The organism is Bradyrhizobium tropiciagri (genome assembly GCF_001189845.1).
GTDB lineage: Bacteria > Pseudomonadota > Alphaproteobacteria > Rhizobiales > Xanthobacteraceae > Bradyrhizobium > Bradyrhizobium tropiciagri.
In genome coordinates, this window is sequence record NZ_LFLZ01000066.1 from 1 (window position 1) to 50,114 (window position 50,114).

At 65.0% G+C, this 50,114-nt stretch carries 41 protein-coding genes and 4 pseudogenes; 21 read left to right on the top strand and 24 right to left on the bottom strand.

Going from position 1 to position 50,114, the window contains the following annotated elements:
• The 12 genes from AKN84_RS34865 to AKN84_RS34920 all read right to left on the bottom strand — a co-directional run.
• On the bottom strand, positions 1–1,237 hold a 1,237-nt coding region (locus AKN84_RS34865; protein WP_050424988.1), incomplete at its 3' end, for a threonine ammonia-lyase.
• 403 nt (positions 1,238–1,640) lie between these two features.
• Positions 1,641–1,796, bottom strand: coding sequence for a response regulator (locus tag AKN84_RS34870; protein WP_167350155.1), 156 nt, complete (start codon positions 1,794–1,796; stop codon positions 1,641–1,643).
• A gap of 581 nt (positions 1,797–2,377) precedes the next feature.
• Positions 2,378–3,904, bottom strand: a complete 1,527-nt coding sequence (gene bchE / locus AKN84_RS34875; RefSeq protein WP_050424989.1) for a magnesium-protoporphyrin IX monomethyl ester anaerobic oxidative cyclase — start codon at positions 3,902–3,904, stop codon at positions 2,378–2,380.
• Positions 3,905–4,062: 158 nt separating this feature from the next.
• Entirely contained in the window at positions 4,063–4,803 is a 741-nt protein-coding gene (locus AKN84_RS34880) for a di-trans,poly-cis-decaprenylcistransferase (RefSeq protein ID WP_050424990.1), read from the bottom strand.
• A 31-nt stretch (positions 4,804–4,834) separates the two neighbouring features.
• Positions 4,835–5,245 carry a transcriptional regulator gene (locus AKN84_RS34885; protein ID WP_050425025.1) on the bottom strand — a complete coding sequence of 137 codons (411 nt, stop codon included), beginning with the start codon at positions 5,243–5,245 and terminating at the stop codon, positions 4,835–4,837.
• Positions 5,232–5,849 carry a hypothetical protein gene (locus tag AKN84_RS34890; protein ID WP_050424991.1) on the bottom strand — a complete coding sequence of 206 codons (618 nt, stop codon included), beginning with the start codon at positions 5,847–5,849 and terminating at the stop codon, positions 5,232–5,234. Before AKN84_RS34890 ends, AKN84_RS34885 begins: the two co-directional genes overlap by 14 nt.
• A 129-nt stretch (positions 5,850–5,978) precedes the next feature.
• Positions 5,979–6,335: a DUF1428 domain-containing protein gene (locus AKN84_RS34895; RefSeq protein WP_050424992.1), complete on the bottom strand. Its 357-nt coding sequence runs from the start codon at positions 6,333–6,335 to the stop codon at positions 5,979–5,981.
• Between the two features lie 131 nt (positions 6,336–6,466).
• Positions 6,467–7,204 carry a DUF899 domain-containing protein gene (locus tag AKN84_RS34900; protein ID WP_050424993.1) on the bottom strand — a complete coding sequence of 246 codons (738 nt, stop codon included), beginning with the start codon at positions 7,202–7,204 and terminating at the stop codon, positions 6,467–6,469.
• Between the two features lie 18 nt (positions 7,205–7,222).
• Positions 7,223–7,570, bottom strand: a complete 348-nt coding sequence (locus AKN84_RS34905; protein WP_202814718.1) for an SRPBCC family protein — start codon at positions 7,568–7,570, stop codon at positions 7,223–7,225.
• On the bottom strand, positions 7,570–8,028 hold the full coding sequence (locus AKN84_RS34910; protein WP_128971435.1) for an ArsR/SmtB family transcription factor: 459 nt from the start codon (positions 8,026–8,028) through the stop codon (positions 7,570–7,572). The genes AKN84_RS34905 and AKN84_RS34910 overlap by 1 nt, the downstream gene beginning before the upstream one ends.
• Positions 8,029–8,161: 133 nt before the next feature.
• Positions 8,162–8,443: a DUF3551 domain-containing protein gene (locus tag AKN84_RS34915; RefSeq protein WP_050424995.1), complete on the bottom strand. Its 282-nt coding sequence runs from the start codon at positions 8,441–8,443 to the stop codon at positions 8,162–8,164.
• Between the two features lie 163 nt (positions 8,444–8,606).
• Positions 8,607–9,578: a Bug family tripartite tricarboxylate transporter substrate binding protein gene (locus tag AKN84_RS34920; RefSeq protein WP_050424996.1), complete on the bottom strand. Its 972-nt coding sequence runs from the start codon at positions 9,576–9,578 to the stop codon at positions 8,607–8,609.
• A gap of 217 nt (positions 9,579–9,795) precedes the next feature.
• Here AKN84_RS34920 and AKN84_RS34925 point away from each other — a divergent pair, with 217 nt between their 5' ends.
• On the top strand, positions 9,796–10,215 hold the full coding sequence (locus AKN84_RS34925; protein ID WP_050424997.1) for a VOC family protein: 420 nt from the start codon (positions 9,796–9,798) through the stop codon (positions 10,213–10,215).
• 191 nt (positions 10,216–10,406) lie between these two features.
• Positions 10,407–11,987, top strand: coding sequence for an AMP-binding protein (locus AKN84_RS34930; RefSeq protein ID WP_050425026.1), 1,581 nt, complete (start codon positions 10,407–10,409; stop codon positions 11,985–11,987).
• Between the two features lie 100 nt (positions 11,988–12,087).
• Here AKN84_RS34930 and AKN84_RS34935 read toward each other — a convergent pair whose 3' ends face one another.
• The 4 genes from AKN84_RS34935 to AKN84_RS34950 form a co-directional block, all read right to left on the bottom strand.
• Positions 12,088–13,377, bottom strand: a complete 1,290-nt coding sequence (locus AKN84_RS34935) for a cytochrome P450 (protein ID WP_128971436.1) — start codon at positions 13,375–13,377, stop codon at positions 12,088–12,090.
• A gap of 159 nt (positions 13,378–13,536) precedes the next feature.
• Positions 13,537–14,634 (bottom strand): HD domain-containing protein, encoded by a 1,098-nt coding sequence (locus AKN84_RS34940; RefSeq protein WP_050424999.1) that lies wholly within the window; start codon positions 14,632–14,634, stop codon positions 13,537–13,539.
• Positions 14,635–14,940: 306 nt separating this feature from the next.
• Positions 14,941–17,226, bottom strand: a complete 2,286-nt coding sequence (locus AKN84_RS34945; RefSeq protein WP_050425000.1) for a xanthine dehydrogenase family protein molybdopterin-binding subunit — start codon at positions 17,224–17,226, stop codon at positions 14,941–14,943.
• On the bottom strand, positions 17,223–17,714 hold the full coding sequence (locus tag AKN84_RS34950) for a (2Fe-2S)-binding protein (protein ID WP_050425001.1): 492 nt from the start codon (positions 17,712–17,714) through the stop codon (positions 17,223–17,225). The genes AKN84_RS34945 and AKN84_RS34950 overlap by 4 nt, the downstream gene beginning before the upstream one ends.
• 288 nt (positions 17,715–18,002) lie before the next feature.
• Here AKN84_RS34950 and AKN84_RS34955 point away from each other — a divergent pair, with 288 nt between their 5' ends.
• The 3 genes from AKN84_RS34955 to AKN84_RS34965 all read left to right on the top strand — a co-directional run bounded on the left by AKN84_RS34955 (position 18,003) and on the right by AKN84_RS34965 (position 19,949).
• A complete protein-coding gene (locus AKN84_RS34955; RefSeq protein ID WP_050425002.1) occupies positions 18,003–18,791 on the top strand; it encodes an alpha/beta fold hydrolase in 789 nt (262 codons plus the stop codon).
• Complete coding sequence (locus tag AKN84_RS34960) at positions 18,788–19,129, top strand: hypothetical protein (RefSeq protein ID WP_050425003.1); 342 nt, start codon at positions 18,788–18,790, stop codon at positions 19,127–19,129. Before AKN84_RS34955 ends, AKN84_RS34960 begins: the two co-directional genes overlap by 4 nt.
• Positions 19,130–19,274: 145 nt before the next feature.
• A complete protein-coding gene (locus tag AKN84_RS34965; RefSeq protein ID WP_050425004.1) occupies positions 19,275–19,949 on the top strand; it encodes a dienelactone hydrolase family protein in 675 nt (224 codons plus the stop codon).
• Positions 19,950–20,120: 171 nt separating this feature from the next.
• Here the strand turns inward: AKN84_RS34965 and AKN84_RS34970 are convergent.
• The 3 genes and pseudogenes from AKN84_RS34970 to AKN84_RS34980 all read right to left on the bottom strand — a co-directional run bounded on the left by AKN84_RS34970 (position 20,121) and on the right by AKN84_RS34980 (position 22,116).
• Positions 20,121–20,866 (bottom strand): annotated as a pseudogene (locus AKN84_RS34970) (polysaccharide biosynthesis/export family protein).
• A gap of 128 nt (positions 20,867–20,994) precedes the next feature.
• Positions 20,995–21,654: a peptide-methionine (S)-S-oxide reductase MsrA gene (gene msrA / locus AKN84_RS34975; protein WP_050425005.1), complete on the bottom strand. Its 660-nt coding sequence runs from the start codon at positions 21,652–21,654 to the stop codon at positions 20,995–20,997.
• A 144-nt stretch (positions 21,655–21,798) separates the two neighbouring features.
• Positions 21,799–22,116 carry a hypothetical protein gene (locus AKN84_RS34980; protein ID WP_016842666.1) on the bottom strand — a complete coding sequence of 106 codons (318 nt, stop codon included), beginning with the start codon at positions 22,114–22,116 and terminating at the stop codon, positions 21,799–21,801.
• Positions 22,117–22,488: 372 nt separating this feature from the next.
• Between AKN84_RS34980 and rpsT the strand changes: the two genes are divergently transcribed.
• The 9 genes and pseudogenes from rpsT (at position 22,489) to AKN84_RS35025 (ending at position 35,008) form a co-directional block, all read left to right on the top strand.
• A complete protein-coding gene (rpsT, locus tag AKN84_RS34985) occupies positions 22,489–22,755 on the top strand; it encodes a 30S ribosomal protein S20 (protein ID WP_021077661.1) in 267 nt (88 codons plus the stop codon).
• Positions 22,756–23,995: 1,240 nt separating this feature from the next.
• Positions 23,996–25,426, top strand: a complete 1,431-nt coding sequence (gene dnaA / locus AKN84_RS34990) for a chromosomal replication initiator protein DnaA (RefSeq protein ID WP_050425006.1) — start codon at positions 23,996–23,998, stop codon at positions 25,424–25,426.
• Between the two features lie 251 nt (positions 25,427–25,677).
• Positions 25,678–26,796, top strand: coding sequence for a DNA polymerase III subunit beta (dnaN, locus tag AKN84_RS34995; protein WP_050425007.1), 1,119 nt, complete (start codon positions 25,678–25,680; stop codon positions 26,794–26,796).
• Positions 26,797–26,870: 74 nt separating this feature from the next.
• Positions 26,871–28,007, top strand: coding sequence for a DNA replication/repair protein RecF (recF, locus tag AKN84_RS35000; RefSeq protein WP_050425008.1), 1,137 nt, complete (start codon positions 26,871–26,873; stop codon positions 28,005–28,007).
• Positions 28,008–28,236: 229 nt separating this feature from the next.
• Positions 28,237–30,672: a DNA topoisomerase (ATP-hydrolyzing) subunit B gene (gene gyrB / locus AKN84_RS35005; protein ID WP_050425009.1), complete on the top strand. Its 2,436-nt coding sequence runs from the start codon at positions 28,237–28,239 to the stop codon at positions 30,670–30,672.
• Positions 30,673–31,039: 367 nt separating this feature from the next.
• A pseudogene (gene murA / locus AKN84_RS35010) lies at positions 31,040–32,331 on the top strand (UDP-N-acetylglucosamine 1-carboxyvinyltransferase).
• A 149-nt stretch (positions 32,332–32,480) separates the two neighbouring features.
• Complete coding sequence (locus AKN84_RS35015; protein WP_050425010.1) at positions 32,481–33,878, top strand: MATE family efflux transporter; 1,398 nt, start codon at positions 32,481–32,483, stop codon at positions 33,876–33,878.
• Positions 33,875–34,348, top strand: a complete 474-nt coding sequence (locus AKN84_RS35020; protein WP_050425011.1) for a DUF2867 domain-containing protein — start codon at positions 33,875–33,877, stop codon at positions 34,346–34,348. Before AKN84_RS35015 ends, AKN84_RS35020 begins: the two co-directional genes overlap by 4 nt.
• Before the next feature lie 3 nt (positions 34,349–34,351).
• Positions 34,352–35,008, top strand: coding sequence for a 2-hydroxychromene-2-carboxylate isomerase (locus tag AKN84_RS35025; protein ID WP_050425012.1), 657 nt, complete (start codon positions 34,352–34,354; stop codon positions 35,006–35,008).
• Positions 35,009–35,077: 69 nt separating this feature from the next.
• Here the strand turns inward: AKN84_RS35025 and AKN84_RS46420 are convergent.
• Positions 35,078–36,154 (bottom strand): annotated as a pseudogene (locus tag AKN84_RS46420) (FUSC family protein); the annotation flags it as partial.
• Positions 36,155–36,286: 132 nt separating this feature from the next.
• Between AKN84_RS46420 and AKN84_RS35035 the strand changes: the two are divergent.
• Positions 36,287–37,657 carry an MmgE/PrpD family protein gene (locus tag AKN84_RS35035; RefSeq protein ID WP_050425014.1) on the top strand — a complete coding sequence of 457 codons (1,371 nt, stop codon included), beginning with the start codon at positions 36,287–36,289 and terminating at the stop codon, positions 37,655–37,657.
• Positions 37,658–38,044: 387 nt separating this feature from the next.
• On the opposite strand, the gene AKN84_RS35040 is transcribed toward AKN84_RS35035, so the two are convergent.
• The 4 genes from AKN84_RS35040 to AKN84_RS35055 all read right to left on the bottom strand — a co-directional run bounded on the left by AKN84_RS35040 (position 38,045) and on the right by AKN84_RS35055 (position 41,966).
• Positions 38,045–38,335, bottom strand: coding sequence for a DUF1330 domain-containing protein (locus tag AKN84_RS35040; RefSeq protein WP_050425015.1), 291 nt, complete (start codon positions 38,333–38,335; stop codon positions 38,045–38,047).
• Between the two features lie 128 nt (positions 38,336–38,463).
• Positions 38,464–39,891, bottom strand: a complete 1,428-nt coding sequence (locus AKN84_RS35045) for a serine hydrolase domain-containing protein (RefSeq protein ID WP_050425016.1) — start codon at positions 39,889–39,891, stop codon at positions 38,464–38,466.
• Between the two features lie 384 nt (positions 39,892–40,275).
• Positions 40,276–41,337 carry a helix-turn-helix domain-containing protein gene (locus AKN84_RS35050; protein ID WP_050425017.1) on the bottom strand — a complete coding sequence of 354 codons (1,062 nt, stop codon included), beginning with the start codon at positions 41,335–41,337 and terminating at the stop codon, positions 40,276–40,278.
• 53 nt (positions 41,338–41,390) lie between these two features.
• Positions 41,391–41,966, bottom strand: coding sequence for a GNAT family N-acetyltransferase (locus AKN84_RS35055; RefSeq protein ID WP_050425018.1), 576 nt, complete (start codon positions 41,964–41,966; stop codon positions 41,391–41,393).
• Positions 41,967–42,240: 274 nt separating this feature from the next.
• On the opposite strand from AKN84_RS35055, the gene AKN84_RS35060 reads away from it, so the two are divergent.
• The 6 genes and pseudogenes from AKN84_RS35060 (at position 42,241) to AKN84_RS35085 (ending at position 49,998) form a co-directional block, all read left to right on the top strand.
• Complete coding sequence (locus AKN84_RS35060; RefSeq protein WP_050425019.1) at positions 42,241–43,158, top strand: pirin family protein; 918 nt, start codon at positions 42,241–42,243, stop codon at positions 43,156–43,158.
• Between the two features lie 87 nt (positions 43,159–43,245).
• Positions 43,246–44,160 (top strand): phosphoribosylaminoimidazolesuccinocarboxamide synthase, encoded by a 915-nt coding sequence (locus AKN84_RS35065; RefSeq protein ID WP_050425020.1) that lies wholly within the window; start codon positions 43,246–43,248, stop codon positions 44,158–44,160.
• 377 nt (positions 44,161–44,537) lie between these two features.
• Positions 44,538–45,578 (top strand): zinc-dependent alcohol dehydrogenase, encoded by a 1,041-nt coding sequence (locus AKN84_RS35070; protein ID WP_050425021.1) that lies wholly within the window; start codon positions 44,538–44,540, stop codon positions 45,576–45,578.
• A 137-nt stretch (positions 45,579–45,715) separates the two neighbouring features.
• Positions 45,716–46,522 carry a crotonase/enoyl-CoA hydratase family protein gene (locus tag AKN84_RS35075; RefSeq protein ID WP_050425022.1) on the top strand — a complete coding sequence of 269 codons (807 nt, stop codon included), beginning with the start codon at positions 45,716–45,718 and terminating at the stop codon, positions 46,520–46,522.
• Positions 46,523–46,593: 71 nt separating this feature from the next.
• On the top strand, positions 46,594–47,799 hold the full coding sequence (locus AKN84_RS35080) for an alpha/beta fold hydrolase (protein WP_050425023.1): 1,206 nt from the start codon (positions 46,594–46,596) through the stop codon (positions 47,797–47,799).
• 46 nt (positions 47,800–47,845) lie between these two features.
• Positions 47,846–49,998 (top strand): annotated as a pseudogene (locus AKN84_RS35085) (SLC26A/SulP transporter family protein).
• The last annotated feature ends 116 nt before the right edge of the window (positions 49,999–50,114 follow it).

Consider the following 50,114-nt stretch of genomic DNA (forward strand, 5'->3'; position numbering starts at 1 on the left):
AACTCTCCCGCACCGCAAATCCCGCTGCGTTGAGCGCGGCCAGCACGTCTTCCAGATGGGCGCGGTCGCGGGTTTCGATCACGAGTTCGAGCAGCGTCGCCTTCGCCGGCAGGTCGGAGAAGGTGCGCTGGTGCGAGACCTCGATGATGTTGGCGCCGGCATCGGCCAGCAGGATCGACACCGCCGCGAGCTGTCCGGGCCGATCGACGATGTCGAGCGCCAGCTGCGTCAGCCGCCCTTCGCGCGCGAGCTCACGGGTCAGGACCGAGGCGATCAGCCTGGTGTCGATGTTACCGCCGGTCAGCACCAGGCCGACGTTGCGGCCGGCAAAGCGCTCCGGTGCCGCGAGCACCGCCGCGAGGCCGGCGGCGCCGGCGCCCTCGACCACCGTCTTCTCGATCGAGATCAGCGTCGCCACCGCGCGCTCGATCTGGTCCTCGCTGACCAGCACGATGTCGTCGACGAGGTCGCGGACGATCCTGGTGGTGATCTGCCCGGGCGCCTTGACCGCGATGCCCTCGGCGAGCGTGTCGCCGCGCATCGGCAGCTGCTCGCCTTTGACGGCATTGTACATCGATGGATAGAGCTGGGCCTGCACCCCAATGATCTGCACCGACGGCTTGATCGCCTTGGCGGCCGTTGCGATGCCCGAGATCAGCCCGCCGCCGCCGATCGACACCACCAGGATATCGAGTTCCGGCACCGCCTCGAGCATTTCGAGTCCGATCGTGCCCTGCCCGGCGATGATCAGCGGATCGTCATAGGGGTGGATCAGGATCAGGCCGCGCTCTGCGGCATGCGTGCCGACGAAGGCGAAGCATTCTTCCAGCGTCTGCCCGGTGATGATGACCTCGGCGCCATGCCGCCTGGTGTTCTCGATCTTCACCATCGGGGTGCCGATTGGCATCACGATAGTGGCGGGGATGCCGAGCCGTTTCGCGTGATAGGCCACGCCCTGGGCATGATTGCCGGCCGACATCGCGATCACCCCGCGCTTGCGCTCTTCGGCCGACAGCGCCCGCAGCCTGTTCAGCGCGCCGCGCTCCTTGAAGGTCGAGGTGAATTGCAGGTTCTCGAATTTGAGGAACAGGCGGCAGCCGCAGATCTCGCCGAGCGTACGGCTCTCGTTGCACGCCGTGACCATGACCGAGTCCCTGATGGTTTCGGCGGCACGGCGCACGTCGGCAAGCGTCACGTCAGCGGGCGTTGCGGCGGTGGTATCGGAAGGATGCGGCATCGGGTTTCGCGTTGGACCGTTTCATCAGACGGAACCTAAAGCATGATCCGGAAAAGTGCGAAGCGGTTTTCCGAAAAGATCATGCTCAAACACGACCCAAAGCGCCATCACGGTTCAAGTCAATCCCATCGCGCTGGCCAGTTTCGGCGCCGAAGACGACCGCGCTATCGCGCGGTCAGCACCCGTTGCTCCGGCCTGGCCGGCGCGGCCAGCTGGGCCTCATCGCATTTGGGGCATAGCAGCGCGGTCCGGAAGTGCTTGTCGAGCACAATGGTTCGCGTCCTGCCGCACTGGCAGCGCATCGGCTTATCCATGGAAGATCGGCCCGGGTTCAAGGTGCAAGGATAGCGTGCGCTTAGCTATCCCGGTCCGGTTAACCCCGTATGACTTGCAGCCGGAAAAATCAGAAGAAGCCCGCACTCAGATCGAGGCCATAGCTTGCCCTGAGCACTGCGACGAACAAGACGGCAAAGCCGAACAGCAGGACATGCCGGGCGATGCTGCTCCGAATCGAATTGGCCGGAAATACCCGAGCGATCGATTGAGCCAATGCAGTCATTTGCGACCTCCAGAACCACGTCCCGAAGGTAGGTCGCCGACGGCGCTGCGAGGTTCAACGCGGCTCGCGGGACGGCCGGCGGCGCACTGACGCGCTCGGCCGCGCTGCGGCCGCGCCCTGTTCCTGAAGCGGTGACCGACCACGATCAACCTGCCCTCGGCGCGGACCACGGCCTCGGCCACTGGCGCAGCCCGCAGATTATCTTGCGTGACCGCCTCCAGCGCGCGCAGGAACTCACGTCCGGCGGGTTGATCTCCCAGCCTTCGACGTCACGCAGCACATAGCCATTGCTAAAGATGTCCAGTTCGGGAACCCGCGACGCCAGGCGTTTGATCCGCGCATGCCAATCGTCGCCGCTCGACGAGAGAATAGCGAGATCGTGCTTGAGTGAATCGAGTGTGGCTCTGCCGCTGACGTGACTGGCCAATATTTTTAGAATCGCAACCTGTATGCTCTACTCGCCGCCTCGACCGCCACGGTTCTTTTTGTTCTGCGCGGTCGATCTGGAAATTATCGCGCTGATGACTCAGACGTCCAGTCATCAGCGCCAGTTATCCAGAACCCGGCATGACGGTATCGAATTACGCTGCGCGCGATGTGCCGACGCTGCGCTCGGGCCGCTGCGATGACATTGCTTCTTCCTCACTATCCTGCGGCTCGCCCCAAAATTCCCGCACCGTCGGCCCGTTTGTCAGCCTGGTGTCGCGCAGGAAGCCGAGAATTTCGTGCGGCCAGACCCGGCGTCCCATCTGCGTGTACCAGCGCATCGCATGACGAAGTCCGGCGTCGCGATGAAACAGCACGCGCAGCAAGGCCTTCGGGCGGCATTGCAGCACCATCTCGGTGAACTTGAACCAGAGCAGCACCCGCCATGGCGGCATGTGCCGCGTCGCGAGCACCTGATGCTTGTAATCCCAGAGCCGGCGATCGGCCTGGATGACGCGCCGCTCTGCCGCGAGACGGAAATACGGCGTCCAGCGATGCGGCGTGACGTAGAGCATCTGGATCTGATCCGGATCGTAGGACAACAACTGCCGCAGGCCGCGCCAATGATCGCGATCGGTCTCCTCCTCGAAGCCGACCACCCAGGTCGCCATCGACAGGATGCCGTGCCGGCGCATCAAACGGATGGCCTCGCGATCGATCGTGGTGGTCGCGCCCTTGCGGATCAGCTCCAGCGTCTTCTCGTCGGTGTTCTCCATGCCGAGCAGGAAGCGCTGCCAGCCCGCCTTCTTGTAGAGATGCAGGATGTCGGCATCGCGGACGATATCGTCGGCGCGGGTCGAGCCGACCAGGATCAGATCGACATCCTCCGCGATCAGGGCCTCGAGGAAAGTGCGCCAGGCCTTCTTCGAGACGGTCGGATTCTCGTCGGCGAAATTGATCACCTTGACGCCGTGCTCGCGATGCAGCCGCGCCAATTCCCTGGCGAAGCGCACGGGATCGCGGTGCCGCCATCGCGTCCAGAAGCCGCGCTGACCGCAATAATTGCACAGATGCGGGCAGCCGCGCGAGAACTGCACGACGACGGCGCGCAGCCCTCCCCAATAGCTGTAGCGTGTGTGATCGATCAGCTCCCAGCCGACGCGATAGGCATCGAGGTCACGGATAACAGGCGCGGGCGGCGTGACGCGCGGCCCGTAATCATCGCGGAAGGCGATGCCGTTGATGATGCGAAGATCGTCGCCGGTCTCCAGCGCCCGCATCAGGCGCCGCGCCGTCTCTTCGCCCTCACCGCGCACGATCGCGGTGACGTAGCGTTCCTCGCGCAGGATCTCGCGCCAATGATAGGTCGGAAACACCCCGCCATAGACGATCCGCACCTTGGGCACGGCGTTGACAATGGCTTGCGCCACCTCCGCGATCACCGGATGGCCCGAGGTCGAGCCGGAATGGCCGAACAAGACGGCATCCGGCGAAAACCGCGATGCCTCCGCCACGATAGCTTCGAGCGGCATCGGCCCGAACTCGGCATCGAGCAGCCGAACGTGGTGTCCGTCGTCGATCAGCGGACCGCCGATCGACAGCAGGCCGAGCGGCGGCAGATGGTCGTCGGGGATCCGGCTGCCGATCGCCGGGTGCGGCACGTTGATGAGAAGAATGCGCATGGATGATCGCTCCCGCTTTGGTTGGCGTGATCGTGCGTCCCCGCATTTTGTGAGAGAGAGCCCAACCCCCCGGCCGGGCTTTTGGCGCAATTCGCGCGAGCTCTTTATTTGAGCATGATCCTTTCGGAAAACCGCTTCACACTTTTCCGGATCATGCTCTAGAGGTTCGCGACCTCCGCCGGCGCGATCGCGGTCAGCCCGCCGAAGCGGCGCTCGCGGCGATGGAACGAGGCGAGCGCGTCGGCGAGATCGTCGGCATCGAATTCGGGCCACATCCGCTCGGTGAAGTGCAACTCGGCATAGGCGCCCTCCCAGAGCAGGAAATCCGACAGCCGCTTCTCGCCCGAGGTGCGGATGATCAGATCGACGTCACGCAAGCCGGTTTCGCCGGTGATGAGATCGGCGAAGCTCTCGCGGCTCAGCTGGCCTGTACCGGCGGCGCGCGCCGCGGCGTTCAGGATCGCGTCGCGTGCCGAATAGTCGATCGCGATGCGCAGATGCAGCGTGGTGCCGTCGCAGGTCTCGGCCTCGGCGCGGGTGATCGCGGCTGCGATACCGTCGGGCAACCGGTCGCGGCGGCCGATCACGGTGAGGCGGACGCCATTGCGCATCAGGGCTGCGATCTCGTTGGCGAGATAGAACCGGAGTAGCGCCATCAGCGCCGTGACTTCGGCTTTCGGCCGGCGCCAATTGTCGCTCGAGAATGCGTAGAGCGTCAGCGTACCGACGCCCTGGTCCGGCGCGGCCTCGACGATGCGGCGGATCGCCTCGACGCCTGCCTCATGTCCGCGCAGCCGCGACAGACCGCGCCGCGTCGCCCAGCGGCCGTTGCCGTCCATGATGATGCCGACATGCAGCCGGGCGACGGCTTCCGGCTTGAGCGCAACGTTGCTTTGCATCACAAAGTCTCCGGGCAAAAAAAGGGGATGATCAAACCGGCTGGATACCAAGGCGGCCAGATGCGCCTTCGTCCTTGCCGGCGGTCTTTTCAGTCTTGTCGGACGTGCCGGCAGCCTTGGCCGCGTCGCGCACCAGCTGCTCGAGCACGGCGAGATAGTCGAGGAAACGGCGGCGGCCGCTCTTGGTCAGGCGGCACGTGGTGTGCGGACGATTGCCTTCATAACCCTTGATGACATCGACGAGGCCGGCCTCCTGCAACACCTGCAGATGCCGGCTGAGATTGCCGTCGGTCAGGCCGCAGAGCTGCTTGAGATCGGCGAAGGCGAGCCCCTTCGGATGCGCCATCAGCGAGGTGAGCAGACCGAGCCGCGCCTTCTCGTGGATGACGCGGTCGAGGCCATCATAGGCGAATGGCGCGGTGGTCAAGTCAGTCTTCGGCATCATGGCCTCCGGAAGCGAAATACAACAGCGCTGCGAGCAGCAACTGGCCGATCGCGAATGGCAGTCCCATGGTCCAGGGCGACAGCGCGTGGCTTTGGCTTGCGATCAAGAGCACCGTGAAGCCCGACAGGAAGTACCAGGCGCCGCCGAGCGCGATCGTGCGCGGCAGCAGGCGGACCGAGGCGAACACGGCGAGGCTCACCAGCACCTGCCACAGGCCGGGCAGCATCCACAGTGTCTCGGGCGCGAATTTCCATTGCAGGACCGCGAGCAACACGCCGGCGATAACAGCGGGAACGAACTGCTCGATCGCCTGCTGGACCATCGCGTCGGCAAGGCCCGAATGATGCCGCCGCGAGCGCGCCTGCATCTCGATCCAGATCAGCACCGCGGACAGCAATGCGGCGGCGGCCCAGCCCGCGAGGAAGGCGATCGGATGACCGGTGGGATCGTCGAGCCAGAAATATTGGGCAAGCGCGGTGACGAGCGCGATGCCGCTGGTGGCGGCGACGGTCGCCGGGCCGTAGCCGCGGAATGCGGTCCCCGCCGCAATCTGGCTGCGGATCGCGAGAATATCGGCCAAGGCCTTGTCGAGGTCGCGCATGATTTGCCCGCACTTTGTATTGCAAAGTATACGGGATCACCAAGTAAACGCAAGCGGCATCGCTCAGCCCGCCGAGCGTGATGTTTACCGGCCGGTTACGGCTGTGGATTGCGGCGAAACCGTGCCGCCTCAGACCTTCACCAGGCTTGTGAAGCCGCCATAGTTCATGCGCTTGAGATCAAACGGCGCGGTCTTCGGATCCATCGACGCGAAGCGCGGATCCGCCATCACCTTGGCGTTGATCCTGTCGCGCTGGGCGCGCGACTTGTAGGTGATCCAGGCGAACACGACGGTTTCGCCGGCCTTCAGCTTCACGCTCTGCGGAAACGACGTCAGCTTGCCCGGCTTGACGTCGTCGGCAACCCACTCGCGATAATCCAGCGCGCCATGTTTGCGCCAGACCTTGCCGGCCATCTTCGAGAGCTTCGCATAGGCTTTGAGTTTCTTCTTCGGCACGGCGACGACGAAACCATCGACGTAAGGCATTGGAGGATTCCTGCTGTTTGGTTTCCTGTCATTGCGAGCGTCAGCGAAGCAATCCATCTTTCCAGACGTTGAGAAGTGGATTGCTTCGTCGCTAACGCTGCTCGCAATGGCGACATGCGACGCGCTACGCGTCAGCTGTGGCAGCAGGATGCCTGAACCGGTGCCGGTTGGTATTGGTCACGTAGCCGCACCCAATCCATCGGATAGGGCAAGCCCTCCTCGTGGCGGCCGAGCGGCGTCAGGTCGAGGTAGTGATAGGCGGCATTCATCATGTCGAGGCCGCGGGCGAATGTGGAATAGGTGTGGAACACGGCGCCGGCGTCATCGCGATAAAACACGCTGATCCCGGGCAGTTCGGGCCCGTAAAGCGGGGTCGTTCCATAATTGTATTGCGCGTTCCCGGCGTCGATCTGCTCGGGGGTGAACGAGACCGCATAGTCGTAGTTGAAGTCATTCTCTCCCGACGAGACCCAATCGAAGCTCCAGCCCATTCGCTGCTTGAAGGCCTCGAGCTTGGCCAGCGGTGCGCGCGAGATCGCGGCCATCGTGGTGTCGCGCGCGGCCAGATGCGGAACCATGCGCTCGAAGCCATCGACCCAGAACGAGCAGCTCTTGCAGGCCGCGTCCCATTCCGGCGCGAACATCACGTGCTGCACCACGAGCTGCGGCCTGCCCTTGAAGAGATCGCCGAGCGTCACCTTGCCGCCGGGCCCGTCGAACACATAGTCCTTGTCGACCTTCACCCACGGCAATTCGCGGCGCTGCCGGCTCAGCGCTTCGCGGGCCTGGGTGAGCTGCTTCTCGCCGACCATCAACGCCTTGCGGGCCGCGGTCCATTCTTCGCGCGAAACGATCTTGTGCTGAGACATGCGATGCTCCTTTGCGGTTCAGGCGTCGACATATTGTTGGAGATTGCCGAGGAATTCGGTCCAGCCGCGCTGGTGATTGTCGCGCGCGGTCTCATCGACGAACTGCGCGTGATAGAAGGTGAGCAACGTGCCGCCGCCGTCGGGCCTGATCGACACCGTCACCTCGGAGACGCGCTCCGGCGTCGAATGCCAGGCCCAGCTGAACACCAGCCTCTCGTTCGGCACCACCTCGCGATAGATGCCGCCGACCTCGTGATGCTCACCGTTGCTGCCGGTGAACTTGATCCGGTAGCGGCCGCCGACGCGAACATCGAGGTCGGCTTGCGTCGTGCCGGGCGTGACCTGCCCCGGACCGAACCACTGCACTAGGTTTTCCGGCTCGGTCCACGCGGCGTAGACTTTTTCCGGCCGGGCGCGGAGGCGCCGCGTGAGGGTGAGGCTTGGACGCGCGGCAAGGCCGGCGTCGGCTGCGACTGCGGATTTGTTGGCTGCCATGGGTGTTCCTCCACAAAAGCGGCAAGGCGGTCGAGATTGTCGGACCAGAATTGCGCATAGCGATTGAGCCAGTTCATCGCTTGCTCCATCGGCCTCGCGGTGAGTCGGCACGCCACCGTGCGGCCGGTTTTCTCGCGCGCGACCAAACCGGCGTCCGTGAGCACGTCGAGATGCTTCATGATCGCCGGCAACGACATAGCGAATGGTTGCGCCAGTTCGCTCACCGACAGGCTTTCCTGCTCACCGAGCCGCGCCAGCAGTGCGCGGCGGGTGGGATCGGAAAGCGCCGCGAAGGTGCGGTCCAGCGTTTCGTCCTGATACTTAACCATGTGGTTTAGTATAAACGCAAACGGTGCGGCGTCAAGCGCGCGTCTTCACGATCGCGCGACGACGGGCGCACCGTCACGACGAACGTCGGGAACGTCGCAAAGCCGTCTTGCGCGGCGCCGGTCCGGAAGTTTGCTAGTCGGGGTAGACCGTCCGGTGCCGACGCTGATGGCGGCGCGGCGGCGGCGGCTCGCTGAACAGGAAGCGCGGATTCTCACCGCAAGCCAGAAAGCGCCCGGACACGCTCGCGAGGCACTGCTCGTAGGTTCGGTAGGCGCATTCGCCGGGATAACCCAGGCTCGGCCCCTGCGCACACCACGGATAGTCATAAGGATCGGCGGAAGCCGGCGTGATGCTCGCCGCTCCGGCAAACGTCATCGCTCCCAAGACAAGCATTGTCATTTGCGACGTGCGCATGATCCGCCTCCTCAGATGCCGCAGTTAAAGCGCGGCATCTCGGGTAAGGTTCCTGAAGGTCATTTTATTCCGCGTCAAGGCCCCGCGATGTGCCTCACAGGACGGGCATCACCGCGCAGATCAGAGCTGCCCGCGCGGTTCAGCAACGCTGAACGTCCGGGGCCTACTCGACCTTGAGGCCGGCGAACTCGACCACCTTCTTCCACTTGTCGGTCTCGGCCTTGATGTCGTTGCCGAAGGCTTCCGGGGTCTGGATCAGCGAGTCGCCGCCGAGCTCGACCAAGCGCTTGCGCATGTCGGGCTCAGCGAGAACGGCATTGATCTCGGTGTTGAGCTTGGCGATCAGCTCCTTCGGCGTGTTCTTCGGCGCGCCCATGCCGAACAGCGCGCTCGCCTCATAGCCCTTCACGGTCTCGGCGATCGCCGGCACGTCGGGCAATTGTGAGGAGCGATCCGTCGTCGTCACGCCGAGCGCGCGCAGCGAACCGGAGCGGATATGCTGGATGATCGAGGGCATGTTGTCGAAGATCACCTGCACCTGGCCGCCGAGCATGTCGGTGATCGCGGGCGCAGCGCCGCGATACGGCACGTGCTGCATCTTGCAGCCGGTCATCGACATGAACATCTCGCCGGAGAGATGCACCGAGGTGCCGTTGCCGGACGAGGCCATGTTCACCTTGCCGGGATTGGCCTTCACATATTCGATGAACTCGGCGACGTTCTTCGCCGGCACGTCCTTGTTGACGGTCATCACGTTCGGGACGCGATTGAAGGAAGCGACCGGCGACACGTCGCGCACGAAGTTGAACTTCAAATTGGCGTAGAGCGAGGCGTTGATGTAGTTCGCCGGATTGACCAGCAACACGGTGTAGCCGTCCGGCTCGGCGTTGATCGCAGCCTCGGTGCCGATATTGTTGCCGGCGCCCGGCTTGTTCTCGATCACGAATTGCTGCCCGAGCTTCTCTGACAACCGCTGCCCGATCAGGCGCGCGATGATGTCGGTGGCGCCGCCCGGCGGATAGCCCACGATCCAGCGCACCGGCCGCGCCGGATAGTCGGCTGCGGACGCCCGACCGATCGCGAATGTCGAAATTCCCGACCCGATCAGGCCCAGCGCGGTGCGGCGTGAAATCATGAAGTCTCTCCCAATCCAGCAGGGTTTGGCCCCCTGCCCGTTTCTGTTGCGTTGCATGCGGCGCGGTTTTAACAAACAATGTCTGAGGCGGCCAGTGCGACACGTGCGCCACCGGCCGCGACGAAAGACTAAGCCGCAATCTTGTCATGACGCGTTTTCTTCACGCGAACCGCTGTCCACGTCGCTTGAAAACGCTCTGGACCGAAGAGGATCGATCATGTCCGTCAAGGTGAATGGGCTCGACCATCTCGTGATCAATGTCACCGATGTCGTGCGCTCGGTTGCCTGGTACAGCAGGATCCTCGGCATGGAGGTGAAGGTGTTCGACCCCGGCAAGGGCAAGACACCGCGCACCTCGCTGGTGTTCGGCAACCAGAAGATCAACGTGCGGCCGCGCGACGCCGACAAGGTGGACTGGTTTACCGCCGATCATGAAACGGCTGGCAGCGACGATCTCTGCTTCCTCACCGCGAGCACGCCCGAGCAGGTGGTCGCGCATCTGAAGGCCAATGGCGTCAGGATCGAGGAAGGCCCGGTGGCCAAGCAGGGCGCGCGCGGCACGCTGCGCTCGGTGTATTGCCGCGATCCCGACGGCAGCCTGATCGAGATCTCGTCGTATGAACGCGACGTAAACTAGCGTCGTTGCGAGGCGGCGAAGCGTGCCCGACCGTAGGTGCTGAGAATAGATCCACCCTTTCCGCGCGGCGGAACGGATCGCTTCAGCGCAACATTGCTCTGCAAATCCCGATTTGCGCTCGACGCATACCGATGGCAGAACTGCTCCCAACCAAGACCAAGGGCGGCCGCCAAGGCTGCGCGGGAGGACATATGACCAATTCAAAAGCAGTGCCGGGAATCGTGGGGCCGTTTGCCGGGCTCGACGTGCCATGGCTGCTGAGGATGCGCGCCGAGGTGCGCCGCGATCATCCATTCCTGATCTGGGCGCCGTTCGATGCGCCGGCACGGCGCTGGAGCTATGGCGAATTCCATGAGCGCGTCGGCGCGCTCGCGGCGGGCCTCGCCAAACGCGGCATCAAGCAAGGCGACTATGTCCTGATCCATCTCGACAACTGCATCGAGGCGATCATGTCGTGGTTCGCCTGTGTCGAGCTCGGCGCGATTGCCGTCACCACCAACACCCGCTCGGCTGCAGCCGAGATCGAATATTTCGCCGGCCATTGCGGCGCGGTCGCCGCGATCACCCAGCCGGCTTATGCCGAACTGATATCAGCCAGCTGCAAGGCGCTGCGCTGGATCGCGGTCACCTCGCACGACGCCGGGCAGGCGCCGGCACAGCCACCCGCGCACGGCGACAGTTTTGACGCGCTGTTCGCCGACAGCGCCGACCGGCCGAAGCGCCCGATCGATCCGCTTGCACCGTGCAGCGTGCAATACACCTCCGGCACCACGTCGCGGCCGAAGGCGGTGCTGTGGACGCATGCCAGCGCGCTGTGGGGCGCCAAGATCAACGCCGCGCATCAGGACCTGCACGCGAGCGACGTGCACCAGACCTATCTGCCGCTCTTCCACACCAACGCGCTGGCCTATTCGATGCTGGCGAGCCTGTGGGTCGGCGGCACCTGCGTAGTCCAGCCGCGCTTCTCGGCAAGCCGGTTCTGGCCGGTCGCGCTCGAGCACGGCTCGACCTGGACCTCGACGATCCCGTTCTGCATGAAGGCGCTGCTGGAGCACGAAGTGCCGAAGCATCACAAATTCCGACTCTGGGGCACTGCCGTGAACGAGCCGCCACCGTTCGCCGTGTTCGGCATCAAGATCATCGGCTGGTGGGGCATGACCGAGACCATCACCCACGGCATCATCGGCGAGGTCGACCAGCCCAACCCGCCGATGTCGATCGGCCGCGCGGCGCCGGAGTACGAAATCCGCATTACCAACGATGACGGCACCGCGACCGGCGTTGGCGAGACCGGCAATCTCCTGATCAAGGGTATTCCCGGCCTGTCGCTGTTCGCCGAATATCTGCACAACGAGAAGGCCACGCGCGAGAGCTTCGACGAGCACGGCTATTTCATCACCGGCGACCGCGTCACGATGCTGGAGCGCGGCTACATCAAGTTCGGCGACCGCTCCAAGGACATGCTGAAGGTCGGCGGCGAGAATGTCGCCGCCTCCGAGATCGAGCAGGTGATCGCGGTGGTGCCGGGCGTGCGCGAAGCCGCCGTGGTGGCGAAGAAGCATCCGATGCTGGACGAGGTGCCGGTGGTCTTCATCATCCCGCAAGCCGGCGTCGCCGCCTTGCCTGCCGATCTGCACGACAAGGTCATGACCGCCTGCCGTTCGGCGCTCGCCGACTTCAAGGTGCCGCGCGAGATCCGCTTCGTCGACGAGATGCCGCGCTCGACGCTGGAGAAGGTCGCGAAGGCGGAGCTAAGGAAGATGTTGGAGTAGGATCTCCTCGTCATTGCGAGCGAAGCGAAGCAATCCATTTCACCACTTGTTGAGACATGGATTGCTTCGTCGCTGCGCTCCTCGCAATGACGGATAGGCCCTAGTTTACCTCGAAGCGGATCGGCAGCTTCTTCGGGCCGTTGACAAAATAGGCCTGCGTCATCTTCACCTCGCCGTCGAGCGACAGCGATTTCAGGTGCGGCAGCAGCTCTTCGAACAGGATGCGCATCTCGAGCTTGGCGAGATACTGGCCGAGGCACAGATGCGCGCCATAGCCGAACGCGACATGGCGGTTGGGCTTGCGGTCGCTGCGGAAGCGATCGGGGTCCTCGAACACCTCCTCGTCGCGATTGCCTGAGGCATAGCACAGCATCAGCCAGTCGCCCTTGGCGATCTTGCGGCCGCCGAGCTCGGTATCGGCGGTGGCCGAGCGCATGAAATGCTTGACCGGCGTCATCCAGCGGATCGACTCGTCAACCAGGCCCGGGATCAGTTCCGGGTTGGCCTTCACCTTGGCGAATTCCGCGGGATCCCTGGCCAGCGCCCAGATCGCGCCCGCGGTCGAGGATGAGGTGGTGTCGTGGCCGGCGGTGGCGACGATCATGTAATAGCTGGTCTGATCGTGCTCCGGCATGTAATCACCGCCGATCTTCGCATTCGCAATGACGGTGGCGAGATCGTCGCGCGGGTTCTGCCGGCGATCCTCGGTGATCTTGCGGAAGTAGGCGGAGAAGTCGGCGATGATCGCCTGCAGCATCACCGAGACCTGCTCCGCGCTGAGCGCGTCGCGGACGCGCGCCGTGTCGGGATCCTGCGGGCCGAACAGCTCCTGCGTCAGCTTGAGCATGCGCGGCTCGTCCGCCTCGGGCACACCGAGGATCTCCATGATGACGTGCAGGGGATAGCCGAGCGCGACGTCCTCGACGAAATCGCAGGCGCCGCCGCGGTCGAGCATGCGCCGCACGGTCGAGCGCGCAATCTCGCGGACGCGGCCCTCGAACTTGCCGAGGTTATTCGGCATGAACCAGCCCTGCGTCAGCGCGCGGTATTTCGGGTGATCGGGCGCATCCATCTGCACCAACGAGCGCACCAGATTGGGTCCGCCGGTGATCTTGCGAACGCGCTGCTCGAGCGCCTGGTTCGTCAGTGTGGTCGGCCGGTCGGCGTTGTGGAACAGGTCGTTCTGCCGGCTGATCGCCTGGATATGCGCGTGCTTGGTGACCACCCAGAACGGATCGAACTTCTCGGGCCGCGCGATGCCGAGCGGGTTGTTGGCGCGCAGCCAGCGATAGCTGTCGTGGATGCGATCGTCGGCATAGGCGACAGGATCGACGAGGGTTGCCGCGATGTCGGCGGGGATGTCCATATCCCCGGTCGTTGCCGTATCCATGATGTTCCTCACCCGCCCAAAGCATCGGTCACACCGATGATCGCCGAAATCTAGGCGGGGTTAAGGACGCGGACTTGCGTTGATTGGCTAAAAGCCTTGCCTCAGACGTCGTTGCGAGGAACGACGCGACGAAGCAATGACGGCAGAAGCCGCGAGGGCTCAATAATGCCCGAACGCCACCGGGCGGAACGCCTGCAGCAATTGCTGGTCGAGCTTGCCACCCATCTCCTCCATCATGGAGAATGCCTTGGCGTGGGTGAACTGCAGCCGGTAGGCGCGCTTCTCGACCAGGGCGGCGTAGACGTCGACGATGGTGGTGACGCGAACGATGTCGCTGATCTGGTTGCCGCTGAGGCCGTTCGGATAGCCGGTACCGTCGAGGAATTCGTGATGATGCAGGATCACGTCGAGCATTTCCGGCGGGAAGCCGCCCTGCGCCGACAGCGCCTCGTAGCCGCGGCGGGGATGCTCGCGCATCTCGGCCATCTCCTCGACCGTCAATGCGCCGGGCTTGTCGAGCAGCGCGACCGGAATGAAGGCCTTGCCGACGTCGTGCAGCAGCGCGGCGCGCGCGAGCCGGCGCTGGTCGTCCTCGCGCATGCCGAGATGCTGCGCGAACGCAACCGCAAAGCCGGTCACGAACAGGCAATGGCGATAGGTCTCCTGGTGATGGCAGCCGACCGTGGTCAGCCATTCGCGCAGCGAGTTGTGCTTGATCGCCTTGAGGATCTTGTTTTCGGCGGCAACGATGTCTTCGAACTTGAGCGGCTCGCCGGCGCGCATCCGCTCGAACATCTTGACCATCACGGCATGCGCGGCCTCGACGCCACGGTTGAGCGCCTTGCCGCGATCGGTCTCGTCATAGCCGCTGTTGTCGGGAAATGCGGCGCGGATGCGCTGCAGCAGGCCGCGCGCATCGAACGGCCGCGAGATCGTGTCGGTGGCGCCGAGCGCCCAGGCCTGCATCGAGGCGTGGTGCAGCGCATCCGCCAGCACGAACAGCCGCGGCATCTCGCGATAGGCATCGCTCTGCAGCTTGGCGCGGACCAGTTGCACGGCTTCGGGCGAGCGCAGGTTGATGTCGACGACGATACCGGAGAGATCGTGGGCCGGCTGCTCGGGAATATCCGATGTGAGAACGGTATCGACCTCGCCCACCGAGCGCAGGATGCTGGCGAGTTCGTTGCTTTGATCGCTTCGATCTGACGCCAGAAGGAGACGGCGCTTCGAAGTCTGGTTATTGGCCAAGGCAGTCATGGAATCCCCGTCGCGGTAACGACCGGTGCCGACGCTACCTGACGATGCGTTCCCTCCGACTTAATGGGGATGCTGAACGGCGGTTAAGCGCAATGGATACAATTTGATGGATCGCGGATTCCGCCAGCAAGATCAGCCCGCGCGGAAATCAATCCGGCCGCGGGCATCGCGGGCGGATGATGAATTTTTGCAAGGTCAAAGTTGCTGAAACTGCCATGACCTGCTCAGCCCAGGACCTGCCGAGCCCGGGCGCAAAAAAAACGCCGGAGAGCGATCCGCTCCCCGGCGTTTCATTGGTTCAAGCGGTTACGCCTTCATCGCAGCCTTGACGGCCTCCGCGGTGATCGGCAGGCCGCGGACACGGGCGCCGACCGCGTTGAAGACGGCGTTGCCGATTGCCGGCGCCACCACCGTCACCGCGGGCTCGCCGACGCCGGTCGCCTTCTCGCCATTGGCGATGACGTTGACCGCGACTTCCGGCAGCTGGCTCATCCGAAGCGGCGTGTAGCTGTCGAAGTTGGTCTGCTCGATGCCGCCGTCCTTCAACGTCGCCTTCTCGAACAGCGCCAGTGACATGCCCCACAGCGCCGCGCCCTCGACCTGGGCCCGGATGCCGTCGGGATTCACTTGCGTACCCACGTCGGTCGCAACCGTCAGCTTCTTCACCGTCACCTCGCCCGAGGGGGCGACTGCGACGTGGGCGACGCAGGCGGTCCAGCTCGCCGTGGCGCGCTCCTGCGACGACACGCAGGCAACGCCCATGCCTTCGCCCTTGGGCAGCTTCTTGGTGCCGTAGCCGGCCAGCCCCATCGCCGCGAGCAAGGTATTGCGGAGACGCTGCGCGCCGCCGTCGTTCTTGCCCTTGCCGTCGAGCAGCTCGACGCGAAGCAGAGCCGGGTCCTTGCCGGTCGCATGGGCGATCTCGTCGACCATGCTTTCGACCGCCCAGAACGTCCAGCCCGGCGCCACCGAGCGGAGCTGACCGGACGGGGTGGCGTTGTGCGCCATCTCGTTCTTGATCGCCCGCACATAGTGGTTGGGTACGGTGTAGAAGAAGTCCGAGCCGTTGACGGTGAACGCGTCGAGCGGTCCCTTCTTGTCGACCGAAGGCGACAGGAAGTCGGGGATGCCCCAACGCTGGGTCGGCCAGGCAGAGACGACATCGTGGCTCAATGCGACGAGCTTACCGTCGCCGTCCACGCCAGCCTTCACCTTCTGGTAGGTCAGCGGACGCGAGAAATCCATCGTCATGTCGTTCTCGCGCGTGTAGATGACCTTGACCGGCTTGCCGACAGCCTTGGCCGCCTGCACCGCCGGCACCATCATGTCGGCGTCGAGACGCCGGCCGAAGCCGCCGCCCAGCCACATCTGGTGCATCACCACGAACTTCGGATCGATCCCGGCGGCACCGGCCGCGATCGCACCGGAGCGCGTCGCGAACTGGTTGCCGGAATAGATGTGCAGGATGTCGCCCTTGAACTCCGCGGTGGCGTTCATCGGCTCCATCGGCGCGTGGATGTTGATGTTGGTGGTGTATTCCGCCTCCAGCACCTTGGCCGCCGTGCCGAAGGCCGCATTCGGATCGCCGTCCTTGACGAAGAACTGGCCGGAATCGCTGAGTCCTTGCAGCCGCTTGGCTTCGGTGAGCAGCGATTCGCTGGACAGCTTCGCGTTCGGACCGCCATCGTAATCGATCTTCAGCGCCGCCGCCGCCTTCTTGGCGTTGGCATAGGTGTTGGCGACCGCGACGACCCAGCCGGTGGTCGTCGTGGTCTTGTCGTCCAGCGTGACGGCCTTGATGAAGCCCGGCACCTTCTTGGCAGCGCTATCGTCCACCGACTTCACGGTGGCGCCGTAGCGGACCGGCGGGGTGACCAGCGCGCCATAGACCATGCCCGGCAGCATCACGTCGATGCCGTATTTGGCCGTGCCGTTGACCTTCAACGGGATGTCGAGCTGCGGCACCGAGACGCCGATCATGGTGTACTGATCCGGCGACTTCAGCTTGATCGCCTTCAGATCGTCCGCCGTGAAGGTCTTGGTCGCCTTGCCGCTCTTCACCACCTCGGCGAACGACATCGACTTCTTCGACTTCGGATGGCTGATCTTGGAATCGCGCACCACCAGTTCGCCGGCCGGCACGCCCATGGAGGCCGCCGCCGCCTCGGTCAGTGCGATGCGGCCGGCAGCGCCGGCGCGGCTCATGGCGTCGAAGTTCATCATGGTCGACCAGCTGCCGCCGGTGATCTGCGCGCCCAGCACGGGATCGTTGAACTTCGGATCGTTGGATGCGAGCTGGACCCGCATGTCCTTCCAGTTCGCGCCGAGCTCTTCGGCGACGATCTGCGCCATCGTCGAGGCGACGTGCTGGCCCATATCGGCCTTGCCGCAGGTCACGGTGACGAGACCATCGGGCGCGATCGCGTACCAGACGCTCGGTTCGAAGTTGGCGGGTGCGGGCGCCGCGAGCGCCTGGTCGATGCCGGACCCGGCATAGCCGAGCACGAGACCGGTTGCAGCGGTGCCGACCAGGAAGGAACGGCGGCTGAGGTCGGTCGTCTCGGGCGCGAGATTCTTCACGTGCTTGTTCATGTGGCCCTCCGCTCGGATCCGGTGGCCGATGCGGTGCGCATGTCGGACGCAGCGCGCATGATCGCCTTCTGGATACGTGAATAGGTCATGCAACGGCAGAGATTGCCGTCCATATGCGCGACCACTTCTTCCTTGGTCGGGTTGGTGTTTTTCGACAGCAGCGCCGCCGCCTGCATGATCTGGCCGGACTGGCAGTAGCCGCATTGCGGCACCTGCTCGGCGACCCAAGCCTTCTGCAAGGGATGTTCGCCCTTGGCGGAGAGGCCTTCGATGGTGGTGATCTTCTTGCCGACGGCGTCGGCGAGCGAGGTCTGGCAGGACCGCACCGCTTCGCCGTTGAGGTGAACCGTGCAGGCGCCACAGAGACCGGCGCCGCACCCGAATTTGGTGCCCGTCATCTGCAATTGCTCGCGGATGACCCAAAGCAGCGGCGTGTCATTGGCCGCCTCGACGGACATATTCCGTCCGTTGATATTGAGATTTGGCATCTCTCTCCCCTTCCGGTGTAGGAAGCCGCTTACGGCGGCAACTCACTGTTGGGTCTTGGCTGGCGCCCACCGGGTAAGCGAACAGTTGCCGAAACAATGATCCGGTTCCCGGCTCGAGGCAATCCAATTTGGAATTGCTCGAAAAGAATAAATCCCGGAAACTGGCAGTTGTGCGATGCGGCAACGGCATGAAGCTTTTGAAATGCCAGTATTGATGCCGTATCGATCACTCCTACCAAGGTCGGTAGCGCTGCCGGACCTCGCATCGACAACAGAAGGAGCCCGTCAATGGCCAAGCTCAACCGCAGCGGCGTCGATATCTATTATGAGATTCACGGCAGCGGCCCGCCTTTGATCCTCACCCACGGCTATTCGTCGACCTCTGCGATGTGGCAGGGCCAGATCGAGGCGCTGTCGAAGCGGCACAAACTGATCCTGTGGGACATGCGCGGGCACGGCCAGTCCGACTATCCCGACAATGCGGATGCCTACAGCGAAGCACAGACGGTCGGCGACATCGCCGCCCTGCTCGACGCCGCCGGCGCCGACCAGGCGATCGTTGGCGGCCTGTCGCTCGGCGGCTACATGTCGCTCGCCTTCCATCGCGCCCACCCTGCGCGGGTGCGTGCGCTGCTGATCATCGACACCGGCCCGGGCTTCAAGAAGGACGACGCCCGCGAGGTCTGGAACAAGCGCGCCCGCGACACCGGCGACCGCTTCGACCGCGAAGGGCTCGAGGTGCTGAAATCCTTGAGCGCCGAGCGCGCGTCGGTCACCCACCGCAACGCCAAGGGCCTCGCGCTCGCCGCGCGCGGCATGCTGGCGCAACGCGATGCCCGGGTGATCGAGTCACTGCCCGATATCAAGGTGCCGTCGCTGGTTGTGGTCGGCGCCGACGACACGCCGTTCCTGGCGGCGTCCGACTACATGGCGGCAAAGATCCCGGGCGCGCGGAAGGCGGTGATCCCGAACGCCGGCCATGCCGTCAACATCGATCAGCCGCAGGCCTTCATCGACGCCGTGCTGCCGTTCCTCGACGGTCTCGCGGCGAGCGCGCCCGGAAAGGCCGCCTCATGAAGACCATTGTTGCAGCCTTGTTGCTGACGGTGGCCGCGAGCGACGCGAACGCCCAGAAGCCACGGCTGTTCGCCGACCCGGCCACGCCGACCTTCACCGCGACGCTGTCCAACCACACGCCGCTGGTGTTCGGCATGGGCGTCGCGGACGCGCAACGCGCGCTCGGCACACCCCTTACCTATGTCAGCGGGCGGCCCGGCAACGAGATCTTCCTGACCTTCCGCGACCTCGGCGGCAGCGGGCTGTTCCCGCACCACGACCGTCTCTTCCTGCAATTCCGCAAACACCGGTTGACCGGCTGGAAGGCCGACTGGGGCGAAAACTGGATGTGGCGCTAGAGCGTGATCCGGACCGGTACGGCCGCGTTAGCGCAAAGTGCGAAGCGGTTTTCCCTCGCGACAAGCGCGAAGCGTTTGCGCGGAGGTCATGCTCAAACAAAAGACATCGAGACCTTCATGCAACCCCCAACGACAAGGATGGACCATGGGACAAGACATCAGACTGAAGGCTTCGGACGGATTTGAACTCGGCGCCTATCGCGCCGATCCGACCAGTGCGCCGAAGGGCGCTGTCGTCGTGATCCAGGAGATTTTTGGCGTCAACCACCACATCCGCGCGGTCTGCGACCGGCTGGCCAAGGAAGGTTATGTCGCGATTGCGCCCTCGATCTTCGACCGCATCACGCCGAACTTCCAGAGCGGCTACTCACCCGATGAAGTCGCCGAGGCGCGCAAGTTCGTCGCCAACCCCGACTTTCCCGCGATGCTGCGCGACAGCCAGGCGGCGATCGACGCGGTGAAGCCGGTCGGGCCGGTCGGCATCATCGGCTTCTGCCTCGGCGGCAGCATCGCCTATGCGGCCGCGACCAAGCTCTCCGGGCTCTCGGCCGCGATCGGCTATTACGGCGGCGCCATCATCCGCTTCGCCGGCGACAAGCCGGCCGTGCCGACGCAGCTGCATTTCGGCGAGAAGGATGCCGGCATTCCCTTAAGCGACGTCGAGACCATCAAGTCGAAGCGGCCCGAGGTCGAGGTCTTCATCTATCCCGGCGCGCAGCACGGCTTCCATTGCGACGAGCGCGCAAGCTACGACAAGGCGAGCGCCGACATCGCCTGGCCGCGTAGCATGGAATTTTTCGGGAAGCATTTGCGCAAATAGCGCGCGGCTTTTCTCAACTCGTCATTCCCGGTGCGCAATTGCGCACCTGGGGATGCGCCGCAGGCGCAGGCCCGGAATCCGTTTCACCGCAAGACACGCGGCGAGATGGATTCCGGGTTCGCGCTTCGCGCGCCCCGGAATGACGAATGGAGAGAGATTGCCTGAGCTAGACTAAAACCAGCGCTCGCCGACGAACACCGTATCGCCCGGGCTCATCGGCGTGCCAAGCGGCACCACGAAGCGGCCGGCGCCGGACGCGTCGGTGTGTGTCAGCGTCACGCTGTCGCGTTTGGCCCGCGGCGAGAAACCGCCGGCGATCGCGACCGCGCTCTCGACGGTCATGTTCGGCACATAGGGATATTGGCCGGGGGCCTGGACTTCGCCGAGGATGAAGAACGGCCGGTAGGACTCGATCTCGACCGCCACCGAAGGTTCGCGGATGAAGCCGTTGCGCAGCCGTGCCGAGATTTCGCCGGCGAGCCCGGCCGGCGTGCGGCCACGCGCCGGCACCGAGCCGATCAACGGATGGTGATCGCGCCCGCGGCGTCGATCGCATAGGAGTTGGTCAGGCCTTCCTGGCCGTAGACCACGACGCGGAGCTTGTCGCCCGGGCCGAGATGATAGGAGTTGTCGTAACCGGCAGGCCCACCCGGTGTGGCGGCATAGACGACCGGGGCGGCGACCGGCGCGGCATAGCCATATCCAGGGGAGGCGCTGGCGAAGGCGGAACGCAATGCGCTGATGGCACCGCCGCCTCCGTCGGCAAGCGGAGCGGGTGCGTAGGCCGGACCATAGGTGACGGCATCGACGCCTTGCGGGCCGACCGCGACGGGACCGGACGTGCTCATGCAGCCAGACAGCGCGAGCGCAGCCACAACGGCAGTGATCGGCAATCGTAACGCGCGTGCAACCGGCACCGGACCTATCCCTCAACGGCGAGACAGACCCAGTCTTGCACCACTTATGGTTAATAAAGGGTTTGCGCGGCCCGAGTGGGGAGCCGGAAGGCCCGCCTCCCCATCGATCTAACGCAAGGCCGATGCGATCAGGCGGCGGTGACGCCGACGCCGATCGGGCAGGACACGCCGGTGCCGCCAAGCCCGCAATAGCCCGCCGGATTCTTGGCGAGGTATTGCTGATGGTAGTCCTCGGCGAAGTAGAACTCGCCTGACGGTGCAATCTCCGTCGTGATCGCGCCGAGCCCCTTGGCGGCAAGCGCCTTCTGGTACATCGCCTTCGACGCATCGGCTGCTTTGCGTTGCGCGTCGCTGAACGTGTAGATCGCGGAACGATACTGCGTGCCGATGTCGTTGCCCTGGCGCATGCCCTGCGTCGGGTTGTGGTTCTCCCAGAACGTCTTCAGCAGCTTCTCGTAGGAAATCTTCTTCGGGTCGAACACGACCAGCACGACTTCGGTATGGCCGGTGCGCCCCGAGCACACCTCTTCATAGGTCGGGTTCGGCGTGTGGCCGCCGGCATAGCCGACCGCCGTGGTGTAGATCCCGTCGCCGAGTTCCCAGAACTTGCGCTCCGCGCCCCAGAAGCAGCCGAGCCCGAACACTGCCTGCTCGAGGCCTTGCGGATAGGGCGGCGTCAATTTGCTGCCGTTGACGAAATGCGTGGTCGCGGTCGGGATCGGCGTCGCGCGGCCCGGCAGCGCCTCGGCGGCGCTTGGCAACGCGGTGGTCTTGCGCATGAACAACATGGATACCTCCAGGCGGGACATCGGCCGAACGCGGGCTGCGGCCTGCGGGCCGGCTGTCACCTATATATGTCCTTACGCAGATGATGGCAGCCCCGTTACTGATGGCGGCGGCCAGGAGGGGCTACATCCGGGCCTGCAGCCAGCTCAGTCGCGTGCGTAACCGATCAGCGGCTTGCGCGGCCGGAACAGGATCATCAGCAGGATGCCGGCAATGCCGAGCACCGCGAACACCGGCTGCTCCAGGAGCAGGCGGATCACATCGTTCCAGAGCCAGGGCGCGAAGCGATCGACCCAGGCATGGAACGCCTGCTGGCTCGACTGGTGGATATCGTTCCAGAACTGCCCGAATTGGGTGAACCGCAGGCTCTGGTCGGCGACGTAGCGGGCCCCGTCATAGACCATGAAGATGAAGCTGCCAGCGAGCAGCAAAAGGCCGATCAGACGGAAAAAGCCGCGGATCATACGTCACCCAAACTCCCTGTCGCGCCCCACGCGTCGTCAGGCCTTACCGGGCGCCCCCCGGAAATTCAACCTCTTCAGCGGCTTATCCGGCCCCCGGAGGCCGAATTCAGGCCCTTTTTCGGTCCCGAAAGCGTTGACGCTATCGCCTGCGCCATCTATAAGACCGGCCGATGGCGGCGGGCGCAATCCTGCCGCCGCTGTTCTTTGGACAGTGCCGCATGCGGGGGCAGCAGTTTTGCGCTCTTCGTATGGCCGCCTCAAGGACACCCAAGTCAATACCTTGGACAAATACATCAGAGTTGAGATTTGAACCGGCCGGTGCGCGCAAGCCCGACCACTGAGCGATCACCGCCGAAGGACAGTTAGAGAACCATGGCCAACACCACCTCCGCCAAGAAGGCGACCCGCAAGATTGCCCGCCGCACCATCGTCAACAAGTCGCGTCGCACCCAGATGCGCGGCGCGGTGCGCACCGTCGAGGAAGCGATCAAGAGCGGCGACCGCGAGGCGGCACTCAAGGCGATGCGCAAGGCGGAGCCGGAGCTGATGAAGGCAGCGCAGCGCAACATCATTCACAAGAACCTCGCGAGCCGGAAGGTGTCGCGCCTCACGCAGAGCATCGCCAAGCTCGCGAAGTAACAAGCCGGCTGGCGCGCCGGCCAATCGAGCTGACTGAGAAACACATTTGCCACGAAGCCCGGCTCGCGCCGGGCTTTTTGTTTTTGTCTCGACTTTTGTCGTGGAAGTTTCATCGCGCGAGAACACTTTGCATTGTCGCGCAACAAACTGCGTGTCATGTTTCGTCGCGTCCGTAGTTCTACCGGCAAATATGCTTAACGCACCGCACTCGCGCAGAGATTGTTCTGCGCTAAGCTGGATAGATGGAATAGCGCGCGAGCATTTCGCGTTGAAAATTGCGACGCGGGGTTACCCTGCAAAAGCAATCGAGAAAAATGACGTCTCGCGAATTACTTATGCACATAGCGCTGAACAGCGATTGGAAAAATGACCGGCGCGAGACCAAATGTAAATTTTCTATGAAAAATTTTTGGTATTGCACCGTCGTTTGTGACACGCGCGAATCTGTGCGCTGATTCAAAAACTTGCTTTCGCAACTCAGCATAGGCAACGCCGCAACAGTCGCGAAGAGTCTCGATCCCCGTCGATTCCACGGATTGTCAGAAAATGCGCTTGGTGTATTTATTTCTTGTTCGCGACGCCCACGGCTCTCCAGATCAGCGCGGTTTGAGACCCAGGGGCGGACGCACAAATCGGCGGCGGTGTGTGCGTTAGCGACGCTCTCCAAGCGAAGCTAGATTGACGGCTCATAGCGATATGAGGACGGACGACCTGTGTCAAAATATCTCCGGCGATGTCCCCGGCAATTTGGGGGATCGAACAAGAGAGACCAGGACGTCAGTCGGAATCTGGCAGCGGGAACGCGGAGCAAGGGAACGGGTTGACGACGACACGGCGGCGGCGAAGCGCCGGGCATTTCGGTGTTCGGTAGCGGCAGTTCGAATTTGAAGACACCAGCAAGCTGACAACTTGCCGCGATACGTCGCGGTGGGAGGGGGAGGACTTATGCCTTACGGTATCATCACTGCAGTCGAACCAACGACAGCCGAAGTGCAGATCTCCAGTGGTGCCGTAATCAACCCCTCGGACGTTGGCTCTTACCCGCAGAGTCCGTCGAGTACGCGCTGACCTCGCGGGACGCATCTTCTCCAAACAGCTGATCTGTCGCGTGGCGCATGGCCGCCACACGGGAGAGCCATGTCCGGAGCAGACCGCGCCCGCTAGAGGTCGCGTCGTGGCAGCAAACCTGCACGGCGCTTTCGCAATCATCATCTCTCAGTTTTGGAAAAGTACGAAGGCAATGACGAACACGGAACAGGATCGCTGGTCGCGGGTAAAGGGACGTTTGCGGACGAGCGTTGGCGAGGACGTCTACACGAGCTGGTTCGCACGGATGGATCTGGAGAGCGTGCACGATGAGAGCGTGCACCTGTCGGTTCCGACCCGGTTCCTCAAGAGCTGGATCCAGGCGCATTATGCCGACCGCGTTCTGACCTGCTGGCAGGCCGAGATGCCCGAAGTGCATCGCATCGACCTCACCGTGCGCTCCGCGATCCGCGCAATGGCGCCGGTGAAGGAAGCGGTTGCGCCGGTCGAGATGCGCCGTGTCGAGCGCACCGACGGCCGCCCCGCGCCGGAACTGCGCTCGGTTGCGACCGCGCCGGTGTCGGCCAGCCATGACGCGCTGGGCGGCTCGCCGCTCGATCCGCGCCTGACCTTTGCAAGCTTCGTCGTCGGCCGCTCCAACACGCTGGCCCATGCGGCTGCGCGCCAGGTCGCGGAGGGACGCCGCGGCGATCCCGTGATGTTCAACCCGCTCTACATCCATGCCGGCGTCGGCCTCGGCAAGACGCATCTGCTGCAGGCGGTGACTTGGGCCGGCAATTCCGGCGGCGAGCGCAAGGTGCTGTATCTGACAGCCGAGAAGTTCATGTACGGCTTCGTCGCGGCGCTGAAGACGCAGACGGCGTTGGCGTTCAAGGAAGCGCTGCGCGGCATCGACGTGCTGGTCATAGACGATCTGCAGTTCCTGCAGGGCAAGTCGACGCAGGCCGAGTTCTGCCACACGCTGAACGCGCTGATCGATGCCGGCCGCCAGGTCGTGATCGCGGCCGACCGTCCGCCGTCGGATCTCGAAAGCCTCGACGACCGCGTGCGCTCGCGGCTCGCCGGCGGCCTCGTGGTCGAAATGGGCTCGCTCGGCGAGGAACTGCGGCTTGGCATCCTCAAGTCGCGCGTCGCCGCGGCCCGCGCCCATCATGCGACGTTCGACGTGCCGGAGGAAGTGCTGGACTATCTGGCGCGCACCATCACCCATAATGGCCGCGACCTCGAAGGCGCGATCAATCGCCTCTTGGCGCACTCCAAGCTCAACAACCAGCCGGTGACGTTGGAGATGGCCGAGCGCGAGGTGCGCGACCTGATCCGCCCGCAGGAGCCGAAGCGGATCAAGATCGAGGACATCCAGCGCGTGGTCGCCCGGCAGTACAATGTCAGCCGCTCCGACCTCCTGTCGTCGCGCCGTACCGCCAACGTGGTGCGCCCGCGCCAGGTCGCGATGTATCTGGCCAAGACCCTGACCCTGCGCTCGCTGCCGGAGATCGGCCGCAGGTTCGGCGGCCGCGACCACACCACGGTGCTGCACGCTGTGCGCAAGATCGAGGCACTGGTCGCCAAGGACACGGCGCTGTCGGAGGAAGTCGAATCGCTGAAGCGTCAGCTCCAGGAATAGACTTCCGTCGCAGGCCTCGCCCGTTCGGTCGCCCTCCCCTTTGTTGCAAGGGGGAGCGACCCATTTCGGCCCCAAAACGTGGGGAACAGACGCCGTCTCCCTTGCGCCAGCCCGCCATCCGCGCCACCTTGCGGTCCCCCCGTGGGTTTGATCAAATCCGGTATTGATCCGACTTTTCGGGTTTCCGACGCCGCGATGCTGCCTGAACGGCCGCCCGGCTCTTCCATCTGAGGGATCTGGCGGGTATTGCAATGAAGGTCACCGTCGAGCGCGCGCAACTGCTGAAATCGCTGGGTCACGTTCACCGCGTGGTCGAGCGCCGCAACACCATCCCGATCCTCGGCAACGTGTTGATCCGCGCCGAGGGCGCCAAATTGTCGCTGAAGGCGACCGACCTCGACCTTGAGGTGATGGAGACCCTGGCGGCCGAGACCGGAACCGCCGGCTCGACCACGGTGCCGGCGCACATGTTCTACGACATCGTCCGCAAGCTGCCCGACGGCTCGCAGATCGTGCTCGAGGCCGACGGCGACCGCTCGGTGCTCGCCGTGCGCGCCGGCCGCTCGCGCTTCACGCTGCAGACCCTGCCGGAAAGTGATTTCCCGGGGCTTGCTGCCGGCGACATGACACATTCATTCTCGCTGCCGGCGTCCGACATCAAGCGCCTGATCGACCGCACCCAGTTTGCGATCTCGACCGAAGAGACCCGCTATTACCTCAACGGCATCTATCTGCACGCCGCCGGCGGTGCCAAGGCCGCGACCCTGCGCGGGGTTGCAACCGACGGCCACCGCTTGGCCCAGATCGACCTCCCACTGCCCAAGGGGGCGACCGGCATGCCCGGCGTGATCGTCCCGCGCAAGACCGTCGGCGAGGTGCAGCGGCTGATCGAAGGCGATGACGCCGAGATTTCGATCGAACTGTCGGACGGCAAGATCCGCTTCACGCTCGGCAATGTGGTGCTGACCTCGAAGCTGATCGACGGCACCTTCCCGGACTATGGCCGCGTCATCCCGCAGAACAACGACAAGGAACTGGTGGTCGACAAGAAGGATTTCGAGGCCGCCGTCGACCGCGTCTCGACCATCTCGAGCGAACGCGGCCGCGCCGTGAAGCTTGCGCTGTCCGCGGGCAAGCTGGTGCTCTCGGTGACCAACCCGGATTCCGGCAGCGCCACCGAGGAGATCGAGGTCGAGTACGCCTCCGACGCGCTCGATATCGGCTTCAACTCGCGCTATCTGCTCGACATCGCCGCCCAGATCGAGGGCGAAGTCGCGGTGCTGAAGCTCGCCGATCCCGGCTCGCCGACCCTGGTGCAAGACAAGGACAGCAAGGGCGCGCTCTACGTGCTGATGCCGATGCGGGTGTGAGCACTTCTCTTCGCGCGCATCAGCACTAGATTGCGTCGTGGCTGGGCACGACTGCCCGGCAATGACGAGCTGAGATGACCCCGTCCCGCATTCATCGCCTGTCGCTGACGCATTTCCGCAATTACCGGGCTGCGACGCTGCAGGTCGCGGGCGACATGGTGGTGCTGGTCGGGCCGAACGGCGCCGGCAAGACCAATTGCATGGAGGCGGTCTCGTTCCTGTCGCCGGGCCGCGGCCTGCGCCGCGCGACGCTGGAGGACATCGCCGACAATCAGGGCGACGGCTCCTGGGCGGTCTCGGCCGAGGTCGAGGGCGCGCTGGGCCTCGCGACGCTCGGCACCGGCATCGATCCGCCGACCGGCGAGGCCAGCAACACGAGGCGCTGCCGCATCGACCGCGAACCGGTGGGTTCCGCGACCGCGTTCGGCGATCATCTGCGCATCGTGTGGCTGACGCCGGCGATGGACGGCCTGTTCATGGGCGCCGCCTCCGAGCGGCGGCGCTTCTTCGACCGTCTGGTGCTGGCGATCGATTCCGAGCATTCCAGCCGCGTCTCGGCGCTGGAGCGCTCGCTGCGCTCGCGCAACCGGCTGCTCGAGGTGCGCAACTACGACGACCATTGGTGTGATGCGATCGAACGCGAGACCGCGGAGCTCGCGGTCGCGGTCGCCGCATCGCGCGGCCAGACCGCCGCCAAGCTCGCGGTGATGCTGCGCGAGCGCGGCGCGGCCTCAGCCTTCCCCTCCGCCGAGATCATGCTCGACGGCTGGATGGAGAATGCGCTGTTGCAGGAGCCCGCAACCGCCGTCGAAGACCGCTACCGCGAGATCCTGCGCGCCAGCCGTCCGCGCGACGCCGCCGCCGGGCGTACGCTCGATGGGCCGCATCTGACCGATCTGCAGGTGGTCTACGCGCCGAAGAACATGCCGGCGCGCGACGCCTCGACCGGCGAGCAGAAGGCGCTGTTGATCGGACTGGTGCTGGCGCATGCCACGATGGTCGCGGAAATGACCGGCATCGTGCCGCTGCTGCTGCTCGACGAGGTCGTCGCCCACCTCGATCCCAACAGGCGCAAGGCACTGTTCGACGAACTCGCCAGGCTCGGCGCGCAGGTCTGGATGACCGGCGCGGACCCCTTGGCGTTCGTCGATATCGGCCCGACGGGGGAGATTTTCGACGTCGAATCCGGCCGCGCCACGCGGCGCGGCTGAGGGCACGGAGCAGGCCCCGAAAGGGCTTCGAATCTGCCTTCGAATCGGGCTTTTCGGAGCCTCCGGAATCGGCCTTCCGAGACCTTGAAAAAGGCCTAAAAAATCCTATCTATTCAACAGTTTGTAGAGAGAGACTTTGCGCTAGGCGCAACCCGTCTTTCGTGGCACAAATAGCGGAATCAGCGCCTCATCATGCGCAGCTGATTCGGGACATCCTCGAAGGCCTCACATGACTGAACCTGCCCGGCAGACCCCTGCCGAATCTGAGCATCCCATTCCGGCCGAATATGGCGCGGAATCGATCCGGGTGCTGAAGGGCCTCGACGCTGTCCGCAAGCGGCCCGGCATGTATATCGGCGACACCGATGACGGGTCCGGCCTGCATCACATGGTCTACGAGGTCGTCGACAACGCGATCGACGAGGCGTTGGCGGGCCATGCCAGCCGCGTGCTGGTCACCCTCAACGCCGACAATTCGGTCACCGTGTTCGACGACGGCCGCGGCATTCCGGTCGGCATCCACAAGGAAGAAGGCGTCTCGGCGGCCGAGGTCATCATGACCCAGCTCCACGCCGGCGGAAAATTCGATCAGAACTCCTACAAGGTCTCTGGCGGCCTGCACGGCGTCGGCGTCTCCGTCGTCAACGCGCTGTCCAGCAAGCTCGGCTTGCGGATCTGGCGCGACGACAAGGAGCACTACATCGAATTCGCGCACGGCGATGCCGTGGCGCCGCTCAAGGTGGTCGGCGACGCCCCGGGCAAACGCGGCACCGAGGTCACCTTCCTCGCCTCGACCGAGACCTTCAAGAACGTCGAATATGATTTCGCGACGCTGGAGCACCGGCTGCGCGAGCTCGCCTTCCTCAATTCCGGCGTCCACATCGTGCTGTCAGACATGCGCCACGCGGTCGAGAAGCGCGAGGAGATGCACTATTCGGGCGGCGTCGAGGAATTCGTCAAATATCTCGACCGCAACAAGAAGGCGATCGTGCCGGCGCCGATCATGGTGCGTTCGGAAGCCAACGGCATCGGCGTCGAGGCCGCGCTGTGGTGGAACGACAGCTACCACGAAAACGTGCTGTGCTTCACCAACAACATCCCGCAACGCGACGGCGGCACCCATCTGGCCGGCTTCCGCGGCGCGCTGACGCGCCAGGTCAACGGCTATGCCGAGGCCAATGCGAAGAAGGAAAAGATCGCGCTGACCGGCGATGACTGCCGCGAAGGCCTCACCGCGGTGCTGTCGGTGAAGGTGCCCGATCCGAAGTTCTCGTCGCAGACCAAGGACAAGCTGGTGTCCTCGGAGGTTCGACCCGTGGTCGAGAACGTCCTCAACGAGGCGCTCGCCGCCTGGTTCGAGGAGAATCCGAAGGAAGCCAAGGAAATCGTCGGCAAGGTGATCCAGGCCGCCGCGGCCCGCGAGGCTGCGCGCAAGGCCCGCGAGCTGACGCGCAAGAACCCGCTCAGCGTCTCCTCGCTGCCCGGCAAGCTCGCCGACTGCCAGGAGAAGGATCCGGCCAAGTCCGAACTGTTCATCGTCGAGGGCGACTCGGCAGGCGGCAGCGCCAAGCAGGGCCGCAACCGCGAATTCCAGGCGGTGCTGCCGCTGCGCGGCAAGATCCTCAATGTCGAGCGCGTGCGCCCCGACAAGATGCTGTCGTCCGAGCAGATCGGCACGCTGATCACCGCGCTCGGCACCGGCATCAGCGACGATTTCTCGGTCGACAAGCTGCGCTACCACAAGATCATCGTGATGACCGACGCCGACGTCGACGGCGCCCATATCCGCACGCTGCTGCTGACCTTCTTCTATCGTCAGATGCGCTCGATCATCGATGGCGGCTTCCTCTATATCGCCCAGCCGCCGCTCTATAAGGTTTCGCGCGGCAAGTCCGAGCAATATCTGAAGGACGAGCGCGCGCTCGAGGATTATCTGATCTCGACCGGGCTCGATGAATGCGTCTTCAAGCCGGCCTCCGGCGAGGACCGCTCGGGCCGCGATCTGCTGTCGCTGGTCGAAGACGCCCGGATCATCCGCTCGGTGCTGCGCAACCTGCACAGCCGCTATAATCGCGCGGTCGTCGAGCAGGCCGCGATCGCGGGTGTGCTGAGCCCCAGGATCACCGGCGAGATCGCGACTGCCAACTCGGCGGCGGAATACATCGCCAAGCGGCTGGATGCGGTGGCCGAAGAGGTCGAGCGCGGCTGGGTCGGCACCTTCACGGAAGGCCACGGCTTCCAGTTCGAGCGCACCGTGCGCGGCGTCAAGGAAGTGGCGGTGATCGACGACGCCTTCCTCGGCTCGGCCGACGCGCGCAAGCTCGATGAATACGCGACCAAGCTGCAAGAGATCTACGTGCGTGCGGGCAAGCTGCGGCGCAAGGATGCCGAGCAGATGATCCATGGTCCGGTCGACCTGTTCGAGGCCGTGACCGACGCCGCCCGCAAGGGCATCTCGCTGCAGCGCTACAAAGGTCTCGGCGAGATGAACCCGGAACAACTGTGGGAGACCACGCTGGACACCGAGGCGCGCTCGCTGCTCCAGGTGAAGGTCAAGGAGGTCGACGAGGCCGACGATATCTTCACCAAGCTGATGGGCGACGTGGTCGAGCCGCGCCGCGACTTCATCCAGGAAAACTCGCTCAGCGCCACCATCGACATCTGAGGGCGCTGCGGCGCGTTGCACCGCCGCCATTGCGAGGAGCGAAGCGACGAAGCAATCCATTTGTCGACGTGCGGAGCCATGGATTGCTTCGCGGAGCCTGTCATCCGGCGGCGCTTCGCGCCGACCGGGTGGCTCGCAATGACGTGGATCGTGTGGTGCGCGCCACCACCGTCACCCTGAGGCCTGCGACCGTCCCAGCACGATGACGTCCCCGTGACAGCGCAGCCAGCTGCCGTCCCGCCGCTACCTTTCGTGTGGAAGCTACATCGGAAACTGTGTTACGGTGCCGGACAGCCATTGATTCCGTTACGGAATTTCGAATGGCGCAGTCTGAATCCAAGTCTGAATGCGTTAGGGGACATTCCGCGTGCCGCCGATCCAATACATCGTCGAGGGCGGCCGCCGCCTTTCGGGCACCATCGAGCCGTCGGGCAACAAGAACTCCGCGCTGCCGATCATCGCAGCTGCCCTGCTCACCGAGCATCCGGTCACGCTGACCAACGTGCCGCGCATTCGCGACACCGAAACGCTGGTCGAGCTGTGCCGCTCGGTCGGCGCCAGCGCCGAATGGACCGAGCGCAACACGCTGCAGATCCATGCCAAGGAAATCCGCGCCGCCGATCTCGATCCGGCGCTGTGCGCGCGTATCCGCGCCTCGATCCTGCTGGCAGGTCCGCTGCTGGCCCGCTGCGGCGAGGTCGCGCTGCCGCCGCCCGGTGGTGACGTGATCGGCCGCCGCCGCCTCGATACGCATTTTCTGGCCTTCGAGCAGCTCGGCGCCACGGTGACCGCGACGCACCGGCTGGAATTCCGCGCCTCGAAGCTGAGGGGCGCCGACGTGTTCCTCGACGAACCCAGCGTCACCGCGACGGAGAATGCGCTGGTCGCCGCCGTCGCGCGCGCGGCACCACCTATCTGCGCAACGCTGCCTCCGAGCCGCATGTGCAGGACCTCGCCAATTTCCTGATCGCGCTCGGCGCCAGGATCGAGGGTGTCGGCACCAACACCATCATCGTGCACGGGCCGGCGACGCTCGGCAGCACGAGCTTCGCGATCCAGCCCGACCATATCGAGGTCGGATCGCTGATCGGCCTTGCCGCAGTGACGCGCTCGCCGCTGCGCATCGCGCGCGCCGGCGTCGAGCATCTGCGCTCGATCCGAATGGGCTTTGAGCGGCTCGGCATCGTCTGCGGCGTCGAAGGCGACGACCTCGTCGTGCCGTCGAACCAGACCATGAAGATCCACGACGATTTCGGCGGCCATGTGCCGAAGCTCGAGGACCAGCCGTGGCCGGCCTTCCCGGCGGACTTGATGTCGATCGCGATCGTCACCGCGACGCAGTGCGACGGCGTCATCCTGATGCACGAGAAGATGTTCGAGTCGCGGATGTTCTTCGTCGACAATCTGATCGCGATGGGCGGCCGCATCGTGCTGTGCGACCCGCACCGCGCGATCGTCGCCGGCCCCAGCCGGCTGCGCGGCGCGCCGATGAATTCGCCCGACATCCGCGCCGGTATGGCGATGCTGCTGGCAGCGGTGTGCGCCAACGGCACCTCCACCATCAACAATGCCGACCAGATCGAGCGCGGCTATGAGCGGATCGACGAGCGGCTCAATGCGCTGGGCGCCAAGATCAAGCGGATACCTGCGCGATCGTAGTCCGAGCATGATCCGGAAAAGTGTGCAGCGGTTTTCCGGTCGGATCATGCTCAAACAACAGCTTGAGACGCGACGATTTCTGCGTGAGATCGTCGCGTTGGGCAGTTCGGCCATCCTTCCGGCCGGTTTGCCGTGCTAGACGTGCCGTCATGACCTGCATCGACAAGATCGACCCGGCCGTGTCGCGCGCGGCCGTCGCCCCCTCTCGCAAGCTGCTCACGGCCGAGCTCGCGGAAACGCTGAAGCTCGCGGTGCCGCTTGCGCTGACGCAGCTCGGGCAGATCGCGATGATGACGACCGATCTCGCCTTCATCGGCCGGCTCGGCAGCGAAAGCATCGCCGCCGCGGCGCTGGCGCATACCGTGTATTTCGTCAGCTTCACCATCGGCATGGGCATGATGTCCGCGGTGTCGCCGCTGGCCGCGCAGGCATTTGGTGCGCGCGACCCGCGGGTGATGCGGCGCGCGCTCCGCGTCGGGCTGTGGGCCGGCTTCTTCATGGTGCTGCCGCTGATGGCGCTGCCGTTCCAGGGCGAGCGCATCCTGCTTGCGCTCGGCCAGACCCAGGCGACCGCGCATCTGGCGCAGCAATATCTGTTCGGGCTCGCCTGGGGCATCCTGCCGGCGCTGTGGTTCATCGCGATCCGCGGCTTCATGAGCGCGGTGAACCGGCCGGAGCCAGTGCTATGGATCACGCTCGCGGCGATCCCGGCCAATGCGCTGATGGTGTATCTGTTGCTCTACGGCAAATGGGGCATGCCCGAGCTCGGCATGTTCGGCGCCGGACTTGCGACCACGATCGTCAACCTCGGCACCTTCCTCGCGGGCGTGTGGTTTGCGGCGCGGCGGCGCCCGTTCCGCAAATACCAGGTGTTCAGCCGGGTCTGGCGCATCGACTGGCCTTTGATGGGCAAGCTCGTCGCCGTCGGCGCGCCGATCTCGATCGCTTTCCTGCTGGAATACGGCCTGTTCGGCGCGGCCGGCCTGTTGATGGGGCTGATCAGCACCACGGCGCTGGCGGCACATCAGATCGCGCTGCAGATCGCGGCGATCCTGTTCATGGTGCCGTTCGGCGTCAGCATGGCCGCCACCGTGCGGGTCGGCCAGGCGGTCGGCCGCCGTGACACCGACGCGGTCCGGCGCGCCGGCTTTGTCGCGGTCGCGCTCTCCGGCGTGTTCATGAGCATCATGACGCTCGCGGTGATCCTGGCGCGCTTCGAGATCGCGGCACTGTTCCTCGGCGAGGCCTCCGACGCGACGGCACAGCTCACCGCGATGCTGCTGCTGATCGGCGCGACGTTCTTCATCGCCGACGGCGTGCAGACCACCACCGCCGGTGCGCTGCGCGGCATAAACGACACCCAGGTGCCGCTGCTGTTCGCCATCATCAGCTATTGGCTGGTCGGCTTCGCGTCGGCCTCCGCCCTCGCCTTCTGGGCCAAGCTCAATGCCCCCGGCGTCTGGATCGGATTGTCGCTCGGCACCGCGGTTTATGCGACCCTCCTGATCTTGCGTTTCCGCCTGCTGGCACGCAGACTGGCGGGATGAGGGTCGACGAGGTCACGCCGAACGTGGATTCCGACGCGCTGCTAACCGGCGCGCAATTCATCGACGCGTTCCGGATCGCGACCACGCAACCGGATCTCGATGCGCGGCACGCCACCGAGACGATGTTGGGTCAGCAGCCGCGCTGGGCCAAATGGCTGATTGCTTTGCGAAACGTTCTGGTCACGCCGCTCGGCCTGAAGACCTCGGGCGCGGCCGACGGCGCGGGGCGCGACATGATCGGGCTGTTCCCCGTCATCAGCGAGACGCCCGAGCGGCTGGTCGCCGGCTTCAACGACAAGCATCTCGACTTCCGCCTGGTCGTCGATGTCGCCAGCACCGGCGCCGCGCGCAACATCACCGCCACCACGCTGGTGCTGACCCACAACTGGCTCGGCCGCACCTATCTCGCGGTGATCATGCCGTTCCACCGCCTGATCGTGCCGGCGATGCTGCGCAAGGCCGGGGGCTAGCGCATGACCCTGCCGGTCGACCTGTTCTTCTCGTTCCGCAGTCCCTACAGCTACCTCGCGCTGCCGAAGACGTTGAAGATGGTCGACGACTACGATGTCGCAGTGAATTTGCGGCCGGTCTATCCGCTCGCGGTGCGGGTGCCCGGCTTCTTCAAGAAGACCAACCCGCAATTCGCCCGCTATGTCGTGCTCGACTCCAGCCGCGTCGCCAAGCATGAGAACATCCCGTTCCGCTTTCCGCGTCCGGACCCGATCGTGCAGGACATGACGACGCTCGACGTCGCCGAACACCAGCCCTACATCCACCGCCTGACCCGGCTCGGCGCCGCCGCCCAGCTCGAGGGACGGTCGCTTGCCTTCACCTCCGCCATCAGCCGCGTGCTGTGGGACGGCTCGGTGCAGGGCTGGAACGAAGGCGATCATCTGGCGCGAGCGGCCGATGCCGCCGGCTTCGATCTTCCCGCGATGGACGCGGCCATCGCCGCCGATCCCGATCGCTACGAGCAGGTCATCAAAGGCAACGAGGAAGCGCACGCCGCATCCGGCCATTGGGGCGTGCCGACCTTCGTATTCGCCGGCGAGCCCTTCTTCGGTCAGGACCGTATCGACCTCCTGATCTGGCGCATGGAAAGCAAGGGCCTGGCGCGCCGCAAGGCCTAGCCGGAGATCATGCCGCGCTCTTCTCCGGCGCATCGGCGACGACCTTCTCCGCAGCATCCTCGTCGTGCACCAATTGCCATGGCATCGCTTGAGGTCATCGAGGTTCTGCCGCATCTGGTCGAGCGAGAAGCCGAGCGCATAGAAGCGTTCGGCGGCGTCGACCGGCAGGCCGCGGATCAGGCCATCCCTTCGAACTGCGGCGACCTCCTCGCTGTAGGCATGCAGCGCGGCATCGACCGGCGCCATGTCGGCCGGGCCGCTGCCGGCGCGCAAGGCGGTCGCAACCGACACCATGTACGTCACGATCGCCTTGCTGACCTCGGCCAGCGGCCGCGCCAGCCGGGCCTGGATATCGGCGGGCAGCGGCACGACGCAGGCCCGTCCGATCATCACGACGTCATGGCGCAGCCGCTGGATGGTCCGCAGCAGCGGGCCAGTGTCCGGCCCCGACGACAGATGCATGGAGCGCTCGCGCTCGGCCTCCATGCCCGTGGCGTGCAGATTGGTCACGGCGGTGCCGATGCCGTCCTGGATCCGGTGCAGCGCGTCGTTGTCGAGGCCGCGCGTCAATCCGGCGAGCAATTCGGCGAACGCCGCCGACAGCAGTTCCAGCAGCTTCGATGCGTTGACCCTGATCTGGCTGACCGCGCGCGACGGCAGCACCAGGAACGAGATCACGAGGCCGGTGAGCGCGCCGACCGTGACTTCGAGGACGCGGTCGATCGCGGAATCCAGCGGGTTGGAATGATGCATGGTCGGCAGCAGCAGCACGATCACCGCTGTCACCGTTGCCGAGTTCAGGCTGGGATTGAGCGCGGCGATGAAGGCCAGCGGGACGATCGCCAAGACCAGCAGTGCCAGCAGGCTGCCCTCGCCGGAATGCGGGATCAGGACCGCGATCGCGCCGCCATAGATCGCGCCGCCGATGGTGCCGAGCATGTAGTCGCGGGTCGCCTTCAGCGAGCGGCCGACGCTCATCTGGGTCACGATCAGCGAGGTCAGCACCGCCCAGAGCGGCAGCATCAGGTGCATCGCCACCGCGATGGTGTAGGCCGCGACGCCCGCGGACGCGATCCGGACCGCCAGCGCCAGCTGCGTCTTGCGGGTCCAAAGCTGGTCGAACATGCGTTTTGCGAAGGTCCTCATGCACCCTGATCCGCAATCAATGGAAAGGCCTATGTTAAAGGACGTCGAGCATGGCTGCTGCCCACGGCGGCAAGGCGGCTTGAAAGGCAAAACCCGCCCGCCTACCCTGCGCCGCAAGATTGAGGAAACACGATGGCCCACGAAACCGCAACGCTCGCCGCCTATGTCGCCGACCTGAAATTTTCCGATATCCCGCCGCAGGTGCTGGAGCGCGCCAAGGTTTTGACGCTGGATTTCCTGGGCAGCACCATCCGCGCCCGCCGCGATGCGGAATCGACGCCGTCGCTGATGAAGATGCTGGAGGCGCTGGCGCTGGACGGCAAAGGCGAGGCCACCGTGTTCGGCGACACCAAGACCTGGACGCCGGCGGTGGCGGCTCTGCTCAACGGCGCGCTCGGCCATTCGCTCGATTTCGACGACACCCATGCCGATTCCTCGCTGCATCCGAGCGCACCCGTGGTGCCCGCCGCGTTCGCGGTCGGCGAGATGGTCGGCGCCTCCGGCCGCGACGTGCTGACCGCGATCGTCGCCGGTTATGAAGTGTGTTGCCGGCTCGGCAACGCGCTCGACCCGACCTCGCATTATGCCCGCGGCTTCCACCCGACCGCGACCGCCGGCACCTATGGCGCCGCTGCGGCGGCGGCCAAGCTATTCGGCCTGTCGAAGGAGCAGATCGTCTCCGCGTTCGGCGTCTCAGGCAGCCAGGCCGCAGGCTCGCTGCAATTCCTGGTCAACGGCGCCTGGAACAAGCGCTACCAGGTCGGCGCCGCCGCGATGAACGGCGTGATCGCCGCGACCCTTGCGCGCAACGACTTCATCGGTTCGAGCGACTCGATCGAGGGCAAGCATGGCCTTTTGGTCGGCTACACCGATGACGCGCATCCGGACAAGGCGGTGGCTGGCCTCGGCAGCACCTATGAGACGTTGAAGATCGGCGTGAAGCCGTATCCGAGCTGCCGCTACACCCATGCCGCGATTGACGCGCTGATCGCGATGCGGCGCGAGCACAATCTGACCCCGGACCAGATCAGGAAGGTCGAGATCGGCCTGCACCGCAACGGCATCACGCTGACCGGAGATGCCGCCACCAAGCGCCACCCGACCTCGGTGGTCGGCGGCCAGTTCTCGATGTTCTTCACCGGCGCGATCGCGCTCGACCAGGGCCATTTCGGCTGGGACGATTACGACCGGCTAGGCGATGCGGCAATCGACGCGCTCGCCGACAAGTTCGACGTGGTGCAGGACGACCGGCTCGAAGTCGGCCGCACCCATCCGTTCGGCGCCCGCGTCTCGATCACGACAGACGATGGCGTGCATGAACGGCTCTACGCCGATCCCTCCGGCGAGCCGACCTCGTTCCCCGACGCAAAGGCGATGCAGCAGAAGTTTTTGACCTTGGCCCGCCCGGTGCTCGACAAGCGCGCCGACCAGCTCGCCGACGCGATCCTGACGCTGGAGCGCTTCGACCGGGTGGCGCAGGCGACGCAGCTGGGGCGGCAGTAAGACGTTCGCGGCGAAGGCGCGCGATATCCACCGCTGTCGTCCTGGCGAAAGCCAGGACCCATAACCACCGAACCCGATGATGAGGGATCGTGGCCCCAGCGCCGCGCAACAATCCTCATCTGGGGTAATGGGTCCTGGCCTTCGCCAGGACGACGACGGGGATGGTTCTCGATTCAATATCTCAAAGACGCGGTGTCGATTTCACCCTCCCCTGGAGAGGGAGGGTCGACTCACATTGAGTGTAGCGAAATGTGAGTCGGGGTGGGGTGACGGTCTTTCCGCGAAGATCACTGCCCGTGTTGAGAGATCACCCCACCCCGCTTCGCATTTCGTTACGCTTCATGCGAACCTACCCTTCCCTCCAGGGGAGGGTAGGATCAAGGCCCCCTACTCCGGCCCATCAATGATCACAAAATCCCCGTCCGAATATTTCTGCCGGATCGCCTTCGCGGCCTGATAGTCCGCACAGGTGTAGCATTCCATCGCGGTGGCGCGATCCTTGAATTCGATGACGAAGTTGCGCTGACGCGTTGCGCCTTCCATCACCTCGTACGGGCCATTGCGCACGATGAAGTTGGCGCCGTATTTCTCGAACACCGGCATCGCAGCGGCGAGGTATTCGGGGTAACGGGCTTCATCGTGCACCGTGACGTGCACGATCCAGTAGGCTTTCGGCATGATGGTCTCCGCCTGACGCGCGTTTCAGGAAACTATGGCGCACCTCCTGCGAGATGCGCCACCGCATCAGAAAATTCCTCACGCCGAGATTCAATTCACGATCGCGCGGGTGGTGTGTGACGTGCCGGTCAATTGCCGCCCGCGAGCCGCGCGCCTGTCGCGGTCGCCGCGACGACATCGCTAACGAGGTCAAACACACCGTCCGCCTTGGGCGGCGCGTTCGGCGAACGGCCGAGCCGCACGATGACCAGGCGCTGTGACGGCACGACAATCACATACTGCCCGATCGTGCCCTTGGCGAAGAACGCGTCGCGCGGCCAGCCGTGCTCGACGCGATACTTGGCGCCAAAACTGTCGCCGAGATTGGTCCAGAAGCCCGCGCCGATGCCGACCCAGGCGTTCGGCGTCGGCGACGCCGAGTACTTCACCCAGCCCGCAGGCAGGATGCGCCGGCCGCCGACGACGCCGTCGTCGAGATAGAGCTGGCCGAACCGCGCCCAATCGCGTGCGCTCGCCATCATCGCGCCTGATCCTTCCGGCGTATCCACCGCATCGAACTGCATGACGACGTTGCGCATGCCGAGCGGATCGAACAACTCAGCCCGCGCGAAGCGCAGCACGTCAGCGGCATGGCCGCCGGCCGCGTCGCGGATCAGGTGCGAGAGGATGATGAAATTGCCGTCGTGATAATTCCACGCCTGGCCCGGTGCCGTTTCGAGCGGAATGCTCTCGGCATAGCCAGCCATATCCGATTCCATGTACTTCATCCGGTTGACCGGTTCGAGCGCTGAGGCGAGCGAAGCCTGCAGCGAACTGCCGAGCGCAAGGCCCGCGGTGTGACGCAACAGCTGATCGACCGTGATCGCGTGCCTGGGATCCCTTGGGTCCTGCCAGGCCGCGATCGGCACCGGTTTATCAATCGCAAGCTTGCCGTCACGCACCAGGACTCCGATCAGCGCCGAGATCACCGATTTGGTCGCGGAGAAGCCGAGCAGCGGCGTGTCGGTACCGATGCCGTCGGCGTAGCGCTCGGCGACGATGCGGCCATCCTTCATCACGACAACCGCACGGGTCCGGCGGAACGGTGGCTCGGCCGGTTCGGCAAAGGCCCGATCGAGCGCGGATGCGAGCTGCGGGCTCTGCGGCGCGACAGGCGCGGGGCCGGCGACCTCGGGCAACAAGGCAGCCTGCGGCCGTGCAGGCGGCAGTGCGATGTCCGCCAGCGCCTCACCATGTTCGAGGGTGCAGCCGACGCCTTCACGATAGACCGCATGGCTGCGGCCGAGCCCGAGCAGCGTCACGGTGACGTCCCTGCGGTCGAGGTCGACCTCGGTGTCCATCGCCCAGGTGATCAGGCCGGTGCCGGGCATCGCATCCGTGGTCTCGGTGAAGTTCCGCTTCGGGTCGAGCCTGCTGACGAAGGTTTCGGAGCAGATGATGTTGGCGACAAATCCGGTCGCGACCTTCGGCACGTCGCGGGCGCGGGCGGCGGACCAGCCCAGCGCGCCGAGGGCGGTGGTGGCAGCGAGAATGAGAATGAGCTTTCGACGGGTCACGGGTTTCCTCCGGCATGGCGTAATGGGCGCATGGCAGGAGGAAGCAGGAACGGACGCGGAAGGGCTCGCCGGATTTGGAAATCGGGCTAGCTGGGGATTGGAGGCGGCTGGCCGATTCTGGAATTATTCAGTGATTACAACGCCCATCGTGAGGGACGTGCGCTTGTCAGGCTCCCTCCCCCCTTGCGGGTCCCTTGCGGGGGAGGGTTGGGGAGAGGGGTGAGCCCCGGGCGAGACGGTCGATGCAAACGCTGTCGTCACAACTCGCAGCACAACACCGAAACTCAAATTGAGAGACCACCCGTGTGGTACCCCTCTCCCTAACCCTCCCCCGCAAGGGGGAGGGAACCCAGCCGCCGGTGCGTCCCTCACATCAGCGGTCCCCTACGCCGCCTTCGCCTTCAGTTTCCGATACTCCGTCGGGGTCACGCCGGTGGTCGCCTTGAAGGCGCGATTGAAGGGGCCGAGGGACTGGAAGCCGGCATCCATGGCGATGGTAATGACCGGCACTTCGGCCTGGGTGGGATCGGCCAGCGCGGCCTTGGCCTCCTCGATCCGATGGTTGTTGAGGAAGACGTTGAAATTGCGATAGCCGAGCCGCTGATTGATCAGCCGCCGCAGCCGGTATTCGGGAATCTTCAGCCGGGTCGCCAGCGTGCCGATGGTGACGTTGTCCTGGCGGTAGATCCGCTCATCCGCCATCAGCCGCATCAGGGCATTGACCAGCTTCTGGTCGGCGGCCTCCTCCATCGCGGCCGGCTGCGAATTGGCGATGACGGGCTCGACCGGCGCGGCGAACAGATCGGCGCCATCGACCCGCATCATCGCCCAGGTGATACCAGCGACGATGGCGGCAAGCACGCCTGCGTTGAGCAGATTGGCCCATTCCACGGTCACGCGGCTGCCGGCATAGGCGATCTGCAGCAGGGCGTTCATTCCGCCGTACAGCGCCGAGGCCACGACGATGAAGACACGAACACGGCGGCGGCGCTCGACCAGATCCGCCGACCACGATCTGATGGTCTGCGTCACGGCAAGCGCGATGAAGACGAGCGTCAGCAAATTGACCGTGGTAATCGCCGCTTGCGCGTGGCCGCTAGGCGCGATCCACATGCAATTGACGAAGCTGAACGTCACCACCGCGGCCCAGATCAGGCCGTGCCACCAGCGCAGGGCGAAGGCGTCATCGAACAGCGCGCGGGTGAACAGCCAGAACACCACGATGTCGCCGGTCGAAAGCGCGATCAGCGGCGCATGCCAGACCGAGATCGGCGGCCCGGCGCCAATCGACGCAGTCACCGCATGCGCGGCCGCGCCGAGCGCGAAGGCGATCACGAGCCGCCCCGCCAGCACGTCGCGGAAATCCGCGAACATCGAGGCCGCAAGCACCAGCAGCAGCGTCACGGCGGCGGCGCGCAGGCAGAGTTCGGTTGCGGCCAAGGTCATCGGTCGAAAGGATCTCCGGGTCAGGCGAACAATCGTCGCTCAAGCGGGGCTTTTCAAGCCGGATCGCGGCGCCAGCGCTCGCGCGTCGTGACCCAGATATCGACGATCTCGCCCTCGAGCTTGCCGGGCCCCTCGTTCACGGCGCCAAGCCGCCGCGCCACCGCCTGCGAGGCGACATTGGCCGGATCGATGCAATGGATGACGCGGTCGACGGTGAAATTGTCGAACACCCAATCAATCGCGGCGCGCGCGGCCTCCACCGCATAGCCCTTGCCGCGATAATCTTTGGCGATGCCCCAGCCAACCTCGAAGCCCGGCCATTCCGGCGGATAATATGGCCCGACGCGGCCGATGTAACGGGTGGAGGATTTCTCCTCGACCGCGAACATGCCGAAGCCATGCAGCGCCCAATGGCCCGAGATGACGGCGGCATTGCGCCAGCCCTTCAGCTCCGACGTGACCGGCTGATGATCCGGCGTGATGAAACGCGCCGTCTCGGGATCGGACAGCATCCGCGTGTTGTCGGCGATATCCGATGCGCGCCACGGTCGCAGGATGAGCCGCGCGGTCTCGATCACGGGACCGTCGACCTGCAACAGCCTTGCGCCAGGCCTGGTCAGAGAAACCATCAACGCCTCCGGTTTCCAAGATTGCCCTGTTATCACGTGCGCGCACGCGCCAGAAGTATCTCCGTCGTCCCTGCCTAGCGCGCAATTACGCACGGGAGCAGGGACCCATAACCACAGGGCTTTGTTGTTAGACGAAGCCGTGGCCACAGCCTGCTCCATCACCACGCCCTGCGGTTATGGGTCCCGGCTCGCGCTTCGCTTGGCCGGGACGACGGATAGAGAGTATGATCACCGCAAAAGAGTATGATCCGGCAAAAATTGTAAGGAGTCCGACATGAGCTGGCAGCCCTCGACCGATCCCGAACTCGGCGATCCCAAGACCTGCGACGCGCTGGATCTGATCATCGTGCCGCGCACCCGCGATCTCGGCGACGGCTTTGCGGTGCGCCGCGCGCTACCGCATGGCAAGCGGCAGATGGTCGGGCCCTTCATCTTCTTCGACCATTTCGGCCCGGTGCAGTACCTCGCCGGCAAGGGCATGGACGTGCGGCCGCATCCGCATATCGGGCTCGCCACCGTCACCTATCTGTTCGACGGCAGCATCATGCACCGCGACAGCGAGGGCAACATCCAGGAGATCCAGCCCGGCGCGATGAACCTGATGACCGCGGGCCGCGGCATCGCGCATTCCGAGCGCACCCCCGACGTGCAGCGCCGCGACGGCCAGAAGATGCTCGGTCTGCAGAGCTGGATCGCGCTGCCTGAAGGCAAGGAGGAGATCGCGCCGTCGTTCCAGCATTATGGCGCGGGCGACCTGCCGATGATCTCCGAGCGCGACTTCACCGCGCGCATCATCGCCGGCTCGGCGTTCGGCATCTCTTCGCCGGTCAGCATGGTCTCGCCCTGGTTCTACACCGAGGTCACCGCTAACGCCGGCACCTCGGTGCCGCTCGACCCCGATCACGAGGAGCGCGCGATCTATCTCGTCGACGGCGAGGTCGAGATCGCGGGCGACCGTCATGAGGGGCCGCGGCTGCTGATCTTCCGGCCCGGCGACCGCATCACCGTGAAGACGCTGCGGCCGACCCGCATGATGTTCCTCGGCGGCGACGCCCTGGAGGGGCCGCGCCACATCTGGTGGAATTTCGTCTCGTCTTCCAAGGAGCGGATCGAGCAGGCCAAACAGGACTGGAAAACCGGGCGTTTCGCGCAGGTTCCGCACGAACACGAGTTCATTCCGCTGCCGGAGTGAGCTATTTCCTGTGATAATCTTTCGCGCCCGCACGCCTCGTGTGCGGGCGTTCCTCTTTGAGAAGCCAGCCCGGAAAGACCCACGCCCATGACCGCGATGCTATCCAGCGATTTGCCCCTGCCCCGGATCGGCCGCGGCAAGGTGCGCGATATCTACGCCGTCGGCGACGACCGCGTGCTGCTGCTCACCACCGACCGCATCTCGGCATTCGACGTGGTGATGGCGGAAACCATTCCGATGAAGGGCGCGGTGCTGACCCAGACCAGCGCCTGGTGGTTCCGGCAGCTCGAAGGCACCGTGCCGCATCACATGATCAGCGCCGATGCCGACGAGATCATCCGCGCGGTGCCCGAACTGAAGAACCATCGTGCCGACATTTTGGGGCGTGCGATGCTGTGCAAGCGCACCACCGTATTCCCGATCGAATGCGTGATCCGCGGCTACATCTCAGGCTCCGCCTGGAAGGAATACGCGGCTGAGGGCACCCTCGCCGGCGAGAAGCTGCCGGCGGGCCTGGTCGAAAGCCAGAAGCTCGAGCCCGCGATCTTCAGCCCGGCGACCAAGGCCGAGGCTGGCCATGACGAGAACATCACGGTCGCGCGGGTACGCGAGATCCTGGGCGCCGACGTCGCCGCGACGCTGGAGAAGATGGCCCGCGACGTCTACGGTTATGGCGAACAGACCAGCCGCGCCCGCGGCATCATCATTGCCGACACCAAGTTCGAGTTCGGCCGCGACAAGGACGGCCGCATTATCCTGATCGACGAGGTGATGACGCCGGATTCCTCGCGCTTCTGGGCGGTCGATGCCTACAAGCCCGGCCAGCCGCAGCCGAGCTTCGACAAGCAGCCGCTGCGCGACTATCTCGACGTCGAGCGCCGCGCCGGCCGCTGGAACGGCGACGCCCCCGCCCCGCCGCTGCCGGCGAGCGTGGTGGATGCGACGAGCAAGCGGTACCTGGAAGCGTATCGGCGCGTTACGGGCGCCGAGCTGAAGGTTTAGCGCGGCTCTCTCTATCACCGTCACCCTGAGGAGCGCGTAGCGCGTCTCGAAGGGTCGACGGCCCCGCTGGTGGCCGTCCATCCTTCGAGGCTCGCTGCGCTCGCGCCTCAGGATGACGGATTACGGGGTGAGAGGCGCGCTCCAATCAGCAGACTTGATCCACCGTCATTGCGAGCGAAGCGAAGCAATCCATCCCGCCGTTTGCGGAGATGTGGATGCTTCGTCGCTTCAGCGCAAAACTGCTTTGCAATTCTGTCGCGAGCTCCCCGCAATGACGACATCCAACTCAGGTGAATTCCATTCACCCCTGTTGAAGACATACCTTTTGTCGGCGCATCCGCTCCGCTGCACTCTCCGCCCAAAGCGGAGAGCACGCGATGCGGCAATTGACTTATATCGGCGGCAACAAGGTCGAATGGTGGGACGTTCCCCCGCCCAGGCTCCAGGATGACCGCGACGCGCTGGTACAGCCGCTCGCGGTGACGCGCTGCGATCTCGATCTTGCGATCGTCCACGGCCGATCGGGCCTCGCCGCTCCGTTTGCGCTCGGACATGAGACCGCAGGCCGCATTGTCGACATCGGCGGCGCGGTGAGGAATTTCGCGCCCGGCGATCTCGTCATCGTTCCGTTCCAGATCAGTTGCGGTGCCTGCGACCGCTGCCGGCGCGGCCACACCAATGCCTGCACTTCTGTGCCGTTCCGGTCGTCTTACGGATTGAAGCCGGTCTGCGGCGTCGAATATGGCGGCGGCCTGTCCGACCTGATTCGCGTGCCGTTCGCCGATCACATGCTGGTCCGCCAACCCGAAGGTCATCCCCTCTCGCAAACCGCAGGACTGGCCGATGGCGCGACCGACGGGTTCAGTGCGGTGGCGCGCTGGCTCGCGCAACGGCCCGGCGCCGACGTGCTGGTGATCGGCGGTTTCGCGCAGTCGCTCGCGATGTTTGCAGTGCAGGCGGCGGTGGCGCGCGGTGCCGGTCGCGTGGTCTATCTCGACGATCACGCGCCACGCCTCGCCAAGGCGAAGTCGTTCGGCGCCGACATCGTCGAAGCGCCGGCCGGCCTCATGATCGAGCCGCCCGGCCTGTTCCCGATCGTGATCGACGCGGCCGCGACCGACGCCAGCATCCTGCTGGCATTCCGCTCGACGGAACCGAACGGCATCTGCCAGCGCATGTATGGCGACTTCGCCGAAACCACACCGGTGCCGCTCCGGCACATGTACGGCGTCGGCATCACGTTGAAGGTCTCGCGCGTCAATGTGCGGGCCGAGTTGCCCGACTGCGTCGCCCATGTTGCGGCAGGGCATTACCACCCAGAGCATGTGATTACCCGCCGGGTCCGTTTCGAGGACGCGCATGAGGCGATCGGAGATCCGACCATCCGAGTGGCCTTCGTTCGCGATGGCATTGCCTGACGGGGACCGCTAAAGCGCGATGAATCGTCATCGCGCTCCAGCTCTTTGTTTGAGTATGATCTTTTCGGAAAACCGCTTCGCACTTTTCCGGATCATGCTCTAGGTTGGCTCCAACAAACAAACCCAGGGAGCGACCCATGTCCGATGCCGATACCGTGCTCGTCGAGCGCGATGGCCCTGTCACCATCATCTCCATCAACCGTCCGCACAACCGCAACGCTGTCGATGGCGCGACCGCACGCAAGCTGTACGACGCATTCCTCGCCTTCGATGCCGATGCCAGCGCATCGGTCGCGGTGTTCACCGGCACCGGCGGTTATTTCTGCGCGGGCGCCGATCTCAAAGCGGTCGCGGCCGGCGATCCCAACAAGAAGCGCGAGGTCGGCGGCCACAACACGATCGCACCGATGGGACCGAGCCGTCTGCGGCTCTCGAAGCCCGTCATCGCCGCGATCGAAGGCTATGCGGTCGCCGGCGGCATGGAGCTCGCGCTGTGGGCCGACATGCGCGTCGTCGCGGAGGACGCGACCTTCGGCGTGTTCTGCCGCCGCTTCGGCGTGCCGCTGATCGACCTCGGCACTATCCGTCTGCCGCGGCTGATCGGCCATTCGCAGGCGATCGATCTGATTCTCACCGGACGCCCGGTCACAGGCCCCGAGGCGCACCGCATGGGGCTCGCGAACCGGCTGGTGCCGAAGGGCGAGGCGCGCGCGCATGCCATCGCGCTCGCCAAGGACATCGCCAAATTCCCGCAGACCTGCGTGCGGGCCGACCGGCTGTCGGCGCTGCGGCAGTGGGACCTCGACGAGGAAGAGGCGATCAGGAACGAGATGCGCGGCGGACTCGATGTGATCGCCTCGGGCGAAACCCTGTCGGGCGCGACGCGCTTTGCCTCGGGCGTCGGCCGTCACGGCGCGTTCAGCAATGAGGGCGAAAACGGGTAGTCCACGGCGCCGGCCTTTGCGTTTCCGCCACGGCCATGCTGAGCTGTCGCAGCCATTCCGGAAGCCAAACGATGCCCACACAATCGATCGCAACCGAGCTGAAGACCTTCACCACGTCAGATGTCCTCCTGCAGAACGGCAGCGTGCTGCCGGAAGTCACGCTCGCGTACCGCACCGTCGGTACGCTGGCGCCGAACCGTGACAATGTCGTGCTGATCACCCATGGCAACACCAGCGGGCCGCAGATGATCGATCCCGGCGGATCGACCGGCGAAGGCAGCTGGTGCGAGATCGTCGGCCCCGGCAAGGCCGTCGACACCAACCGCTATTTCGCGATCTGCCCGAACATGCTGGGCTCGTCGTACGGCTCGACCAACGCAGCGAGCATCGACCCGCGGACCGGCCGGCGTTACGGGCCGCGCTTCCCTGATATCACCGTCGGTGACATCGTCGCGACCCAGCGAGCACTGCTCGATGGTCTCGGCATCGAGCGGCTGGTTGCGATCGTGGGTCCGTCCTATGGCGGCTTCCAGGCGCTGCAATGGGCGGTGAACTATCCCGACGCCATGCGCGGTATCGCCGCTGTCGTCACCGCGCCGCTGGTGCCGCGCGAGCGCGCCGAGGGCAATGTTGCGCGCCTGATGGCGACGCTGTCACAGGATCCGAACTGGAACGGCGGCGATTATTACGATCACGGCGGCGTGCTCGAGAGCATGATCCAGATCCGCACCGCGACGCTGAAGAGCTACGGCATCGAAACGCGGCTGCGCGATACGCTGACCGATCCGGCCGACATCGAGGCCGCGATCCGCGCCGAGGCCACGGAGTGGGCCAGGGGGTTCGACGCCAATTCGCTGCTGACGCTCGCCAGGGCGCTGCGGGGCTTCGACGTGACGGCGCAGTTCGAAAAGATCAAGGCCAAGCTGCTCTACGTGCTGTCGCGGACCGACAAGCTCTTCCCGCCGGAGCTCGCGCAGCAGGTAATGCCGGCGCTGAAGGCCGCCGCGTCGACGCCGATTACTTCCTGCTCGACAGCGATTACGGCCATTCCGCGTCGGGCCGCGACGCCGATAAATGGGCGCCGCGGTTGCGCGCGTTCATGGACGGCCTCGGTTAGACGATCGGAACGCATCCGCTCCGGTAGCCTGCACCCCCAGCCCTCCTCGCACGGGGGGCTAAAAATGCACGCGTTGAGAACCGGTTGTCACAAAAATCCTGTTGTCGTCCTGCGCCGGGCTCGTCTACGACTGACGGCGAAAGTTCAGGACATTTTTTAACGTGATTAGTCGATCGCTTTATTTCGGCTCGCGGGCGCGGCGGGCCATGCACGACATTCTCGGCGGCGGTGCGGCCAGCGTGCTCGGCATCACCTTCGGCCTGTCCTACGCGCTGCTGATCTTCGCCGGACCCTTGTCGCCCTATCTGTCATACGGCGTCGCGGCGACATTCATCTCCTCGGCGGTGCTGGCCACCTTGATCGCGCTCGGCAGCTCGCTGCCGTTCGCGGTCGCCGGCCCCGACAGCTCCACCGCAGCGGTGACAGGAATCCTGATGGCCTCGCTGGTCGAGCGCATCGGTGCCGCCGACCCGACGGCGCCGCTGCTCACACCGGTGCTGATCACGCTCGGGCTTTCGACCATCGTCACCGGCATCGTGCTGTGCTGTCTCGGGCTGACGCGGCTTGGCCGTGCCATCCGCTACGTGCCTTACCCCGTGGTCGGTGGCTTCCTCGGGGCGACCGGCCTATTGATCGTGCTCGGCGCGATCAGGGTGATCACCGGCTACCCCGTGCAGCTCAGCACCCTGTTCCACTTCACCAACATGATCACGATCTCCGAGCTCAGCGCCGCATGCGCGATGGCGCTGGTGCTGTATCTCACTTGGCATCGCTCGCGCAGCCCGTTCGGCCTGCCGGTCATCCTGGTCGGCGGCGTGATCGTGGCGCATCTTGTATTCTGGATCATCGGCCTCACGCCCGAGGAAGCGCACCTGACCGGCTGGACCTTCGAGCCGCCGCCGGCATCGACCTTCATGCTGCCCTGGCACGCCGCCGAGCTCGCGCAGTATCCTTGGTCGGCGGTGCCGGACCTGCTCGGCAACATGATCGCCGTCGTCTTCGTCACGGCGGCGAGCACGCTGTTCAACACCACCGGCATCGAGGTCGCGGTGCATCGCGAGGCCAATCTCGAGCGCGAGCTCAACATCACTGGCTTCGCCAATATCCTGACCGGCGCGCTGGCCGGCTATGCCGGCTGCATCTCGGTCAGCCGCTCGATCCTCAATTTCTCGAGCGGCGGGCGCGGCCCGCTGTCGGGACTGACGGTCGCGGCCATCTCGCTGCTGATGCTCGCCGTGGCGCCGCAGCTGCTCGGCTACATGCCGAAATTCGTGCTCGGCGGGCTCCTGATCTATCTCGGCGCGACCAGCTGCACAAATGGATGATCGAATCGCGCAAGCGGCTGTCGCAGACCGAATATGTGTCGCTGCTCGCGATCATCGCCATCATCGTGGCCTGGGGCTTCGTGCCCGGCATCCTGATCGGCGTCATCATCGGCTGCGCCACCTTTGCGCTCAGCGCGGCGCGGGTCGAGGCGATCAAATACGGCTTCGATGGTTCGGAGTACCGCAGCTCGCTGGATCGCTCGCGCGACGACCGCAACGTGCTGCAGGCCCATGGCGGCAAGATCCAGGGGCTCACCTTGCAGAGCTATCTGTTCTTCGGCTCCGCCAACCGGCTGTACCAGCACGTCAAGGCGCTGCTGCGCGAGCAGGCGGAGTGCCGCTATCTGCTGTTCGACTTCAAGCTCGTCACCGGCGTCGATTCGTCGGCGGCCTACAGCTTTGCGCAGATCAAGCGCAGCGCACACGAGGTCGGGGTCGAGCTCGTGCTGGTGCATCTGTCGGCCAAGGCCGAACAGGTGCTGCGCGCCAGCGATTTCATCACCGCGGGTGTCTCCGTGATCGACGAGCTCGATCATGCGCTGGAATGGTGCGAGAACCAGATCATCGCGCAGCACCAGGAACTGGCGCAGGAGGAAGCCGATCTGCGCGGCTGGTTCACCGGGCTGCTCGACAGCGAGGGCGACGCCGACACGCTGATCCGGCGCTGCCAGCGGCTCGAAGTCGACGCCGGCGAGGTCATCGTGCACGCCGGCGACGCCGCCGATTCCATGCACTTCATCCTCGACGGCCGCGTCGGCATCATGGTGCCCGCCGACGACGGCCGCACCACGCGCGTGCGCAGCCTCGGCCGCTACACCACGATCGGCGAGATGGGCCTCGTCGCGAACACCCCGCGCAGTGCGACCATCCAGGCCGAGATGGCGAGCGTGCTCTATGTGCTGAACACCCACCAATTCGCGGCGATCCGCGACGAGGACCCCGAGCTCAGCCACAAGCTGCTGACGTACTTCGTTTCCGTGATGGCGGAGCGGCTGACCTTCGCCAACCGCACCATCGCGGTGCTGCGGCGATAGCTTGCGATGAAGTGAGCTTCATCGTTGGCCGCGGCGGGACTCGGCTCCCTCTCCCGCTTGCGGGGGAGGGCTGGGGTGGGGGTCTCACCGACGGGTCGCCTAGAGGAGAGAGCACC

Bases quoted from the DNA above. Each gene is read 5' to 3' on its own strand.
- AKN84_RS34870 (WP_167350155.1), bottom strand. From the start codon at position 1,796: ATGACTGCATTGGCTCAATCGATCGCTCGGGTATTTCCGGCCAATTCG.
- bchE (WP_050424989.1), bottom strand. From the start codon at position 3,904: ATGCGCATTCTTCTCATCAACGTGCCGCACCCGGCGATCGGCAGCCGG.
- AKN84_RS34880 (WP_050424990.1), bottom strand. From the start codon at position 4,803: ATGCAAAGCAACGTTGCGCTCAAGCCGGAAGCCGTCGCCCGGCTGCAT.
- AKN84_RS34885 (WP_050425025.1), bottom strand. From the start codon at position 5,245: ATGCCGAAGACTGACTTGACCACCGCGCCATTCGCCTATGATGGCCTC.
- AKN84_RS34890 (WP_050424991.1), bottom strand. From the start codon at position 5,849: ATGCGCGACCTCGACAAGGCCTTGGCCGATATTCTCGCGATCCGCAGC.
- AKN84_RS34895 (WP_050424992.1), bottom strand. From the start codon at position 6,335: ATGCCTTACGTCGATGGTTTCGTCGTCGCCGTGCCGAAGAAGAAACTC.
- AKN84_RS34900 (WP_050424993.1), bottom strand. From the start codon at position 7,204: ATGTCTCAGCACAAGATCGTTTCGCGCGAAGAATGGACCGCGGCCCGC.
- AKN84_RS34910 (WP_128971435.1), bottom strand. From the start codon at position 8,028: ATGGTTAAGTATCAGGACGAAACGCTGGACCGCACCTTCGCGGCGCTT.
- AKN84_RS34915 (WP_050424995.1), bottom strand. From the start codon at position 8,443: ATGCGCACGTCGCAAATGACAATGCTTGTCTTGGGAGCGATGACGTTT.
- AKN84_RS34920 (WP_050424996.1), bottom strand. From the start codon at position 9,578: ATGATTTCACGCCGCACCGCGCTGGGCCTGATCGGGTCGGGAATTTCG.
- AKN84_RS34925 (WP_050424997.1), top strand. From the start codon at position 9,796: ATGTCCGTCAAGGTGAATGGGCTCGACCATCTCGTGATCAATGTCACC.
- AKN84_RS34930 (WP_050425026.1), top strand. From the start codon at position 10,407: ATGACCAATTCAAAAGCAGTGCCGGGAATCGTGGGGCCGTTTGCCGGG.
- AKN84_RS34935 (WP_128971436.1), bottom strand. From the start codon at position 13,377: ATGGATACGGCAACGACCGGGGATATGGACATCCCCGCCGACATCGCG.
- AKN84_RS34940 (WP_050424999.1), bottom strand. From the start codon at position 14,634: ATGACTGCCTTGGCCAATAACCAGACTTCGAAGCGCCGTCTCCTTCTG.
- AKN84_RS34945 (WP_050425000.1), bottom strand. From the start codon at position 17,226: ATGAACAAGCACGTGAAGAATCTCGCGCCCGAGACGACCGACCTCAGC.
- AKN84_RS34950 (WP_050425001.1), bottom strand. From the start codon at position 17,714: ATGCCAAATCTCAATATCAACGGACGGAATATGTCCGTCGAGGCGGCC.
- AKN84_RS34955 (WP_050425002.1), top strand. From the start codon at position 18,003: ATGGCCAAGCTCAACCGCAGCGGCGTCGATATCTATTATGAGATTCAC.
- AKN84_RS34960 (WP_050425003.1), top strand. From the start codon at position 18,788: ATGAAGACCATTGTTGCAGCCTTGTTGCTGACGGTGGCCGCGAGCGAC.
- AKN84_RS34965 (WP_050425004.1), top strand. From the start codon at position 19,275: ATGGGACAAGACATCAGACTGAAGGCTTCGGACGGATTTGAACTCGGC.
- msrA (WP_050425005.1), bottom strand. From the start codon at position 21,654: ATGTTGTTCATGCGCAAGACCACCGCGTTGCCAAGCGCCGCCGAGGCG.
- AKN84_RS34980 (WP_016842666.1), bottom strand. From the start codon at position 22,116: ATGATCCGCGGCTTTTTCCGTCTGATCGGCCTTTTGCTGCTCGCTGGC.
- rpsT (WP_021077661.1), top strand. From the start codon at position 22,489: ATGGCCAACACCACCTCCGCCAAGAAGGCGACCCGCAAGATTGCCCGC.
- dnaA (WP_050425006.1), top strand. From the start codon at position 23,996: ATGACGAACACGGAACAGGATCGCTGGTCGCGGGTAAAGGGACGTTTG.
- dnaN (WP_050425007.1), top strand. From the start codon at position 25,678: ATGAAGGTCACCGTCGAGCGCGCGCAACTGCTGAAATCGCTGGGTCAC.
- recF (WP_050425008.1), top strand. From the start codon at position 26,871: ATGACCCCGTCCCGCATTCATCGCCTGTCGCTGACGCATTTCCGCAAT.
- gyrB (WP_050425009.1), top strand. From the start codon at position 28,237: ATGACTGAACCTGCCCGGCAGACCCCTGCCGAATCTGAGCATCCCATT.
- AKN84_RS35015 (WP_050425010.1), top strand. From the start codon at position 32,481: ATGACCTGCATCGACAAGATCGACCCGGCCGTGTCGCGCGCGGCCGTC.
- AKN84_RS35020 (WP_050425011.1), top strand. From the start codon at position 33,875: ATGAGGGTCGACGAGGTCACGCCGAACGTGGATTCCGACGCGCTGCTA.
- AKN84_RS35025 (WP_050425012.1), top strand. From the start codon at position 34,352: ATGACCCTGCCGGTCGACCTGTTCTTCTCGTTCCGCAGTCCCTACAGC.
- AKN84_RS35035 (WP_050425014.1), top strand. From the start codon at position 36,287: ATGGCCCACGAAACCGCAACGCTCGCCGCCTATGTCGCCGACCTGAAA.
- AKN84_RS35040 (WP_050425015.1), bottom strand. From the start codon at position 38,335: ATGCCGAAAGCCTACTGGATCGTGCACGTCACGGTGCACGATGAAGCC.
- AKN84_RS35050 (WP_050425017.1), bottom strand. From the start codon at position 41,337: ATGACCTTGGCCGCAACCGAACTCTGCCTGCGCGCCGCCGCCGTGACG.
- AKN84_RS35055 (WP_050425018.1), bottom strand. From the start codon at position 41,966: ATGGTTTCTCTGACCAGGCCTGGCGCAAGGCTGTTGCAGGTCGACGGT.
- AKN84_RS35060 (WP_050425019.1), top strand. From the start codon at position 42,241: ATGAGCTGGCAGCCCTCGACCGATCCCGAACTCGGCGATCCCAAGACC.
- AKN84_RS35065 (WP_050425020.1), top strand. From the start codon at position 43,246: ATGACCGCGATGCTATCCAGCGATTTGCCCCTGCCCCGGATCGGCCGC.
- AKN84_RS35070 (WP_050425021.1), top strand. From the start codon at position 44,538: ATGCGGCAATTGACTTATATCGGCGGCAACAAGGTCGAATGGTGGGAC.
- AKN84_RS35075 (WP_050425022.1), top strand. From the start codon at position 45,716: ATGTCCGATGCCGATACCGTGCTCGTCGAGCGCGATGGCCCTGTCACC.
- AKN84_RS35080 (WP_050425023.1), top strand. From the start codon at position 46,594: ATGCCCACACAATCGATCGCAACCGAGCTGAAGACCTTCACCACGTCA.